The organism is Chitinophaga sp. sic0106, assembly GCF_019219075.1.
Taxonomy (GTDB): Bacteria; Bacteroidota; Bacteroidia; order Chitinophagales; family Chitinophagaceae; genus Chitinophaga.
In genome coordinates this window covers 288,358-346,028 of the sequence record NZ_JAHUWJ010000003.1, presented here as the reverse complement: position 1 = coordinate 346,028, position 57,671 = coordinate 288,358, and the positions used below count along the sequence as shown (strand labels likewise).

Below are 57,671 nucleotides of genomic sequence, written 5' to 3'. Positions count from 1 at the left end.
CCATGTTTGCAGGGGAATTTCCTGCTGGGGCAACTGCATTTGAAGGCCAGTTGCTGCAGATCGATCTGTGTTTGGTATGGTTTGCTGCCACTGCCTTTACAGGCGCCCCAGAGGGCAATTGCTGACCTGCCGGTGCTTTCCCATTTGAGCAGGCTGGCCAGGTCCTTACCTGATTTACGGCTGGCATCATCGGGAGCGGTATCGAGTACCTGTTGTTCAGTAAACGTGATGGGCATAAGGCAATTGTATCTTTTCGGATGTAAAAGTAGGCGGGCACTACGCAGTGTATTTGAGTAATGAAAATTTATTTTGAGAAAATATGAACATACAGGTCCGTACGTTTATTTTCGCTTTTGAAACCTAAACAGAACCAGTCTATGCTGAAATTAAAAGTGATTACATCCACCACCCGTCCGGGCAGGAAAGGTCCCATTATTGCCCGCTGGATAGCCGCAGTAGCGGAGCAAACCGGCCACTTCGAAGTGGAAATACTTGATCTTGGCGATATAAATCTGCCAATGATGGATGAAGCTTTTCATCCGCGCATGAAAAAGTACGCGCACGCGCATACGAAAAAATGGAGTGCTACTATTGAGGAAGCAGATGCTTTTTTATTTGTAACCGCAGAATACAATTTTGCTATGCCGGCGCCGCTGAAAAATGCGCTGGATTATTTGTATTGGGAGTGGAACAATAAACCGGCCGGCATTGTCAGTTACGGTGGCGGTTCCGGTGGTACCCGTGCTGCGCAGATGCTGAAGCAGGTGCTGACCGCTCTGAAGGTAATGCCGTTACCGGAAGGCGTGATCCTGAATTTCTTTGATAAAAATATCAATGAGCAGGATGAGTTTGTGGCTACGGAGTCGGCCGATAGGTCCGCGCAAACGATGTTGCATGAAGTGGAGAAGTGGGCAGTGGCGTTGCAGGCTTTGAGACATAAAGAAAATGCCGTCTAACTTTGCGGTTTCCATAAGCCTTTACCAGATATGTTAAAGCATTTCTAAAAGCTACTGCAAACTGACATTTATCATCCTTCACCACCGCGTCATTCCGTACTTTTGTTATACAGAAAAAGATATTGTTTTACGCACTAAAATAGGGTAGTATGGAACAGTTATTTGAAGGAAAGGTGGCGCTGGTAACCGGTGCCGGATCAGGGATTGGTGAAGCGGTGGCACTGTTGTACGCCGGTGGGGGTGCAAAGGTGATTGTGAGTGATGTAAATGAAGAACATGGTGCTAAAGTAGTAGCATCTATTAAGGACAAGGGAGGCGAAGCATCGTTTGTAAAATGTGATGTGAGTAACCCCGAAGATTGCAAACAGCTGGTGGATAAAACGCTGGAACTATACGGCCGCCTGGATATTGCCTGCAACAACGCAGGTATAGGTGGTGAGGCAAAACCAACTGCCGATTACAGTATAGAAACCTATCAGAAAGTCATTGGTGTTAACCTGAATAGTGTCTTTTACGGCATGAAATACCAGTTGCCTGCAATGCTGAAAAGCGGCGGTGGCGCCATCGTAAATATTTCATCCATTCTGGGTGTGGTTGGTTCTGCCAATGCCGCAGCCTATGTGGCCGCAAAACATGGCGTGATTGGATTAACCGAAACGGCTGCTGCGGAATATTCCGCCAAAGGAATCCGTGTAAACGCAGTATGTCCGGGTTATATCAATACACCCCTCCTGGAAATGATGGATGCAACAGCGAAAGCTGCGCTGGTGGGGCTGCACCCTATAGGTCGGCTCGGAAAAGCATCAGAAGTAGCAGAACTGGTTGTATGGCTCAGTTCCGATAAAGCATCCTATGTGACCGGCGGTAAATACCTCGTAGACGGCGCTTATACCGCAGTATAAAAAGCTTTGCTTACCCATCGATATACAGGGTCCGGCCAGTTGGCCGGACCTTTTTTTTATCATGACAGCACTTTTGATGCAAATGCAATAATTTCCCGTATCTTTAGTTACAACCCATAACCCTGAATGCAAAAAATGTTTCTCATGAGCGTTAACCGCATTAAATTGTTTTTTTTCCCCGATCCACAGAAAAAGAACTTCGTGTTTATAACCAAGCTCACTATTTCCCTGCTGGCGATATTGTTACTGGAATTTATCATCGCCTGGATTTATTTGCCCAACAACATTCCTATTCATTTTAACCTCAGAGGGGAAACGGATTATTACGGTGATAAAAGCAGCCTGTGGGTGTTGCTCATCGTGCCGGTTACTATCTTTCTTTGTGCTTCCGCACTGCTGCAGAGCAACCTGATCTCCCATTCCTTTAAACATGAAGCACACCCTGTAGGCAAACATATGGCAGAGGAGAGTAAGCTGATGTTGTATATTGTTCGTGCAGCCGTTGTATTTGTATTCTGTGTGCTCGCCGCTATTACCTACTGGCAAGGACAGCAAACGATTTCATAAACGGGCATTTTTAAGGGTTTCAGCTACGCTAAATCGACTTAGTTGATTTCTGTTAATGTTAAAATAATATCTTAAAATAACAAAATACTATCATCAGATAAGTATTATTTTTCTTTCTTTTGTGATAGTTCTGCAATCGTTTGCAGGAGATACATCAGCCAAAATTATTACTGTAACAACCAAAAGTAAATGTCCCTGTAGAATATCTGAGCAATGAGAACTTGGATTATTACTGTTTTATTCACCACGTTTAGGTACAACTGTGATTTTGTATTTCTGTAGTTAGTCTTGTACTTAATGCATAGCCACGTTTATTAAATGGAAAAATAACAATTCCATCACGACCATCTATTCCCCGGAATCAACACTGATACAGCACGTATAAAAGAGTATACGGTCTGTAACGGAATCTTATTGCTGTAATCGAAACAATTCCCCGGAATCAACGCTGCTGCAGGGCCTGTATCGCTCTGTAACAGACTGCTTATTGCCAAAATTAAAATGTTTTTCTCCTGCCAAAATCAATCGCAATCATCAAGTAAATCTACATTCCATGATCAGAACGCTACGCAAAAATGCTTATGTGTTACTGCTACTGTGGCCGCACCTTTCTTCCGCCGGGCCCAGCGCAGCTACTGGCAATTATGCCACTACGGGGTTTACATCTCCCGTTAAAAAAAATTACTACTCACACGAACGTATATACGAAACTGAAACGTTCGTAAATAAAGAAATCAAAGGCCTGGTGACCGACAGCGCAGGTACGCCGCTGCCGGGAGTAACCGTAGTAGTGAAAAACAAGACCTCTATGGGTACGGTTACTGATATCAACGGCCGCTATATCCTCGTAGTGCCGGAAAACGCCACCGTCATCTTTACCATGATGGGCTTCGAAGCCAGAGAAGTAGCCATCACCACGCAGTCCACCATCAACATGATCCTGAAACCGGCTACCAACACGCTCGGTGAAACAGTGGTAGTGGCCTATGGTACCCAAAAGAAAAGGGAAATGGTAGGCTCAGTCACCTCTATCAACGTAGCTGACCTGAAAGTGCCCAGCAGCAACCTCACCACTGCACTGGCAGGTAGGGCCGCCGGCCTGATCGCTTATCAGCGCAGTGGTGAACCGGGAGCAGATAATGCCGACTTCTTCGTACGCGGTGTGACCACCTTCGGTTATAAAAAAGAACCGCTCATCCTCATCGATGGGGTGGAACTTTCTACCGATGACCTGGCGCGACTCCGCCCGGATGATATCGAGAGCTTTTCTATTATGAAAGATGCCACCTCCACTGCGTTATATGGCGCCAGAGGTGCCAACGGCGTAATCCTGGTTACCACCCGCCACGGTAAGGAAGGCCCCGCGAAAATTAATTTCCGCATGGAAAATTCCTTCTCACAGGCAACCAAAAATCTGGAACTGGCGGACCCCGTAACATATATGGAGTCCTATAATGAAGCACTGAAAACCAGAAATGCCGCCGGCGGCGAATTCTATATGGAAGACCAGATCCGCGGCACCAAAGAAGGAAAAGATCCCCTGATTTACCCGGCAAACGACTGGCAGGATATGCTGTTTAAAAAATGGGCCAACAACCAGCGGGCCAACCTGAACGTAAGCGGTGGCGGATCTGTTGCACGCTACTTTGTATCCGGATCATTCACCAACGATAATGGCGTACTTAAAGTAGATAAACAAAATAATTTTAACAGCAACGTAAGTGTAAAACGGTATACCATACGCGCCAACGTAGATGTGGACCTTACCAAATCCACACTGCTGACCGTGCGCACCAGCAGCAACTTTGATGATTACAAAGGCCCTATGGGCAGCGGCGCTACCACCGGAGGATCATGGGTATACCGGCAGGTAATGCATTCCAATCCGGTACTCTTCCCGGCCTATTATCCAAAAGATGCGGAACATTCTTATGTAAACCACATTATGTTTGGAAACAGCCTCCGAAAAGGTAACCTGCTACTAAACCCTTACGCAGCCATGCTGATGGGCTATAAAGATGAATCAAGGTCGTTTATGTCCGCCCAGATGGAACTGAAACAAAAGCTGGATCAACTTATTCCCGGCCTGAGCTTCCGCACCATGGTAAACGTAAACAGGACCTCTAACTTTTATGTGTTGCGGGCCTACATGCCTTTCTACTATGAAGCCTCCGGCTATAATGCAGATGATAAATCCTATCAGCTGGTGCCATTGAATCCTACAACGGGAACGGAATATTTGAATTTCGCCAATAACGGGGATGATATGAAGAAAGTAAATGCCGTGTTTTACTGGGAATCCGCACTGAACTACGGGCAGTCATTCGGTAAGCATAATATCAGCGGCATGCTGATTAATATCCTCCGCAGCACGGCCAATCCTTCCGGAGAAACCCTGATGGAAACATTGCCGGGCCGCAACTCCGGTATATCGGGCCGCCTTACTTATAACTACGATACCCGTTACTTTGCAGAGTTCAATTTCGGGTATAATGGTTCCGAAAGATTCTATCAAACCAAACGCTTCGGTTTCTTTCCTTCCGGAGGCGTGGCATGGACGATCTCCAACGAGAATTTCTTCAAGAGCAGCAGTATCGCCAATACCATTACTAATCTGAAACTCAGGTCTACCTACGGTTTGGTGGGTAACGATGCCATCGGCGATGGTAGTGAACGTTTCTTCTACCTGTCAAATACCAACCCGAACGACGCAGCCAAAGGTGCCGTATTCGGAACCGACCGCCTCTACAGTGCTCCCGGCTATACGGTAAGCCGCTACTCGAATACTGACATTACCTGGGAAAAGTCCTATCAGGCCAATGCCGCGATAGAACTGAGTATTAAAGATAAACTGAACTTCACGGGAGAGATATACAAATACCGCCGAACCAACATCCTGATGTCCCGCGCGGACCTTCCTTCTACCATGGGATTGAATGCCACACCAAAAGCAAATATTGGTGAAGCGGAAAGTAAGGGTATAGACCTCTCGCTCGATTACAACCAGCACTACGAAAAAAGCTGGTTCCAGGTAATGGCCAACTTCACCTATGCCAGCGGAATTTTTACCAAATATGAGGAACCGGAATACCTGGCGAATGAAGCCTACCGTAGTCGCGTAGGAAGGCCTATCAGCGGTAAAACCGGCCTGATAGCAGAACGCCTTTTTGTAGACGATAAGGAAGCCATTAACTCGCCATTACAGAGTTTGGGTAGTGCCTACGGCGGCGGTGATGTTAAGTACCTTGACCTTAACAAAGATGGGGTGATCAATGCATCCGACATGACCACCATCGGATTTCCGGAAACCCCTGAAATAGTGTATGGATTTGGTTTTTCTGCCGGTTATAAAAACTGGGATATCTCTGCCTTTTTCCAGGGCGTAGGAAGAACTTCTTTCTGGATAGATGCTGACTCCACTGCACCGTTTGTAAATGAAACCCAGTTGCTCAAAGCCTATGCGGATGACCACTGGTCAGAGGATAACCAGAACGTATATGCGTTGTGGCCACGACTCAGCACCACTTACATGAATAATAATTCCGCTGCCAGTACCTGGTGGATGCGCAATGGCGCCTTCCTTCGCCTTAAACAACTGGAGATAGGTTATAATCTCCCTAAAAAATTCCAGAAGCGCCTGCATACTTCCACTTTCAGGATTTATGCGAATGGCACCAATTTATTCTGCCTGTCCGGATTTGATTTGTGGGACGTAGAAATGGGAGGCCTGGGCCTCAAATATCCGGTACAAAGGGTATTCAACGTTGGCGTGAACCTGACTTTTAACTAGGCATTAAATTATCACCTGATGAAACTGACTAAATATATCTTTTACGTGCTGATCACCGGTATGCTTGCAGGCGCTTTGAGCTCCTGTAAAAAGTACCTGGATGTGACGCCTGATAACATTGCGACCATCGAAAATGCATTTACCATGCGTAAGGAGGCGGAGAAATATCTCTTCACCTGTTACAGCTATCTGCCCTCTCATGGCACCATCGCCGGTAATATTGGGATGGCAGCGGGGGACGAGTGGTCGCTCATCTACCCTTACGTGGCAGGTGCTTCGCAGCCTGCCGCTTTTAATGTTGCCGTAGGACTGCAAAACAGCAACGATCCGTTTGTGAGTTGCTGGGATGGTACCGGCGGTATGAAATCGATGTTCCGTGCATTACGCGACTGTAACATCTTCCTGGAAAATATCAACCGGGTGCCGGACATGGAAACTTCTGAAAAAAACCGATGGATCGCAGAAGTAAAGTTCCTGAAAGCCTACTACCATTTCTACCTGGTACGCCTGTACGGACCTATCCCGCTGATACGTGTCAATTTACCGATTGATGCTACTACTGAGCAAACCCGCGTGTATCGTGATCCGATCGATACCTGCTTTAACTACATCACACAGTTGCTGGATGAAGCAAAACCTGATCTGCCGGATCTCCTTTCGAATCTGGCCGCCGAGCAGGGGCGCATTACACAGCCCATTTGTCTGGCAATGAAAGCCAAAGTGCTGGTATATGCTGCCAGCCCGCTTTTTAACGGCAACGCAGACTACAAAGGCTTTACCGACAATAAAAACCGGGCGCTGTTTTCCATACAGCAGGACGACAGTAAATGGCAAAAGGCAGCAGCAGCCTGCAAGGAAGCAATTGATATGTGCCATGAACAAGGCATGAAACTATACGTGTACACGCAGAGTGTGGCAGCCAACTACCTCAGTCCGCAACAGTATACTGAAATGAGTATCCGCAACGCGATCTGTGACCGCTGGAATACAGAACAGATATGGGCGAATCCTAACAGTATGGTCAACGACCTGCAACTGAACAGTATACCCAGAGGCCTTGATCCGCAATACCTGGATAACACCAGTCCACGTGGACAGCTGGCGCCCCCACTGAAAATAGTGGAGAATTTTTATACCAAAAACGGGCTGCCCATGAATGAGGATAAAACCTATCCTTACAGCACCCGCTATAATTTACGTACAGCCGTTACCGAAGAAAAAACAGACCTGGAGGTAGGTTATGTAACCGCCGTACTGAACTTTGACCGGGAGCCCCGTTTCTATGCCAACCTCGGTTTTGACGGTGGTAAATGGTATGGTCAGGGTAAGTATGACGAAAAAGGTACTATCCTGAGTGTAAAGGCAAAAAAGGGACAGGCTGCCAGTCAGCAGGTGCAGTTTGCCTATTCCACTACTGGTTACTGGATTAAGAAATATGTACACTTTCAGGATGTAATCGGTACTTCTTCCACCTTAACCATTCAGCAATACCCCTGGCCGGAATTCCGCCTGGCAGATTTATACCTGCTGGCAGCGGAAGCCATGAACGAAGCCAACGGGCCTACTCCTGATGCGCTTTCTTACATCAATTTGGTGAGAGCAAGAGCTGGCATCCCATCTGTTGAAAACGCCTGGACCAATTTTAGTACGAACCCCTCTAAACCAACTACCAAAGAAGGATTGCGGAGTATCATCCACCAGGAGCGTTATAATGAACTGGCATTTGAAGGACAGCGCTTTTATGACATGCGCCGCTGGAAAGAAGCGCCGGCCATCATGAATGCTCCGCTCACCGGGTGGGATATACAACAGTCCACCACGGAGTTGTACTACAAAACACGTACGATCTTCTTTCAGACATTCAGCCTGAAAGACTATTTCTGGCCAATAAGAGAAAGGAATATTACTGTGAACCGCAATCTTGTTCAAAATCCGGGATGGTAATCTCCGGAAAAAATGAATTGTTATGCAAAAGAGATTTTATTTACTACTACTGTCAGTAATTATAGCAGGCCTGGCTTGTAAAAAAGAAGGGGTGCGGATTTATGCAGATGAAAATGCACCGGCTCCGGCGCCTATCACGAAGTACAACGTGACCAATACGCCTGGTGGTGCCATCATCACCTACACCGTGCCGGATGATCCTAACCTGCTTTATGTAAAAGCGGTCTATAATGCGAATGAGCAAATCAAGCGGGAGGCTAAAACTTCCTACTTCGGTGATACGCTGATTGTGGCGGGTTTCGGAGATACCCTGCCGCATATTGTAAAGCTCTATACCGTAGGCAGAAACGAAAAAGCTTCCGCGCCGGTGGAAGTAACCGTTAACCCACTGTTGCCGCCTGTGTGGACGGCAAAGCGGAGTCTGGACTTCCGGGCCACCTTTGGTGGGGTAGTGGTTATTTACCAGAATCCGGCTGAAGCACCCATCACCTATTTCATTATGCAGGATACTACCGGCAATGGTACCTGGAAAACAGTGAATGTATATACCAGTGCTGCCATCAGTGGCGCTGTTACGGCACGTGGCTTTGACACTATTCCGCAAAAGTTTGCTGTATACTGTAAAGACCGCTGGGGCAATAAATCAGATACGCTCACGGCTACACTGAAGCCGATATTTGAAACACCGATCGATAAGGCGCCTTTTAAAGAAGTATCCCTGCCTTCAGATAATAATATAGGCCATACCTGGTCAGGTTTATCGCTGCGCAACATGACTTTTCTCTGGAATAATGTATGGAACACTGATAATGATTGCTTCCACACCAAAACCAGTGTGGCGCTGATGCCGGCCTGGTTTACTTTTGATATGGGCTATAAAACGGCCCTCAGCCGGTTTAAGCTGTACCACCGTTCCGGTACCAGCGGTGCCTATGTTGGCGGTGATCCTAAGGTATTCGAGATCTATGGCAGCAATAACCCGAATCCGGACGGTAGCTGGGATAGCAGTTGGGAATTGCTGGGACAATTTACCTCCATTAAGCCTACACCGGGTAATACGGTAAGTGCGGAAGACCGCACCTTTGCCTCCGTAAACGGAGAGGATTTTGACATGCCACCGGGTATTCCTGCGGTAAGATTCCTGCGCTTTAAGATATTGCAGACATGGGGCGGATTTACCTATTTCTACATCAGTGAGCTGTCTTTCTGGGGAGCGCGACAATAAACACTATTTACTGACCAGCAATTCATCTGTACATGATCCGAAAAATAATGATTGGAATAGGCGCTGTTTGCAGCCTCTATGCCTGTTCCAAAGTAGACGATAATTTTAAAAATGCGGTAGTGCCTGGGGGCATATTGTACACCGCTAAAACGGAACAGCTGACCACCTGGGCGGGGAGGGGCCGCATCATGCTATCGTGGCGGCGTGGCCCTGATACTAAGGTGAAAGATGCCGTGGTGTATTGGAATACCAAAAAAGATTCCATGATTTTTACGGTGCCGGCTATGAATGCCAATGATTCGGTATTCGCCGTAGTGCCCGGCCTGCCTGAAAGCAGCTATTCCTTTACAGTCATTACCCGTGATGGCAACGGCCACACCTCCGTGCCTACCAGTATACTGGGAAGCACCTACGGTGCGATTTATGAAGCATCCCTGCAACCAAGGGTAATTAAAAGCAGTAAAGCCATTGGCACCGATTTCTGTGTGTATTGGTACAGAAGTAACGACAGCACCAATGTGAATACCCGGTTGATGTACAAGGATGCAGCAGGGATATTGAAAACGGTAGATAACCCCGGTGACCCGGATTCTATTTTGCTAAAAGGGGCGCTTAAGGGCTCGTACTGCCGGTTTCAGACGATGTATAAGCCGAGGAACATGGCCATAGATACGTTTTATTCCAGGGTAGACTCCGTTAAGGTGCCTTAACACTTGCTTTTTAATGCTTACAGGGGAGGGACAATGGCCGGTGGCTCTTGTCCCTCCCCTGTTTAACAGCTTGCCGAAGGCACCCTGTTTAAAGCGAAAAGCCGCAAAATTATCTTGTCAATATTTTGACATCTGGCCGGAATTCCTATTTTTATGGAAGGAATGCAAAGGAACATTAAAAGATTCACAACCAACCGTTGAGCCTTTACACCAAATGCGCAACATTAGTTAACCATTATTATTCCGGCCATGAAAGCTAAAGTGTATACACCGCACCCGGCCCTGCAGGAGTTTGTCCATAACATCGGCGTATATAGTGCCGATTTTACCCAGGAGTCAGGCCTATCCAATATGTACCGTTTCGTACCATCGTACCAGCGTTATATCATGTTTTACCTGGAAGATCCGGTGAAAGTACAACGTGTTTATTCCAATGATTTTGTGGAGAAGTCGGTGAGTCTGACAGTAGGCCCCCTCGAAAAATCAGTTTGGCTGGACATGGGCCGCAAGCACCTGGGCCTGGGGGTAGCCTTTAAGCCCGGTGGGCTTTTCCGCCTGCTCAATATCCATATGACGGAGCTGCATGAACAGGATTTTGATACCCAGCTGTTCCTCGGTCGTGAAATTGATGATATCAACAGCCAGCTGAAAGAGCATATTGAAGACTGGGATAAGATGGTGTTCATCGTGGAGAACTGGCTGCTGAAGAAGGTGGCGCGTTTGAAGCCATCTAATGCGGTAGATTTCGTGATGGATAACCTTATTCAGAATGCCGGTAACATCTCCATAGAAAAAATGGCCTATGATGCCAATATCAGTACCCGGCAGTTTGAAAGAAAATGTGTGGAGCGCACGGGGATGTCGCCCAAGCGCTATGCCCGGCTGATCCGGTTCTGTAAAGCCTATCATCTGAAAGAAAACTTCCCGGACGCCACCTGGACCACCATTGCGCACATGAGTGGTTATTACGACCAGATGCATTTTATCCGTGATTTCAAAGAGTTTGCCGGCATCACCCCGAGCATTATCCGGGAGGAGGAACTGAAAAATACCATTCGCCTGCACAGCTATATGACCTGATAAAAAATGTCGGATTTGTACTATGCAGGAACAAAAGCTCTTGATAACTTTGGAAATAACATTCAACTACTACCTTTCCTTCCGCCATCCGGAAAGTTATTTTTAGGGAGTGATACCCTGTACCGTTGTTTGTTTTCCTCCAAAAAACAAAGACCTTTGCACGGTATCATTCAATTTCCCTTATGGACTACATCGCTGAAAATCCCCGGATTGCCCACTTCTTTGCCGGCAAGTCCGATATCACCAAAGGCTTGTTTAATCACTTTATTGCCGAATATCAAAAAATAAGCAACATCCACCTGGTACCTACCAAAACCATGATCGCCCTGGCCATTAGCGGCGACGAGGGCCCCCGTATTGCCTGGGTATCCCAGCTGGGAAAGAATTTTGTGCATGTGGTATTCCCATTCCGGGAACTGTACCCCGATAACCTTTGCTTCACCAAAATGGCCCAGGTGCCCGGTAGCAATCAATACAACCATCATTTTCGCATGTATGATCCGGAAGATGTAAACGCCGAAGTGAAAAAGTTCATGAAACTGGCCTATAAGACCCTGGGCTAATTTCCCAAAAGCAAACACTTTGTCCGGTATCGGACAGTTTTAATCAGCGTGTATGCATTAACGTGCTGATAATCAGTAACGCTGCATTGGCATTTCGATTGGATGATTATCTCCATAAAATAATCATCCAATGGATAAGGCGATTGCCCAATCAGAAATATCCCGGCGAAACTACAAACGATACCTGTACCTGGCAGTGGCAGCTGCGGTTATTATTGTACTGCTGTTACTGATCCGATCCCTGTTTGCCCCTACTGTTGACCGCAACAGCATCACTACTGCCGTTGCACAAAAAGGCAATATCGAAAATACGCTTACCGCCAGCGGTGTAGTGGTACCCGAATTTGAAGAGGTAATCACCAGTTCCGTTAACGCATCCGTACAACGGGTACTGCTCGATGCCGGCAGCGCCGTGAAAAAGGGACAGTCGGTGCTGTTGCTCGATAAGTCGGCCTCACAACTCCAATATGAAAACGGGCTGTTCCAGCTGGAACTCAAGCGCAACAATATCCGTAAGATGCGCCTGGAGCTGAATAAATCTTTCTACGACCTGCAATCGAACAATACCATCAAGCAACTCCGTATCAACAGCCTGGAAGCCGCTGTAGAAAACGCGCGCCGCCTATTTAAGGCAGGTGGCGGCACCCGCGAAGATATTGAGCAGGCCACTATGAATTTGCAGGTGGCGCAGCAGGAAAAAAAGCAGCTGGAAAATGAGATCACTACCCGGCAGCAATCCATGAAACTGGATATCCAGGAGTCGGAGCTGGCAGCTAAAATACAAGCCAATGAGCTGAAGGAACTGGAACGAAAGCTGGCCCTGGCCGATGTGGTGGCCAGCAGGGCAGGGGTGGTCACCTGGGTAAACCGGAATATTGGCGCCGCTATCAACGAAGGGGAGCCGCTGGCACGCATCGCGGACCTGGGCAGCTTTAAAATTAATGGCAGCATTTCTGATGACTGGGCCGATCAGATTCGTACAGGCCTCCCCGTTATTGTGAAAATAAACGACAGTCTGCTGCGTGGCACCATTGCCAATATACACCCTGCTGTTGAAAACAACATCCTTTCCTTCGATGTGCAGCTGGCCCGCCAGCACCAGCAGCAGCTGCGCCCCAACCAGAAACTGGACATCTACCTGGTAACGGCCAGCCATGAAAACATTGTGCGGGTAGCCAATGGCGCCGCCTTTAAAAGTGGGCAGTCGCAGGATGTATTTGTAGTACGTGATCACATCGCTTACCGCCGCCGCGTGGTGATAGGCCTGGCCAGCTTCGACTATGTAGAAGTGGTGAGCGGCATACAACCCGGCGAAACCGTGATCACCTCGGACATGCGTACGTATGACCAGGTAGAAAAAGTAACCATCAAACACTGAGCGCGGCCATGAAAAAAAGCCTTTATTTATACCTGTTGCTGGTAACCACGCCGGCTGCCGCGCAACTAACGGACACGCTTACACTCTCCCTGCCGGAAGTGATTGACATGGCCAGGGAGCGCTCCATCAGCGCCCGCCAGGCGGCCACCCTCAGGGAAACCCGCTACTGGGAATACCGCAGCTTTAAGTCCAACTACCAGCCACAGCTGGCACTCACAGGTATCCTGCCCGCCTATACGAAATCTTTTAACCAGGTAATTCAGCCGGATGGTACCGCGTTGTTCCAACCGGTTCACAATAATAACTCAACGCTCGATCTCTCCTTCACGCAAAGCATTGCAGCCACAGGAGGCATGATCTTCGGCAGCACTAATCTACAGCGCTTTGATGATTTTGACCGGCATACTACCCAATACAGCGGCTCGCCGTATGGCATCGGGTATAGCCAGCCCCTGTGGCAATTCAATGCTTTAAAATGGAATAAGAAGATAGAACCGTTGCGGTACTATGAAAGTCGCCAGGCCTATATAGAAGATATGGAGCAGGTAGCCATCCGCGCCACCGGCTACTATTTTGACCTGCTGCTGGCGCAGGTAAACCTGCAAACTGCCCGAACCATCCTCAAAAACACTGCGCATATCCAGGAGGTAGCCAATGTGAAGCTGGAGCTGGGAAAAATTTCCCGCAATGAAATACTGCAACTTAAGCTGGAACAGCTGAAAGCCAGCAAGGCAGTGGGTATTGCGAGTCGCGACCTCCAGATCGCCTCCCTCAACATCCGCACCTATACCGGGCTGGATACCACCCAATACATTCAGCTACAGCTGCCGGACGAAATGATGCACATCAGTGTACCTGCGGATAAAGTGCTGGCAGAGGCCTATGCCAACCGCTCCGATGCCATCGCCTTTGTGCGCCGCCTCGCAGAAGCTAAGCGGGATGTGGCAAAAGCCAAAGGTGATAATGGCATCAATGCCATGCTCACTGCGCGACTCGGCTACTCCAACAGCGCCCGCACCGTAGCTAAAGTGTATCAAAACCCGCAGGACCAGCAACTGGTACAGCTTGAATTCTCCATACCTATACTCGACTGGGGAAGGGCACGCTCCCGTACCCGCACCGCGGAAGCAAACCTCAAGTTCACCGAATACGCAGTGGAACAGGACAAGCAGCTGTTTGTACAGCAGATCGTAACACAGGTAACCCTGTTCGACCTGATGAAAGACCAGCTGCAACTCACTGCCGGGGCCGATAGCATTGCCAGCGAGAAGTCTGATATCTCCCGTGAAAGATATGTACTCGGGAACCTTAGCATAACAGACCTCAGTATTGCCTTCCAGGAAAAAGACCAGGCCCGCCGCGATTATATTGCCGCGCTGCGCGACTACTGGAGCGCATGGTACCAGATAAGATATCTCTCTTTATATGATTTTGAATTGCAAAAAAAAATAGATTATAAATAACTTACCGTTATGATCAAGCTGCACAACATCGAAAAGGTATACCGTACCGACACCATCGAAACGCTCGCCCTCAACGGCATCAGTCTGGATATTCAGAAAGGTGAATTCCTATCTGTGATGGGTCCGTCGGGCTGCGGTAAAAGCACCCTGCTCAATATTATGGGCCTGCTGGACGAGCCTTCCTCCGGCGATATCAGCATCGCCGGCGAAAAAATCGATCGCATGAGTGACCAGCAACTGGCACACTTCCGTAATAAGCGGCTGGGCTTTATTTTCCAGAGCTACCACCTGATCAACGACCTGCACGTGCTCGACAACGTGGAGCTGCCGCTGCTGTACCGCAAGGTGAGCGCCAAGGAACGCCGCCGCCTGGCCACGCAGGCCCTGGAAAAAGTAGGGCTGAGCAATCGCCTGAAACACTTTCCTACCCAGCTTTCCGGCGGACAAAAACAACGCGTTGCCATTGCCCGCGCCATCGTAGGCGAGCCGGAAATTATCCTGGCCGATGAACCTACCGGTAACCTGGACAGTGCTATGGGCAATGAAATCATGGATATACTGCTGCAACTCAACAGCAGGGATAAAACTACCATTGTAATGGTGACCCACGACGAAGTGATGGCAAAAAAAACACACCGGCTCGTACGCCTGTTCGATGGCACACAGGTGCAATGATTCACCCTTAACTATGCAGCTATGCTCAAGAATTATTTTAAAATTGCGATCGCTATACTTAACAGAAGGAAGTTTTTCACCTTCGTCAGCCTGTTCGGGATCAGCTTTACCCTGGCTACTTTGCTGGTGTTAACAGCTTTTATAGAAAAGATTGTAAATGATGACTACCCCGATAGAAAACGGGCCAGATCCCTTTATCTGACAGGCATTGAGGAAAATGGCCCGCAGTCGATGGTGAGCTCGTCATTATCACTCAGCTATATCAACCGCTATTTGAAAACGATGAAAACGCCCGTCGATGTAGGATATTATACCGCCAGAGTTGGTACAAATACTTATCATGCAGGTAAAAAAATCGGCATCGCTTTCCGTTATGTGAATGGCAGTTTCTGGAATATACTCGATTTCGATTTCCTGGAAGGCAAGCCTTTTGATGCACAGCAGGTGAGCAACCGCGAAAAAGTAACGGTGATTACAGAAGACCTGCGGCGACAATATTTCGGGGAAGATGTGCAGGCGGTTGGTCAGTTGATTGAAGCAGACAACCAACAGTTTCGTGTAGCCGGTGTAGTAAAGAACGTGCCGGGAACCACCTATTTTTTCAGCGGCGACATGTATATTCCCTATACGGTAGCCAATGAAAGCGAAACAGGGCAAAGCTATCATGGCGAGTACAATGCCATTTTGCTGGGCGCCAGCGCTCACGACCTCCCTGCTATGCAAACAGAATACAATAATGTGGTGGGCCGCCTCAAACCCAGTGATAAGTCGTATGATAAAGTGCTCAGTTATGCCGACTACTATTCGGATGCCTACCTGCGTACCGGCAATATGAGCAAGCCCCTAAAACGCTGGGTATATAGCGTGATAGGCGGGTTTGTATTTTTGCTGTTATTCCTTCCATCAGTGAACCTGGTGAATATCAATCTGACCCGGATTATGGAGCGAAGCTCTGAAATTGCTGTCCGTAAAGCCTTTGGAGCATCATCTAATACATTGGTTTATCAGTTTGTAGTAGAGAATATTATCCTCACTTTGCTGGGAGGTGTCGTAGGCTGTTTACTGGCTGTGGTGATGCTGTATATTTTTAACCAGGCTGCCATACTGCCACATGTAACCTTACACCTCAACCCGGTGGTACTGGTAATAGGACTGATTACCTGCCTGGTGTTTGGTCTGGTATCCGGCGTGTACCCTGCCTGGCGTATGTCGCGGCTGGCCATTGTAAAAGCATTGAAAGCCTGATTCTGCTGATCTTTAAAAATGAAATTATGTTTCCTCATCTGATAAAACTCATCTGGAACCGAAAAGGCCGCCACCTGTTGCTGGTGGTAGAAATCCTGGTGTCGTTTCTCGTCATCTTCGGGCTCACCAGTTTAATGGTCACCTACTACCGCAGCTATGCCCAGCCTGCAAATATGAATGAAACCAATGTATGGGAAGTGAGCTTTTCGGGTGCCAGATATCCAAAAGGTAAAGATTCCATGCGTTTGTACACCGACCTGGTAAAGCAGGAGCTGTTGCAAATGCCTGAAATAAAAAGCGTATCCTTATCCGGTAACAATACCCCGTTTTCTACCAATTTTAACCAGAGTGGTTTTAATTATCAGGGTAAGACCGTAACCTCCATTAATACTTACCGGGGGGAAGACAACTACCAGCAACTCCTGCAGCTGGAAGTACTGGAGGGACGCTGGTTTTCAAAAGAAGATGAAGTGTATAAAAACAAGCCGATCATCATAGGTGAGCGGGTGAAAGAAGAAATGTTTGGATCGGTTTCGCCCATCAATAAAATACTGGGCGAAGAAGAAACAGGCTTCCGTGTAATAGGCGTGATGAAGGAACCTAAGTTCCAGGGCGACTATTTAAGCTCCGGTTACTCCGCCTTTATGCGCATCAATAATAGTGACCTGGAATGGATCAGGAATATGCTCCTCCGCGTAGATCCTGCTGTAGCCAATGATGCCACTTTTGAAGGAAAGCTCTATAAAAAACTGGGTTCACTTTTTCATAAGGCCAATATTGAAATTCATCACCTGAGCGAACGGCACCGGGAGAAAGACCGGCAGGCTATTATTCCGGTGGTGATCGTGCTGATAGTGGCCACTTTTATGATCATCAATGTAGCCCTTGGCATGTTTGGTGTGCTGTGGTATAATATCAATAAACGCCGCAGTGAAATAGGCTTGCGCAGAGCTGTAGGCGCTACCGGTGCGGACATCAACCGGCAGCTGGTGGGTGAGTCGATGGTGATTGCCAGCTTTGCCCTGGTAATAGGCGTTTTCTTTGCCGTGCAGTTTCCGCTGATGCATGTATTTAATGTACCTACAGCGAGTTATTTTATCGCCATCGGATTGAGTGTATTGTTTATATATTTGCTGGTGCTGCTTTGTTCGTTTTATCCGGGAAAACAGGCTGCGGCCATATTCCCGGCGGTAGCACTGCATGAAGATTAATAACGGAAGATGATACTGATTGTAGATGATGATATAGCCGTAAGGACTTCCCTCCAGCTGATGCTGGAGGGAGCGTCGTTCCCGTCGGTATGTGCCGACGGGCATGATGCCGCGTTACGGCAGCTGGCGCTGCACCCCGTGCAGCTGGTGATACTGGATATGAACTTTACGCCGGAAACCAGCGGTAAGGAAGGGCTGGCGCTGCTACGCAACATCCGGGAGGATTATCCCAACATCCCTGTGATCCTGATCACCGGCTGGGCTACCATCCAGCTGGCAGTGGAAGGGATGAAGCTGGGAGCGGCAGATTTTATCAACAAACCCTGGAGCAACGATCATTTGCTGCAGTCCATCCGTACGGCCTTGCAGCTCAGGGAGCAGCAGCCGCAACCTGCTATCCGCCAGGAGCTGGATAGCCGCTACCGCTTCGGGCAGATCATAGGCCAGGACCCACAGCTGCTGCAGGTGCTGGAAACCATTGGTCGTATAGCCGCTACCGATGCCCCCGTGCTGATCACCGGCGAAAGTGGTACAGGTAAGGAGCTGATTGCTGAGGCTATACATGAAAACAGCGGCCGCGCTACCAAACCTTTTGTAAAAGTGAATCTGGGCGGAATTTCCGCTACCTTGTTTGAAAGTGAAATGTTTGGACATGTACGGGGCGCCTTCACCGACGCGCGCAACGACCGGATAGGCCGTTTTGAAATGGCCCATAAAGGCACCATCTTTCTTGATGAAATCGGCGACCTGGATGCGGCTTCGCAGGTAAAGCTCTTACGGGTATTACAGGACCGCACCTACGAAGTGCTGGGGAGTAGTCGCACTAAAATGGTAGATGTACGCGTGGTATGCGCCACCAACCGGAACCTCGGAGAAATGGTAGCACAGGGGCTTTTCCGGGAAGATCTCCTATACCGCATCAATCTCATCTCCATAAAACTACCGGCACTACGGGAACGCACCTCCGATATTCCGCTGTTGCTGGATTTTTTTACCGGCAACCTGAAGGAAATATACCGCCGCCCGGCGCTGGGCATTGCCCCGGCAGCGGTGAAATGGCTGAGCAAACAGCCGTTTCCGGGTAACATCCGGCAGTTTAAAAACCTGGTGGAACGCACGATTTTACTGGCGCCCAAAGACCTGCTGGACGTAGATGATTTTCAGGGACACCTGAGTGCCACCGCCACCGGTACCAATGGCAGGCAGCTGCCGGCAGTAGGAGAGTTTACGCTGGAAGAAATGGAAGTGCTGATGATTCGCAAAGCCATGGAATTCCACCGCAATAAGGTTTCCAGGGCAGCCGCTTCTTTAGGATTAACCCGCAGCGCGTTGTACCGCCGCCTCGAAAAGTATAATATTCCCTACGATGAAACTGAGGATTAAATATCTCCTGTTCCTGGGCATCCTGCACCTGGTGATACTGGTGCTTTGCTGGTTCCTGTTCGTAGAAAACAGGATCTGGTTTATGGTGAGTGAATCGCTGGTGCTCGTGTCGGCCATTATCGCCTGGCGACTCTACCGCCAGCTGGCGCGGCCACTGGGCTTTCTGATGCGTGGGGTAGATGCCATCCGGGAGCGCGATTTCAATGTCAAGTTTCAGTCTACCGGGCAGCATGAACTGGACAAGCTCATCACTGTGTATAACAACATGATCGACGAGTTGCGTAAGGAAAGGGTAAAGCAGGAACAGCAGCATTTTTTTCTCGAAAAACTGATTCAAACCTCGCCCACCGGCATCATTATCCTGGATTATGAAGATGTGGTGCAGCAGGCCAATCCAAAAGCCTTGCAGGTGCTGGGTACGAGCGAAAATATGGTGAACCGCAAAAGTATAGCGGAATTGCAACATCCCGTATGGCGCGAAATTGCAGCGTTGCAGTCGGGCAAGTCCCACACCATCACGCTGGATGGTATCTCTACCTATAAAATTCAAAAATCACATTTTATTGACCGGGGCTTTCCCCGGCATTTCATCATGATCGAAGAGCTGACCGAAGAAATGCTGGCGGCGGAGAAAAAGGCCTATGGTAAAGTGATTCGAATGATGGCCCATGAAGTGAACAATACGATTGGTCCGGTGAATTCTATTTTGCAGTCCGTGCAAAATTCTCCCTGCATTCCCCGCGAAGGCTTGCTGATGGATAGTTTGCAGGTGGCCATTGATCGTAATTACAACCTCAATACCTTCATGCGTAACTTCGCTGATGTGGTACGATTGCCCACCGCTAACCTGGCGCCCCTCTCTTTAAACAGGCTGCTGGAGCATACCTGTATGCTGTTGCAACCTGCTGCAAATGGGCAGCAGGCTAGCTTGCAGTTGGAGTTTGTTTCCGGAGAGATGCAGGTGCAGGCGGATCAGCAGCTGCTCGAGCAGGCAATGATCAATATTATCAAAAACGCCCTGGAAGCGGTAAACGGCGCAGGGAAGGTGGTGGTAACCCTGGACGCTGCACAACGCAGGCTAACGGTAACGGATAATGGAAAAGGTATCAGCGAAGCCGTGGCCGCACAACTGTTCACGCCTTTCTTCAGCAATAAGAAAGATGGACAAGGCATAGGACTCACTCTGGTAAAGGAAATTCTGTTACAGCACGGCTTTGCTTTTTCATTGAAAACAGTAGCACCTGGTCAAACGGTGTTTACGATCGACCTATGATTCCGCCATGGTCACGTCCATGAGGAAGTCGAAGAGGTTCGTCTCCCCCGGAATTTCCAGTTTTTTACGTAAGCGATAGCGGCTGGTTTCCACGCCACGTACGGATATGCCCATTGTTTGCGCCATCTCTTTTGTAGTGAGATTGATACGCAGGTAAGCACATAGTTTCAGATCGGTAGTGGTCAGCTCCGGATATTTTTTCTTCAGGGTAAGGAGGAAGTTGTTATGTACTTCATCGAAGTGCCGGGAGAATTCAGTCCAGTCGTCCTCGTTGTTTTCCGCTTCTTCGAACAGCTTCAACACTTTACGGAACTTAGGCATGGGTGCGGGATCGCTGAGCTTTTTAATGGCCTCCAGGAAGGCCTCTTTAATATCCGACAGTGTTTTTCCTTTCTGCACAATATTCATGGCGGCGGTGGCCAGCTCCTTGTTTTTATGTTGTACATCCGCCTGCAGCTTTTCATTGCGGAGCTTGACCAATTGCATTTCATGGCGTTCCATTTCCAGCTGGTGGCTTACGATGAGCTGTTCCTGTTCTTTTAAATGCCGCTGTTGCTGTGCTGCCAGGCGTTTGCGCTGGCGTTGGTACACCAGGTAGCCGGCAAGCACTAACAGTAACACATATACGCAGCAGGCGAGCCAGGTTTGGTACCATGCCGGCTGAATATAAAAACTGTAAGTAGCCAGTGGTGAAATGTTGCCCATGTTATCCTTCGCTTTCACGAGGAAGCGGTAATGGCCGAAAGGCAGGTTGGTATATTCTTTCTCCGTTTTGGGCGACCATTCCGAAAATTCTTTATCGTAGCCTTCCAGCTGGTAGGCGTATAATATATTACTGTTCTGGTTGATAGCGGGAGAAGAAAATTCAAACCGGAAATTGCGGAAGGCATTGGGTAGTCCGGGCTCGTTTGCCGTGCTGGTGCCGGGATAGCCGCCATATAGCAGGCTATCCGTGCGACGGGTGCCGGTCAGGATAGCGCCCATCAGTACCTTAGGGCCGATGTGTTGCTGGTTGTATTTTTTATAGTTGAGATGTATAAGTCCCTTATCACCTGCCAGCAGAATATTTTCATCATCATACGGATAAATAAATTCAAACCCGGTAATGATATGATCTGTGAGCTCCGGGAAATAAATGATGCGGTTGGCTTTGGTATCGGCCAGGCCTACTTTGTTGGCGGATACGAACCAGATATTTCCTTTGTCATCTTCGCGGAGATATTGCACGGGCAGCTGCTGGAACAGAGGTTGCCATTTTTTGGAGGGTGCAAATTTATTGGTGGCCGGCTGGTATTCGTATATGCCTGCCTGTGTGGCGGCCACCATTTTGCCTTGCAGGGTAAATACAAAATTATTATCGTTAGATGGTAAGCCATCTTTTTGCGTGTACAAGTCAAATTGCAGGGAGTCGTTGATAAAGTGCAGGTGGTAGATGCCCCTGTAAGGGTGGGAGGACCATACGTGATCCGCATCATCAGGTGCGAGGAAACGCAGTGACTCATACAGCCCGTTGATATGGCGCTTCATGGTGAATTTTCCCTGCTGCAAGGTAGCGGCGGCCAGGCCATTGTAGCAGCCGGTGATCAGGCGGTCGCCTACCGGTAGGTAGGTCCAGCTGCCGATGTCTGTCAGCAAAGGTGTAACGTTCGTGTTATTAATTTCAAACGTGCCGTCGTTATGTCCCATTAACAGGTGTTCATTATACACGTGCAGGTTCCAGACTTGTCCGGATGTTTTAGGGATGCGTGTGAAGGTGCCTTTGGACAAGCTGATATCGGGGCTGTTGTCGAGGGTGGAGACGTATAGTCCATCGATGGTGCCTACATAGAGTTTATGCTGAAATATGCTGGCGGTGTAAGCGCCGAGCAGGTTGCCTTTATCAGGAGCAATGCGTTTGATGGCGGCGTTGTAGTGGAGGTTGTCGATTCCGTTTTCGAGGGTGAGCCACAGGTTGCTGCGGGCATCACTGAAAATGCGGAGGATGTTATTGCTTTGCAGGCCTTCGTTGCTGGTGAACTGTTGGAGGATGCGGCCACTGGGCAGGTCTATAATATACAGGCCGTTGGTGAAAGTACCGATGGCGTATTGGGTAGGGCTGAGTTGTAAGCCGCAGTAGATATGAGTGTTACGGAAAGCCTCGTCTGCTGCTGTCACCACAGGAATTACCTGGTTCTGATATATTTTATACAATCCGTTTTTGATGGTGGCTACCAGGAGGGTATCATTACTTTCGCTGAGCACGGCGCTGATCACCAGTTGCTGATTGGTGATGGAAGTGCACCATAATTTCCATTGATTGTTTTCGAAGCGGTAAAGGCCTACGGCATTGTCTTCCGCATAAAGGTGTTTACCGCTGGAGCCCATGATCTTCCATTCCATCCCGGAAAAAGTAACGTCAATTTTACCCTTATTATCCAGGCGGAATATTTTGTTATTGGTGCGGAAAAAAATGTAGCCATCTATTGCTGCTATGTTCCATACATCTGCGAACTGGCGTTTGCCTTCCGGTATATTTTGTTTGAGGGAGGTGTATACCAGGTTACCATTTTTATCAGGGAGAAAATAACCGAAATCATCCTGGGCGCCTACGTATATACGGCCATCAGGCGTGGCTTTAACGGAGCGCACGCGGGTTTTATTAGGCACGGGGTGCAGGTGCCAGTTGCTGCCATTGAAGGTGATGAGGCCTTCGTTGTTGGCAAAGTAGAGGATACCATTTTTATCCATGGTCACATCGTAGGTCTGCCCGTTGCCTTTATACACAGTACGATCGTAGTTGGCAATGGCAGGAAGTCCGATAGTTTGCTGAGCGGATAACGTGGTGCTTACCAGTAACAGTATAAGGAATAGCAGATGCCCGATAAACTTCATGATGGTAAATGTAAAAATTTTTTGTTGTAGTAGGTATGACGTGTTGAATTTGATGGGCAATACTGGCACAATCGCGGGGGTGTAGTAGAAATGACGTACCCTGAAATGCAGCAATGTCGGGACTTTTACAGACTTTAGCGGTAGAGATTTACGAGCTATTAATTCACGTTTACGTATGCGATTTCACGGTTATGCTACCTCTTTTGCCAAAAGAGTAATGGTACTTTCAACGCTTCTTTTACTGTTCGGATTACTGGCTAACGGTCAGGGATATCTCAAAGCGAAGGGTCATATTATTGTCAACGGGAAAAATGAAAAGGTGATCCTCAGGGGGATGGGCCTGGGCGGCTGGATGCTGCAGGAAGGTTACATGTTCCGGTTGGGGAGTGTAGGGCAGCAATATAAAATCAAAGCGAAAATACAGGAGCTGGTAGGACCGGAGAAAACGGCGGATATATATAATACCTGGATCACCAGTCATACCAATAAAGCAGATATCGATTCGCTGGCGGCATGGGGGTTTAATTCTGTGCGACTCCCCATGCATTATGAACTATACACGCCGGCGGTAGAAGATGAGCCGGTAGCGGGACAGCAAACCTGGAAGGAAGCCGGCTTTGCGCTTACTGATTCTTTACTGGCCTGGTGTAAGGCCAATCATTTATACCTGATCCTGGATTTGCATGCGGCTCCTGGCGGGCAGGGGCACGACCTGCCGATTTCCGACAGGCATCCCGAGCGGCCGTCGCTGTGGGAGAGTGCCGCGAACCAGGAAAAAACTATTGCGCTGTGGAAGCAGCTGGCAACGCGTTATGCCAACGAGCCATGGATTGGGGGGTACGACATCATCAATGAGCCTAACTGGGGATTTGAAGATCCGGCAGATAAGTCAGGAGGTAAGGAGAAAACCAATGCCCCGCTGAAAAAGCTGATGCAGGAGATTACTGCTGCGATCAGGGAGGTGGATAAAAAGCATATAATCATCATAGAAGGCAATGCGTTTGGAAACAACTATAACGGCATACTACCAACGTGGGATGACAATATGGTGTTGAGTTTCCATAAGTATGGCAACTTCCCCGATGAAGCGTCTATCGCACGCTTTAAAGCATTGCGGGAGCAGTACAATGTGCCGCTGTGGTTAGGGGAGTCAGGTGAAAACAGTAACAACTGGTATCAGCATGTGATCAGTTTGGTGGAGCGTAATGATATTGGTTGGGCCTGGTGGCAGCAAAAGAAGATAGGGATGAACCAGCCTATGGAGATTCTTATTAATCCAGGGTTTCAGGCAATACTCGATTACTGGAGCGGAAAGGGGGAGCAGCCATCAGCGGAGGAAGCATATACATCTCTCCTACAGTTTGTAAGTAATACAAGAGCAGAGAATACAGTGGTACACAGAGATGTAGTGGACGCGATGTTCAGGCAGATCCATAGTACGGAGGCGATTCCATTCCGGGAGCATGTGATTGGCAATGCCGCGGTAGTGAAAGCGGTGGATTACGACCTGGGGCCTAACGGTTACGCCTATAGTGATGTAGATACGGCGAGTTATCATTATACGCCCGGTATAAACACCCGTGGTAACCGGGGCATGGCTTACCGCAATGATGGCGTGGATATCAAGGCCGACAAAGGAGCTTATTACATATTTAATACGGCAGATACTGAATGGTTGCAATACACTGTAAAAGTGCCAAAAGCAGGGAGTTACACTATTAATCTGACAGTGGCTAAAGACAGCGCCGACGCGCAGCTGGAGGTACAGGTAAACGGCAAGACCGTGGCAACGGGCCTGGCGGTGCCGGCTACAGCAGGGTGGCAGCAGGTAACTGTGCCGGCTGTGAAGCTGGACAAAGGTGAAAACCGCATCCGTGTGGTGTTTGCCAAAGGAGGCTGTTTATTTAGTCAACTGGAATTTAAAAGGAAGTAATTATGAAGACAGTATATCACCCCTCTATTGTTAACTTTTATAAGTGTAAAACCCATGAAAGCAAATCCATTCCACGTGGGCGTATGCGTAATGCTGGCCCTGATGTCCTGTTCAAAGGACCATGAAAATAAAACACAGCAGCCTGTCGATAGTAAAGCTAAAGCTGCTACAGAAGCCGTACTCGTTTGGTCTGATGAGTTCAATGGTTCCGGTGTAAATACCAACAACTGGAATTTTGAAATAGGTCCAAACGTAAATAATGAGAAACAATATTATCAGGCGGCCAATGCCAGCGTAGCAAATGGCAACCTGGTGATTACTGCGAGGAAGCAAAGTGTGGGCGGGATGCCGTATACCTCTGCCCGTTTGAATACTTCGGGACATTTCAGCGTAAAGTATGGCCGTATAGAAGCCAGTATCAAGCTGCCTTCCGGTCAGGGTTTATGGCCAGCCTTCTGGATGCTGGGTAACAACATCGGTTCGGTAGGATGGCCCAAATGCGGGGAAATTGATATTATGGAGCGGGTCAATACCGCCAATACCATGTATGGTACGATCCACTGGGATGCTAACGGACATGTGTCCTACGGCGGCACCACCACGACTACACCGGAAAATTACCACGTGTATGCGATAGAGTGGGATGCGAGCAGTATCCGCTGGTACATCGACAATGTTCAGTTTGCGACAGCGAATATTCTGAACAATATTAACAGTACCGAGGAGTTCCATAATCCGTTCTTTATAATATTAAATCTTGCTGTGGCAGGTGATTTCCCGGGTCAGACCGTGGATGAGAGTAAGCTGCCGGCAAGTATGTATGTAGACTATGTACGTGTGTATTCCCTGACGCAAACGTCCACCCCAATTGGGCAAACTATTACGCTACGGGGCTTTAACAATGCTTATGTAAGTGGGGAGAACGGTACGCAGGCGATGACCTGTACCCGTGCGACCGCTCAGGCCTGGGAGCAGTTTACCGTGGTGGATGCCGGTGGCGGAAAGGTGGCACTACAGTCTATGGGAAAATATGTTTCGTCAGAAAACGGCGTCAATCCGGTTACTTGTAATCGCACCACTATTGGCGACTGGGAAAAGTTTGACTGGGTGGTGAATGCTGACGGCACCATATCGCTGCGGGGCAATAATGGCAGGTACGTGTCATCGGAAAACGGGACACAGGCAATGACTTGCAACCGTACTGCGATTGGAGGCTGGGAAGCCTTTCATATCTAGTTATTTTTGGGTGATGTATCAGGCCACGCTTTCTAGCGTGGCTTTTCTGTTTAATGGAGTTTGGATCTTGCCATCGGGCAGACTCAAATGGAGTAAAATAAAAAGGTGGACCAATGCCCACCTTTTCGCTTAAATCTAACCTTATGAATGGAAAAAGAAATTACTGCTGTTCTTTCTTCTTTTTCGCGTGATCGACGATCGCGCCGGTACCGGCACCTACGCCTGCACCGATGAGGGTACCAAGAGCGGCGCCTTTAACACGGTCATTTTTGTTGACTACTGCTCCGGTAACAGCACCAGCACCAGCGCCTACAACGGCACCTTTGGCGGTGTGGCTCCATGAGCTAAAGCCTTTCTTTTTCTTGGTTTCAGCAGGAGCTGCCGCTGCTGTGGTTCCATCGGCAGGAGCTGTGTATTCAGCAGGAGAATACCCGCTTTCGCTTGCACCTTTTCCACGTTTTTTGCCAACCTGGTTCATGGAATCAATTACCTGTTGTTTAGCAAGGTTGACGTTGTTGATAGAATCAATAGTCATTTTCTTTGCTTCCTCAATAGCTGCCTGGTCGGGCTGGCTTTTGCACGAAAAAAGTGCTACAGCCGCAGTAACGGCTATGAGAGTTATACGCATATGTTGTAGTATTTAGTTACGTGATAGTGATAGTAAATAGGCAAAAAGCATGCCATTAAATTATTTGTTAATTGTAAGAATATGGTTATTAATTCTTTATATATATAATCTGTATTGTTAAACTCTTTTTAATTGATTTGAGCAGCTTATATAGGGACGCAAATGTAATATATTTTCGTTTATTCTTATGCGTTTGGAGAATGTTAACTGAGTGATTTTTGAACAAGGATAAAACTCGTGAGTTCGTAGGATCTATTGCTACGTCAAACCCAAGAAAAACAAGTAGTTTACTGCATTTTGAATACCTTTACGCCTTCTTTTTAATCAATAATGCGGCATTATGAATTTTATTGAGGTAAGCGGAATCAGCAAAAAGTTACAGGACCAGCCTATATTAAAGGATATCAACTTTATACAGCCGCAGTTTCAGCAGCTGGCCATTGCCGGGGCCACCGGCTCAGGTAAGAGTACCTTATTGAAGATTATTTCCGGCCTTATACAAACAGACGAGGGAACAGTGCGTTTCAACGGTACCAGGGTAAAGGGGCCGCTGGAAGTGCTTTTACCGGGTCATCCGGGGATTGCGTATTTATCGCAGCACTTTGAACTGCGCAATAACTTCCGCGTGGAGGAAATCCTGGAGCGCGACAACAAGCTCGTTGACGAAGATGCCATGCATGTATACGAGGTATGCCGTATTACCCATCTCTTTAAAAGAAAGAACGACCAGATATCCGGAGGGGAGCGCCAGCGCGTAGCGCTGGCAAGACTGCTGACCACCGCACCGCAGCTGCTGGTGCTTGATGAGCCCTATTCCAACCTGGATATGATTCATAAACAACAACTCAAAGATGTGATTGCTGATGTAGCCAGTGAGCTGTCCATCACCTGTATCCTCACTTCCCATGATCCACTGGATGTATTATCGTGGGCCGATCGCATCCTGATTATGCGTGCGGGGGAAATTGTGCAGGACGGGACACCACAGGAGGTGTACCTTGAACCGGCTGATGATTACTGCGCGGCCTTGTTTGGCAAATTCAATAAAGTCTCCCTGAAAGGAAAAATAAAATTTGTACGCCCTGAAAATATTGTACTGACTAAAGGAAAGGGCATTAATGCTACCGTTGTTGCCGTAAAATATTTTGGTTCCCATGAGGAGGCATTGTTAGACACCGGGGAGGAACAATTACGGGCCAGCTTCCATGCAGGCACCGTTAAACAAGGGCAGGACGTAACTATCAAAATATTATAGTACACAGGGGTTTATAAAAAAAACTGAAAATCTGATTTAATATTTTTACCTTAATCTGGCGGAAGGCAGCAGGAAAAACCAACAAGAACAGTGAAAACTGCCAGGATACCGTGATTTGCAATAGTCAACCAAAGTAGCAGGCGTAACCACCTGTAATTTTATCAGTGCCAGTATTCCATGCATAAGCAGCCAGATTCCGAAATTTTGGAGGGGTTGAGGGCGGGTGATAGTGCCGCATTCGATTCCTTGTTTACAAAGTATTATGAAATGCTTTGTCTGAACGCCCATTGGTATATCCGTAATGAGGAAGAATCACAGGACCTGGTGCAATCGTTTTTCCTGCATGTTTGGGATAAGAAATTATACTTAAATTTGGAAGGTGATGTAAAAGGATACCTTTTCCAGGCAGTAAAAAACCGTTGCCTGAATCATCTCAGGTATCAGAAGGCTCAACGGGAAAAACAGGCTGTATTCAGCCAGCTCCAGGAAGATGCGGATATTGTCCATGAAAAAGCACCGGACTATTCCTGCCAGTTAAATGCCACCCTCGATGAAATGACCTGTCAGAAAAGAGCAGCGATACAGATGGTATACCTGCAGGGAAAGCGCTACCAGGAGGCTGCCGATGAAATGGGCATCAGCCTTAACTCCCTTAAAACGCATCTCAGGCGGGGATTAAAACTTTTACGTCATGCTATTATCCAGAAATAACCGCCATGGACAGAGATAGTATCCTCCAATTATATATCACACATTTTTCCGGGAATGCCACCCCGGAGGAGCAGCAACTGATCAGCGAAAAATTGCGTACAGATGCGGCCTTTTCCGCTGCCTGGCGAGAGCTGGAGCAGGAGGGCGCTGCGTTGAATCTGGAGGATTTTGTGCAACGCATGGATACCCAGCAGGCACTGTTACTAAACCATCAGCGGCGTAAGCACAGGGTCCGGATGCAATATGTGCGGATGGTAGCGGCAGCAGCAATTATGGTAAGCATCGCCATGGGGGCGGCATGGTACCTGTACCGGAACAATCCTGTTCACCGGCAGTTAAATACGCTTGCCGTAGCAGAAAAGGTTCCTATCCGTTTACAAACAAGAAACGGGGAGGTGATTACGCTCGACCCGTCTGATAGTGCCCACGTTTTACGTATAGGCAACGCCGTTATATCCTCGCACGCAGGGGGCATGAGTTATACCTCCGCGGATACTGCACAGAATTCCCTGACAGTACCAGCCGGTCAGCAATACAAAATTGTATTATCAGATGGTTCGGAAGTATGGCTGAATGCTGCGACCACCCTTAAATTTCCATTTCATTTTTCAGGTGGCTCCCGCGAAATATACCTCGATGGAGAAGCATATTTTAAAATAGCCAAAGATCCCCAACGTCCGTTTGTAGTGCATACTGCACTAAATGATATAGATGTGCTGGGTACTGCATTTAATATTAATACCTATTCTTCTGCTAACGTACAAACATCCCTTACCAGTGGCCGTGTGATGGTGCATAACCGTCAACATACCGTGCAGCAATTGCTGCAACCGGGCAGGCAGGCATTGTATGATGGTAACAGCTTTAGTGTACAGTCGTTTGACGAAGAAGAGGTGCTGGCATGGCTGGAAGGCACCTGCTATTATCATAGCATGAACCTCCGGGAGCTTGCAGGCGTAGCTTCCAGGTTTTACGGTCTGGAGTTTACCATTGCGAACCAACAATTATTACAGCAATCCTTTACCGGTCTTATGAAACGCAATAGCCTGGAAGATTTTCTTTCCGATCTCAAAATAACCGGTAACATATCCTATACCATTCATAACAATGAGATTACCCTGAAATAGGCGCTTCCTTCTTTCCAAACAATCTTTCCATCTCCCTAAAAAAATATTTTTATTCTTGTCACCCGATTTGATTTTTTCGTGTAGTTAGGCTGATTCACATCACTAAACTATTCCGCGATGAAAAAGATCATCCTCGGGTGGATGCGCTGCACAGCCCTATTGCTGCTATGCTTTATACCGCTGCAGCAGTTGCAGGCACAAGACGCAACCAACATCAATGAGCGTACAGTGACGCTCTCCGGTAAACACCTGTCACTACTCCAGGTATTCAGTGCTATCCGCAAGCAAACAAAGCTGACGATGGTATATAGTAACCAGTTGCTGAATGATAATGAAGAGGTGAGTGTCGACTTTCACAACACCCCGTTGCCGCAGGTATTGGAGTTCCTGTTTAAAGAAAGGAATATCACCTACGGCGTACAGCGCAATCGTATTGTGCTGGACAAAAAAGTGCCCGTGCCTTCAGCTACTGTGCCTCAGTCGGACGAGTGGTCGCTGCGCGGGCAGGTAATGGATGTAAACGGAGGGGCGATCCCCGGCGCCACGGTAAGCATAGTAGGTACCGGCAAAGGAATGGTGACCGATCCGCTGGGAGTATTTACACTGCCGGTCAATAAAAGCAGTGTAATTCGTATAGCCATGGTAGGTATGAACCCGGAAGAAGTGCAGGTAGGTCAACGCCGCACACTGAAGGTGACGCTTACCGAAAAGGTAGATAAGCTGAACGAGGTGGTAGTTGTGGGTTTTGGTAACCAGCGTAAGGTGACTGTAACCGGCGCCGTGTCTACCGTTAATATGGCCGATATGCGTACCCCCGTACCTTCCCTCACCAACGCCCTGGCAGGCAAGGTGGCCGGTGTGATTTCCATGCAGAGCGCCGGTGGTGAACCCGGTTACGATAACCCCCAGTTTACCATCCGCGGGATAGGTACCTTCACCGGCAGCACTTCCCCTTTAATCATTGTTGACGGGGTGCAACGCAGCGACATCAACAGCAGCTTTGGTGGCGCCTTTAATAATATCGATCCGGAAGATGTAGCCAGCATCTCCTTGCTGAAAGATGCCTCTGCTACCGCAGTGTATGGCGCTAAAGGCGCTAACGGCGTACTGATCATCACCACCAAACGTGGGGTGGCCGGTACGCCTAAAATCTCTGCAAAAACAGAAACAGGCTGGAGTGGACTTACACAAAAACCGCAAATGGTAGATGGTGTTACCTATATGAACCTCTACAATGAAGCAAAAACAAATGCCGGTGAAACACCTGCCTATTCTGAGGAAATTATTGAAAAAACAGCCTCTGGTCTCGATCCGTATATTTACCCCAATGTGAACTGGCTGGACAGGGTTTATAAGGATTGGACTGCTATGACCAATGCCAATGTAAACGTTAGTGGCGGCGGGGAATCGATGCGTTATTATGTGTCCATGTCTTTTTATAACCAGGATGGACAGTACAATGTGTCGAAAGTAAATGGTTATAATCCCAACCTGAATTTCAAGCGGTACGACTTCAGGAGCAACTTGGATATGAACGTGACCAAAACGACCGTATTATCACTCAACATTGCCGCGATGTTGGTTAACAGCCGTTATCCGGGTAACCCCGCCGGGGGGATATGGTATGCGGCCTATGCTACCAACCCGATTGCCTTTCCGGTGGCATATCCGGACAATAAATGGGCGGGGCCCCGCAATAACGGCGGGGTTAACCCATTTAATCTCGTGCAAAATTCAGGATACAGTACAGAATTTAAACCCAGCGTTCAATCGGTGGTGTCTGTAACGCAACGGCTGGATGCACTTACCAAAGGGCTCAGCGCTACCGGTCGTTTTTCATTTGATACCTATGGTGAGTTTAATACCAGTCGCCCCGGATATAATGACCTGTGGTATGCGGGTGGACGCGATGAAAACGGTAACCTGATCTATGAACGTACCCGCACCGGCAATACTTACCTTGGCTATTCCACCGGCTCAGCGGGGGAGCGTGTGATGTATATTGAAGGTAACCTCAACTATGACCGCAATTTCGGTAACCACACTGTTGGCGGCCTGTTGGTGGGAAGTCTCAGGAACCGGGTCATTGGTACCGCACCCGGTTTGAAACTAGCCATTCCTTTCCGTAATCAAAATATGGCTGCCAGGGTTACCTATTCCTTTAAAGATAAATACCTGGCCGAACTCAATATGGGCGCTACCGGTTCAGAAAATTTTGAGAAAGGCCAGCGCTGGGGCTATTTCCCGGCAGCGTCAGCAGGTTGGGTGATTTCCAAGGAGGAGTTCTTTCAACCCGCTACACATACATTTAACCTGTTTAAGCTGCGTGCATCCTATGGTATGACTGGTAATGACCAGCTGGCAGATAATAACCGCTTCGGCTATCTTACCTATATCGATAATTCAGGAGGTATCTCTTTTGGCGCTACCCCCAAATGGAATAGCGGTATAGCCGCCACTGTATTCGGTACGGAAAATCTCACCTGGGAAAAATCGGCTAAAACGGATATAGGCCTGGAAGTGGGGCTGCTCAATAAGTTTACCATTATTGCTGACTATTTCCAGGATCATCGCAATAACATCCTGGTGCAGCGAGGTACCATTTCTCCTGTTGCAGGATACGGTGATGCACAAATATTTGCCAATATGGGTGAAATGGTTAATAAAGGTGTGGATGCCAGCTTTGAATACATAGATCGTATAGGCAAGAACGTTAGTCTGCGCTTGTTTGGAAATATCACCTACGCCCGTAATAAAGTGATATATGCGGACAGGCCCGTGGCCATCTATCCTTATCAGCAGTTTGAAGGGCATATGAACGGAGAGCAATATGGCTATTTAGCACAAGGTTATTTTAATTCCCAGGAAGAAATAGATAAAAGCCCTGCCCAGTTGCGTCAGTTGCACCCTGGAGATATTAAGTATATGGACCTGAATGCAGACGGAAAAATAGATGCAGGCGACCAGACCTATCTTGGCAAAACAAGTTTCCCGCTGTGGTCCTATGGATACGGCTTTACGCTTGGCGTTAAAAAGTGGGAGTTGTCGACCGTGTTCGCAGGTGTAGCAGATGTTGCCATTATGGCTAATGGTTCGGCAGTGAGTTTCAGTGATTGGGGTGCCAGTGGAGTGGGGGTAATTCCATTTGCCGGAATGGGACAGTATCCCGCCAACGTACTGACGGCATTGGAAGACCGGTGGACAAAAGAAAATCCAAGACAGGATGCTACCTATCCGCGACTTACCGTAGCTAATACCAGCGATAATAATTACGTGAGCAGTTCCCACTGGATACGTGACGGCAGTTTCATGCGCCTGAAGCAGGCTACACTTAGCTATACCATTATTACGCCAGCCATGAAAAAGAAAGGTGTGAGTAACCTGACTACCTACATTACAGGTACCAACCTCTTTACGCTAAGCAAATTTAAACTCTGGGACCCGGAGCTGGGAGCCAACGGTGCAAAATATCCATTCGCAAGAACCGTGACAGTAGGTGTACGTGCGCAATTCTAAAACTTAAAGCTGCTTGTTATGAAATCATATAAACTCATCGCTTTACTGGCAATACTGTTGCTGCTGGGATCGTGCAGTAAGTACCTCGATAAAAAGCCTGACAACCTGTTAACGGAAGAGCAGATATGGGAAACCCGCGCCAATGCAGAGGCTTACCTATATAACGTTTACGGCTATATTCATTATGCAAACGGGGACGACTATGCTTCCGTAGGTGCATCAGACGAAACATCCGTGGCCATACCTACTACGGCAGTGCGGCAAATGGTAGGGGGAAGCTGGAGCCCGGCGGACTGGCACGGCTATTACTGGAGCGGCTGGTATACCGCCATCCGCAAGACTTTTGTATTTGAAGAAAATATAGATAGAGTTCCTGCCAATCAATTGAGCAATGAACTGAAGCAGCAATACAAAGGAGAGAACTATTTCCTCCGGGGATATTATTACTGGCTGTTGCTGCGGCAGTACGGGCCATTTGTAAACCTTACACAGGCGATCAGCCAGAATGAAAACTTTAATGTTTACCCCCGCGCACCATTTGATACCTGTGTGGCTACGATAGTAGGATTGATGAATAAAGCATCGGCGCTGCTGCCTGGAAGATGGGATAACACTGCTAACCTTGGCAGGGCAAACAAAGGCATATGCATGGCCATAAAGGCAAAGGTGATGCAACTGGCAGCCAGTCCGTTATGGAATGGCAATCCTGCATTTGCAGGTTTTAAGAATCAGGATGGAACAAATCTGGCGTCTGCCAGCTATGATGTGAACCGTTGGAGACTGGCCGCAGCGGCTGCTAAAGCCGTTATAGACTCCGGTTTTTACCGGCTGTATACTAACCTGGAAAACGGAGATACCCGTTTTAATCCTTATTTGTCTGTCAGGAATGTTCATCTTACCCCATGGAATGTAGAAACAATTTTTGGTGTGGTAACCTGGAACACGTGGGGCTATACGAAATGTGTTTCTCCCGGACCTGGTGGATATAATATGTATAATGCCACCCAAAACGTGGTAGATGCCTTTGCCATGAACAACGGGAGGACGATTGATGATCCCGCGTCCGGATATACGGAGACGGGTTTTGTACAGCAAAACGGTGCGAATGACTGGGAGCAGAAGCAGGGGGACTGGAGTATGTATGCAAACAGGGAGCCGCGTTTTTATGCGTTTATTGCATACAACGGGCGTTCTGTATTACCTGCCCGCACAGTAGATGATAAAAATTTCTTCTCTTCAGACAATAACCTGGATGGCAGAGGAAGAATCGAGTTTTATTATAATGGTAAGTCAGGACAGAAATCGGCCGGTACGAGCAATATCACCGGCTACCTGCCGCTAAAGCGGGTAAGCCCGAATGATAATATCCGCCAGGATGCCGTTTCCAATCCCACGCCGTATATAGTACTCCGTTATGCGGAAATATTACTGGATTATGTGGAAGCGCTCAATGAATCTGATCCCGGAAATCCGGATATCCCCACCTACCTGGATATGGTGCGTGCCCGTGCCGGACTACCGGGTATAGCCACAGTATATCCTGACGCCGTAGGGAATACAGAAAAAATGAGAAAGCATATCCTGCGTGAACGCCAGGTAGAGCTTTGTTTTGAGGGCGACCGTTATTTTACGCTGGTGCGTCGGTTGTTGCTGGGAAATCCGGAAAATCAAACCATATACGGCCTCAATACCTATGCTAATGATAACGGTCAGGGGTTTGCGTTTACGGACTTCTATAAACGCACCCTTTTCCAGAAACGTACCTGGGATAACCGTATGTACCTGTTCCCGATCCAGCAGCAGGACATCGAGCGTGATCGAGCCCTGGTGCAGAATCCAGGATGGTAAACTATTCATCTCACCCAAATCAGCAAGCAAAATGACTAAACATTATTATACGCTGCTACTGATGCTATTGGTGTTTTCAACAGGCTGCAAGAAAGAAGACAGTCGTCAACACCTGAGCGGAAGTGCAATGACGATAGCAAGGTTCCTTCCTGAAACCGGCGGTGCCACTACAGAGATATTGATTACAGGCACCAACTTCGCCGCAGATACCTCACAGGTTACAGTTACCATTAACGGAAAGCGGTGTGTGGTGATTAATACCGGCATGAACCAACTGATGGCGATAGTGCCTAAACGCTGCGGGTCAGGAAAAGTGGTGGTGCGAGTGGGCAACGACAGTATTGTCAGCAAGGATATTTTTAATTACATATTTACAAGAACGGTTACGACTATCGCCGGCAATGGTAAAGCCGGCTATGCCAACGGAAAGGGTTCGGAAGCCATGTTTAATTTTAATGGAGAAGGCTGGTATCGCGGGGCTGGAATTGTAGCTGACGATGATTTGAATGTTTATGTGACAGATGTAGGCAATCATTGTATCCGTAAAATTGATTCCGCCGGGAATGTGACCCTCCTGGCCGGGAATCCCGATGCCAGCGGTTATGCGGATGGTAAAGGAAAAAGTGCAAAGTTTTCTCTCCCTTATGGCATTACCATTGATGCACAATCTAACCTCTACACGGTAGATCCTGGCAACTGGGATATCCGCAAGATCACGCCTGACGGAGAAGCAACTACCATTGCCTGGGGGAAGTCGGAGCCCTGGTTTATTGCAACAGACAAATCCACCGGACAACTGTATTACACCAGTGCATCTCCCGGTGCTACGCTATACCGGGTAAATGCAGATTTTTCCCAGACCGATGTGATCACGCAGCTGCCTAAACCCGGTGGTATAACTTTCGATCAGCAGGGCAATCTGTTTATTTCCTGTAATGATGACCATTATATTCAGAAATACAGCGCTACCTCCTGGACTGCTGCTGCTGTGGCCGGGCAAAAGGGGATTGCCGGTTATGCAGATGGTACGGCGGCAAGTGCTAAATTTTCTGCGCCATGGAGCATTGCTGCGGATGTACAAGGTAACCTGTATGTTGCAGGAAATGGGAATATTAATGCAGGTGCTAATCCTGATCAGAGCATCCGGTTTATCAGCGCTACAGATGCCGCTGTGAGCACTTATGCAGGTGGAGGCAGCGCAGGATTTTCCAATGGCATGGGTCAGGCGGCAGCATTTAATGGGCCGCTCGGCATTACTGTGGATAAAAACGGGACTGTGTATGTGTTGGATAAAAATAACAATGCTATCAGAAAAATAATTTCAGAATAACTATGATTGGCAGACTACTCCTTATTGCTGTGATAGCCGGTTGTACCGCAGGAAAACCAGATTTAACTGGTGCGGTGATTAAACCACAAATGACGGCCTGGTATGCATCGCCACAGGGTAACGATGCAGCAACAGGCGATTTGAAACATCCGCTGAAGTCCATCAGTGCCGCAGTTTCAAAAATGAAACCTGGCGATACCCTGTTTTTGCGGGATGGCAGTTTTTCGGAAATTATTGTTATCAGCAAATCAGATATTGTCATCATGGCGATGCCGCAGGAGCAACCGGTGGTAGACATGTCCGGCTACCTTGTTTCGGCCGGTACCAGTATACTTACCATCAGTGGAGCGAGGAATGTAACCATTGCCGGTATTGACTTTTGCAACCTGAAAAGTAACACCCCCGGGACAGAGGTGAATGGTATTGTGGTAAACAATGGCAGTAAAAATATCACCCTCCGTAAAAACAAGGTGTATAATATTGAACATAATGTAGCACCGGATCAGGGGCGTGGTGGCCATGGTATACTGATCATTGGCAATACAGCGGAGGTGGTGAAGGATATTTTGGTAGAAGAAAATATCATCCATGACACTAAAACCGGGTATAGCGAAAACCTCACCATTAATGGATATGTAGATGGGTTTATTATTCGCGGCAATACCATTTATAATACCGAAAATATTGGGATAGATGCTGCTGGTGGCTATGCTGCTAATCCTACACCAGCACTGAACTATGCCAGGAATGGTTGGATTACCGAAAATGAGCTGTATAATATCGACATGACGAGGGGTCCTATTGGTGGGGTGCATGGCCATGGAGCGATAGGGATATACGTAGATGGCGCCAGGAACATTATTGTGGAGCGAAACCGTGTGCATGATGCAGACAGGGGGATTGGCATTGTGAGTGAAACGGACGCCTTTCCTACGAGCCATTGTAAAGTAAGAAATAATTTCGTTTACAATTGTTGGAGAACGGGCATTTACCTGGGTGGTTATCTCAATTATACTTCCGGAGGTACACGCAATTGTTATGTGGTGAATAATACATTGTTTATGAATAACCGTGAGCCAGGTGCATTTTCAGAAATAGAAGGGGAGTTGAGGATGACCGAATTGTGTTTTGATAATGTGGTGATGAATAATCTTGTGTATGCCCGTCCGGTGGATGTTTTCTTTCATAAATATACCAGCACCGGCAGTGGGAATGTGGTTAATCATAACCTGTATTATACTACCGGTTCCCCTCAATGGATATGGAATGGGGTGCCTTATACCACGATGGCAATCTGGCAGGCGGGGGCTGGGCAGGATAATGCGGCCGTGTATGGCATGAATCCGATGCTGGTAAATACTACCACGCCTGATTTGCATCTCCAGCCGGGCTCACCGGCAGGAGATGGAGCATATATGCTGCATGATTCCATAGTAGGAACGCTGGATATTGATGGGCATGCCCGTAAAAGTGGTGGCCGTTTAACCATTGGTGCACACCAGTTATAAAGAACAGGTTTGCAAAAGCCGGTATTTTTCCCGAAGTTCGTCAGGTTAAAATTCGGCTTATGAGAAAATACCTTTTATTGCTGGCAGCGATGTGGAGTAGTTACAACGTAGTTGCCCAGCAGTTATATATGCCCCGTAATATCCGCCATGCTTATAGCGCCAAAACCAGGGATTTGAGTGGCCGTCCCGGGCAAAATTACTGGCAGAACAAGGGTCGCTATGATATTCAGATGAAGCTGGCGCCTCCATCCCGTACCGTTACAGGTACTGAAACCATTTTGTATGTCAACAACAGCCCGGATACGCTGAAACATTTATGTATCCGGATGAACACCAATCTGCATAAATACCAGGCTCCCCGCTCCGGTTATCATAGTATGGACTTCCTGGACAGCGGCATGGTGATCGATAAATTTGTGTACAATGGTCAGGAGCTGAAATTCAATAATGACGTAGGTACAGCTGGGAATATCCGTTTACCTCGCCCGCTGGTGGCGCGCGATAGTGCCAAGATTGAGATCAGCTGGCATTATGACTTGTCAAAGGAGAGTGGTCGTGAAGGGATGATCGACAGTACCACTGCATTCCTAGCCTATGCTTATCCCCGTATAGCCGTGTATGATGATTACAATGGCTGGGATGATATTCCTCATACTGACCGGGCAGAATTCTATAATGATTTCAATGATTATACCGTAGCGGTTACCGTACCCAAGAATTTTGTGGTATGGGGTACCGGTGATCTGCTGAATGGTGCTGAAGTGCTGCAACCTGCGGTAGCGCAGCGTTTGAAAGAAAGTTATGTGGCCGACAAAACGATGCAGATTGCGACGTTGCAGGATATGCTGGCTGGCAAAGTAACGGCACAACGGGACTGGAACACCTGGAAGTTTGCGGTGAACCATATTGTGGATGTGACCTATGGGGTGAGTAATCACTATGTATGGGATGCGGGCAGCGCGCTGCTGGACACGGCTACGGGTCGCAGGGCGAGCATGCAGGCGGCCTATAATGATACGGCTGCCGACTTCCGCAAATCAGTGGAGTTTGGCCGGTATGCGCTGGGCTGGTTCTCTAACCACTGGCCGGGCATTGCATATCCTTATCCGGTGATGACGGCTTTCCAGGGCTATGCCGACATGGAATATCCGATGATGGTGAATGATGGTAATGTGGGAGACCTGGACTTTGCGCAGTTGCTGCAGGACCATGAGATGGCACATACCTATTTCCCTTTTTACATGGGTATTAATGAAACCCGCTATGCTTTTATGGATGAGGGTTGGGCAACCACCTTTGAATACCTGATCCGAATTGCAGAGAAGGGTAAAGCGTCTGCCGATGATTTTTACAAGAAGTTCAGGGTAAAGCGTTATATAGGAGATCCGAGTACAGAGGAGGATCAGCCGGTTATATCTATGTCCACCCAGGTGAGTGGCATGGGCTATGGCAGCAACTCTTATGGTAAGGCTTCGCTGGCATACCTGGCGGTAAAAGACCTGTTGGGGGATGCGTTATTTAAAAAATCATTACATCATTATATGCAAACGTGGAATGGTAAGCATCCTATTCCATGGGATTTCTTCAACAGCTTCAACACAGGTTCAGGTAAGAACCTGAACTGGTTTTGGCACAACTGGTTTTTCACCAATAACTATATAGACCTGGCGGTGGAATCAGTAAAGGGGAAAACGGTGACTATCCGCAATGTGGGTGGTTTTGCTATTCCGTTTGACCTGGTAGTTACCGATGCGGCTGGTAAGGAAGTGCGTAAGCATTATACGCCTGCGGTGTGGGAAAAGAACCAGCAGGTGCTGACGTTGCCGGTTCCGGAAAAGTTACGTAGTGTAAGGGTAGAGGGTGGTTTGTATATGGATGCTACACCGGAAGATAATGTGAGTAAGTAATGAACTATTTTTATGAGGAAGGGGGATTGGGTGGTAAGCCCGGTCCCCCTTCCTCATTTGAATCAGACCTAAGGTCTGATTCAAATGAGGAACCTGATCAAACATTTTTTAAAATATTTGTTATACCTGCTGACATAGGGTTGTCACTTCCCCATTATTACTTTGTATCAACAAAACAAAGCAACTATGAATATCATTGAACTACTCCTGACGGAGCTGAAGACGGAGTCCGCCACCACACGCAAGATGCTGCAACGTGTACCTGATGGCAAGTTTGACTATAAGCCTCATGAAAAGAGTATGTCGATGGGCCGGCTGGCGACGCATCTGGCGGAGGTACCGGGCTGGATACCGATGGTATTAAATACGGAGGAACTGAATTTTGAGGAAGAGAAATATGAGCCGCGTGTGATACCTACCAATGCGGAGCTGGTGGCATTTTTTGAGGAGGAATTACAAAAAGGAGAGGAGGCGTTATCGAAGGCAACGGAAGCTGATCTGCAGAAAACCTGGACGATGCGCAGTGGAGATCAGATCTGGAGTACAAGTAGTAAATATGAGGTGATACGTATGGTTTTCGGGCAGATCATACATCACCGTGCACAATTAGGTTATGATCTGCGCTTGCTGGATGTTCCTATTCCGGGCAGCTATGGGCCAAGTGCAGATGAGAACTAAAGGAAGCAGGGTAATGTTGCACGGGCGCAGCATTACCCTACTCACGTATATGTATATACGCAAATTTGTAAATTTTTTTATGTCTTGAAACCGGCTATGGTGGCTGGTTTTGTAATTTTGTAAAATAAAATTGTTATTTAAATTTTGTAAGAATGAATATTTTTCTATCTTTGCAATCCCGAAACAAACAAACGGGAATGATTCCGTAGCTCAGTTGGTAGAGCAATACACTTTTAATGTATGGGCCCTGGGTTCGAGTCCCAGCGGGATCACTGGATAAAGAATTAAGCCATTTAAATCGAAGGATTTGATGGCTTTTTTGTTTTGGGACAATTTTCATTCATCAAGCACTTGAGAAATGGATGATTGTTTACGCTGGTTTGATGCTTGTTTTACAAAAGTATAGGCACATTGTTTAACCTGGTAAAGTATCCGGAGATTAAAGTAGTATTATTGGTTTATTTCTATCTTAAGTTCCGTAATTTACAGTAAAATTTGATCTTGTATGCAATCCAGACTTATTGTTAGGAATTTTGGGCCGATTGAATTTGTAGATTTAGATCTGAGGAATGTCAATGTTTTTATTGGCCCTCAGGCCAGTGGAAAAAGTGCGTTGGCGAAAATATATACCATCTTAAAAGCTCCAAGGAAGTTTTTTAAGTGGAATATAGTCTTGGAGGGTGCAAGCCAGGGTCATATGTATTTTGAAGGAGTGTTGGAAGAATACAATATTTCATCATTTCTTAGAGCAGATACTGAGATTGAATTTCAATCAGAGTTACATAATATAAGCTATAGAGATGGAATGATAAATTATGAGCCATTGCTCCTAAAACGCATAGAGCAATTGGAACAGTATAAAACAGATTTTCAAGAAAATCAAAAGGCGATTCTTTACGAGGTAAAAAATTTAGTCGAAAAATTTATATGGTTTAATTTTCGTGTTCATGACATATTAGATATTGATTTTGAATCAACAGCTTCATTTCTTACTATCCTTGACACTATCACTTTAACAGAATCCCAATTCCACCGAATTGTAGAAATAATTAAAGAGATTGAGGCCAACCTAAGTACAAATGCCGCAGTATATATTCCAGCAGAAAGAAACTTCATCAATATAATAAAGAATTCATCCTTAAATCTATTATTGAACAATGTACCTATACCCAAGCATATATTAGCATTTGGGGCAGAGGTGGAAAAATCATCCATTAAAAATATAGATTTAGGTTTTTTACAAAAAAACTTAATCTATAAAGATGTTAATGGGGAAGCTAGAATTTTTACTGATGACAACCACAGTATCAAATTAACTGAGGCCGCATCTGGAATTCAAAGTGTATTACCGGTATTGATTCCAATTCTTTCACATAAGGCTTCTGCTGGTCATCGGTCCTTTGTGATAGAGGAACCTGAATTAAATTTATTTCCAATAGCCCAGTATGAGCTAATTAAAAAATTAGAATCTTCGAGAAAGGAGCCATATTGGGAAGACTATGGAACCATACACACGTACACCACTCACAGTCCTTATATACTTTCAGCTCTAAATAATCTTCTTTATGCCAATAAGGTGAAAAGAAATCATATAGAATCTGATGAGTTTATGAGTAATTCAAATTTAGAAAGTGAAGTGAATAAAATTGTTTCAGCGGAAATTAATCCCTATTACTTCACTGCCTACCAAATCTGTAACGGCCAGGCAGAATCAATTTTTGATCGGGAAACAGGCCTTATTAGAGAAAATTACATCGACAGTGCATCCGATAAATTAGCGGATGATTTTGATGCATTAATGGACCTAGCACAATAAAAAATGGAAGCTCTCCTGAAATCATGTTATGGAGACTGCAAGCACTTAGCAATCTCCAATTGTAGCTTGAAAAGCTCTTACCATACATTGACAACTCCGAAATTTTACGTTTATTATGCGGATGATAATCAGCCAGTTCAAATCGTAGAAGAAAATGAAGATCATCAGCTGGTAGTATCAAATCCAGCTTGTGCTGAAGTGGGATTTATAAAAACTGACAAATGCCTTTTTGCAGATAATGTTCAAAAATGTGACTGTGTGTTGTATTCCACAACCAAATTATTTTTTGTGGAGATCAAGTGGAGTAGTGCTGGTGGCAGAAATGCAAAAAGAATAAAAGCGGTTGAACAACTTGCAGCCACCATTGAGTCATTTCAAGAAAGTGGTGTGGACTGTAAGGATTATGAAGCAGGGGCTATTATCTGCTTCAAACGTAAGGATGTTTATCCTACAAGAGCGTCATCAAACTCTCAGAAAGCAATATTTCTGGAAAAATATGGTGTCAGGTTAGAAGAAGGTAATGTCATTGAGTTTTAAAGAGTCCATGCCTATTAACCTGTCGTGCAACTCTAGGAACATCGCACTCCTACTTTCCTTACTGATCCGTGCTCACCAGTATCCTCGGTTTCACCGGCACTGGTTGTTGTGCTGTTAGTGCGTTTGAAATGAAGAAGAGGAGAAAGAAGAAATATCGTTTGCGCATTATTACTTAGGTATTTAAATGTCGTTTTGACTTTTATTAAAATAGGCGTAGGTCCTAAATTACATACCTTTTTTGGAAAATTTTACCTTTGTTTTGGCTTGGCGATGGCTCCCGTTAAATAATGAAAAAGGACTATAAAGAGACCCACGAATCTACAAATAGGTACCATCACTCTGTATAGTCATTCATATCAAACTCAACTCCCCAACCTCCCCAGCGCCTCCTCAAACCGCCCACTCCGCATCTGCGCCACCGCCTCATTCATCAGCGCTTTCCCGTACATCAGCTGCCCTTCATGCGTAGCCAGCGATAACTTACCGGACCCAATCAACGGCCCCACATCCTGGAGGAAAATACCTTCCATTTCCTGATCCACCGTACCCGGCTTGTTCCCAGCCGCCAATTGCAGCATCATCAACGAATATATCATCCGGCTGATTTGCCGCATAACGTAAAAACGCGCAGATTGATAAGTACTGACTTCTCCAAAATAAGTTTTAAGGAACGCAGTTTCCTGCTCGGGACTGTGAATAAAAAAGTTAGCCACGCCAGCCAGGTCCACATAGCGGTCATTCAAAAAAGCAGTATCCCAGTCAATGATCCAGATGGCAGTACCGTCACAAAGGATGTTAGATGGATTGAGGTCGTTATGACTAAATACCTTATCCGTATCTGCCCAGGGGTATACCTTTTTCAGCTCCGCGTATTTGGCCATGCACTCGTCCGGAACAGGCCCTGATATTATATTACTCCTCCGGAACCCTTCCACAATATGATCCACCGTAGCTTTCATATCATCACCAGGAACCGTATAGGCGATACCGTGAGTTTGCTTTACTGCCACTGCTAATTTTTCTGCCAGCGCCACTCCGCTATAAATACTCCTGATGGGTTTATTTTCAACAAACTCACTGATGATAATACCAGCTCTGGCATTGCTATAAAGCAGGGGAGGGGCAATACCCGCCTTTGCAGCAAGGGCTATACGCTCATAAGTATTATTTCCCGGTTTATCCAGTTTCATCACATATGGTCGGTCATTGGCGATCACCTTATATACGGAAGCAGCAGACAAGCCGCCTGCCAGCAGTTGAGCCTCACTGATAACAGCACCCCCAAAGGCGGCAGCAAAGGCTTCATTCACATCAGCCAGGCGGTCAGCAGGAAATATTGTGTTATTTAATGACATAGGAACGATATATTTTACAATATTACCGCGTCAAAAGCAATTCTCAAAACACTCACCCCATCGCCCCTACGAATAGTTAATATTTTGTTAACCTCCCCGTAATATTCCCAACACATGCACCCTCTACTTTTGCACCCTAAGCATAAACACTCATTGTCAATGAAGAGATTTATCCGTCTATTTTATCTTGCGATAGCAATCCTGACGTCAACCAACATCCACGCACAATCCACCCTTGCCGACTTAAACGGTCAGATCAAAGCCAAGGATGGTACTGCGATTCCAGGGGCGTCCATCACAGTAAGAAACGAATCAACTGGTTTTACCAACAGAACCCAGTCAAATACCAAAGGTCTCTATACCTTTAAACAATTACCACTCGGAGGTCCATACACTATAACGGTGTCGGCTATGGGTTTTGGTTCCCAGAAAAAACAAGACTATAGTCTGAACCAGGGTGATGCACTCCAGGTAAACTTCGACATGGAATCCTCTGTATCCAACCTGGATGCAGTGACCATTACCTCTACCTCCAACAAAAAGGCGATTGTAAACGCGGGTGCTGCTACCACTATCACACCTACTGACATCAGCCGCCTGCCGGTGAACGGAAGGAACTTCTCCAACCTGGCAGCATTGTCGCCACTGACCGGTAACGGTACCAGTATAGGCGGACAGCTGGGTTCAGGTACCAACTATACCATTGATGGTATGACCGCTAAAAACCCGACTTCCGCAGGCCCTACCACTTCCAGAAGTGGTGCGCCATACTCCATCTCCATTGAGGCAGTGCGCGAGTTTAAAGTGGTAACCAACCAATATGATGTGACCCTCGGCAGGTCCGGCGGTGGTACCGTAAGCGCGGTTACCAAATCCGGTACCAACACGGTATCCGGTTCGGTATTCGGCTATGGCCGTGCTAACTGGTTATCCAGCCCTTATGATATCCGTGGTAATAAAAGAAACAATAACTATTCTACTTACCAGTTCGGTGGTTCCATCGGCGGACCATTAATTAAAGATAAACTGCACTACTTCCTGGCATGGGATCACCAGACAGATAACCGCTCTCTGGTTATCGCTGATGTACGCTCTGCTTCTGATGAGCTGGTATACAATATCACCAGGAATGTACTGGATACCTTCGTTGGCATCGCCAGAAACCAATACGGTGTGTCCAGCCACGCACAATACGGATCGTTTAATAAACAACGTATGTCCGACGCCGGCTTCCTCCGTATCGACTGGCAGATCAACGATAAAAACCTCCTGACTATCAGGGATAACTATACCAATGATGTCAACAAACTGGGACTGATCGATAATACTGCTATTAACCTGTATGAATCCGCAGGTAACGACTTCAACAGAGACAACAGCCTGTTGCTGACCCTGCGTTCTACTATCAGCACAAAAGTAACCAACGAGTTAAAAGCACAGCATCTTTATACCTGGCAGGCCAGCAAACAAAATGATGAGCTGCCGGGCGCACTGCCAAGAGCCATCGTTGAAAACGTAACTTCTGTTTTATCCGACGGTTCTACCAAAGCAACCAATATCCAGATCGGTGGTCACCGCTTTGGCCAGGAAGGCTTTACCAACAACGTATTCCAACTCACGGATAACCTGTATTACAATACCGAAAAAGTAAACTATACCTTCGGTATCGACCTGATGTATACACACGCTAAATCACTGTATGGTAGCGAGGTAAATGGTCGCTATGTATACAGAGGTATGGACGCGTTCCGGAACAATACTCCATATGCTTTCTACCGCGAAGTGCCTTTAGTGGCTGATCCTAGCGTAGTGTCTACCATCTTCAACGGTGGTGTTTATGGTCAGTTACAAACTACACTTGGTAAAGGAGTAAGTCTCACTGCCGGTTTACGTTTTGACATGGCTACCTATCCTAAGGCGCCACTGAACCAGGAACTGTATAACGCACTCGGTTTGAGCACCAATAACACCATTAAGTCGTTTGTGACACAGCCAAGATTACAGCTGACATGGGATGTGCAGGAAAAACATACCGACTACATCAAAGTGGGCGCTGGTATATTTAGCTCCGACATCAACAACTACATGCTCATCAACAACCTGACTTTTGATGGTAAACATTTTGGTACGGTGAACCTGAACTCGAATTCTGTAAGCATTCCTTCACCTGATTTCTCTGCATTCAGAAAGGATCTTGGAACTGTACCAGCGTTTACACAGTATCAATTACCGCTGATCAACTACACAGGTCCGGATGCTAAAATTCCGGTAGTGTACAAAGCAAACATCAACTATACCAAATACATTACCAGCCGCCTGAGAATGGGTATCTCCGCGTACCTTACCTATGGACGTAACAACTACTTCTACATAGATAAAAACATGGTTGAAACACCATTTTTTACTTTGCCTGCTGAGGCCAACAGAGGCGTGTATATTCCTTTAGATAAGATGAATACCAGCGGTGGTAGCGGTAACTACCTGGATGGCAGAAAGAGCACTGCTTTTGGCAGGGTGCTCGAACTGACCAGCCTGGGTAAAAACAATACCTATACCTTTGTATACGACCTGAACTACCGTTATTATAAAGATGGTAACTTCACTGCCAGCTATACCTGGAACGATTCAAAAGATAATACTTCCTACAACGGTAACGTGGCAAACAGTGCTACTTTAGGTTTGCCGGTAGCAAGCGACCCGCGTGACCTGAGCAAAATGTCCTATTCCGACGCGCAGTTCCGCCATAAAGTAGTGTTCTACGGTACATCTCCCACCTTCGCTGGATTTGTATTCGGGGTGCGTTTCTCCGGCCTCGGTGGTACCCGCTACAGCCTGTTGTCAGGTGTAAACAGCAACCAGGACTTCGTGAGCGGTACTAACGACCTTGCTTATGTGTTTGACCCTAACGCTGCTACTACTCCTGCCGCTCTCAGAGACGGAATGCTGAAACTCCTGAATGCCGGTGATGCTGGCTTCAGAAAATATGTGGAGAAGTCCACCGGCAAAATTGCTGAAAGAAATGGTGGTATCAACGGCTTCTACGGCACCGTGGATTTAAGGCTGGCTAAACAATTCAAAATATCAAGGAAAAGCGGTTTTGAGCTGTCTGCCGATGTATTCAACTTCGCTAACATGCTCAATAAGAAATGGGGTTCCAGCCATAACTTCGGTAATACCTCCCTGTATCGCGGTACTGCATTTGACAAATCTGAAGCTGTCAGGGCATATACCTATGCTGTTAATACCAGCGGCGTAGCTAACCCTGGTGGTGATCCTTATCAGATCCAGCTGGGAGCAAGGTTTTTCTTCTAACCTTTTTGTAAAGAGATGTGGCTATCGCCAGGCTGAAGTTTCCTCTCGGGCCTGGCGATAGCCTTTTTAGCACATTACCGGAAAGATGACATGGAAAAAGTGATTGTGCAATTGTTGGGTAAGTCCTGATAAGTGATAGGTTTTGCGAAGCCGCTTAAATCCATGATTTAAGCGGCTTTTTTATAAAAGTCACTATCTTGTGACGGTTATACGTTCCCCTATGTCCCAATATACCTCCAAAACGGTTCTCGTCCTCGGCGCCAATTCAGATGTGGCAAAAGAGGCCATCCTGCTGTACCTCCGCAAAGGCTACCAGGTAATAGCCGCTTCCCGCAGTACTGCGGGAATCAACGCCTTTATGGCCGCCAGACGTGCCCCTACAGACCTACTCACTGTCTGCTATTTCGATGCCACCGAATTTGAGGAGCATGAACGATTTTACCAAAGCCTGCCAGCCAAGCCTCATATCGTAGTGTACGCCGCCGGCTTCCAGGTAACCAACGAGCAGGCGCTGGTGGATTGGGAAGGGAGCTTTCGCATGATGCAGGTACATTACGCCGGTGCTGTGTCCATTATCCATCTGATAATTAATGATACTACTAATACCCACCTGGAGCGTATTATCGGGCTATCCTCCCTTTCCGGCGTGCGTGGCCGCAAAAGTAACTTCGTATATGGGAGCACGAAAGCAGCGTTTACACAATACCTGGCGGGATTGCGGCAATATTTGTTTCCAAGAAAAGTAACTGTGAATGTAATTGTTGCAGGTTATATCCGCAGCAAAATGACCGCCGGACTGGACCTTCCCGAGTCCCTGCTGATGGAGCCTGCCTTCATTGCCCGTGCCATCGTGAACGCCGGCACTGGGTTTGAGATCGTACCGGGATTTAAATGGAAACTGATCCACCAGGTGCTCAAACATCTCCCTGAAAAACTGGTGGCGAAATTACCATAACGTCCAAAATCGAACATCCTCCTAACGAGAATGGACATATTATAATTGTGCGTTATCCCTAAACGAATAATTTGTATTAATTTGCAATAAGGCATTTTCTTTGGCAGCTATAGCACTGTATAAACATCCTGTTTACTATGCTGAGAAACTACTTAAAAATTGCATGGCGCAACCTGTGGAAGCACCGGTTGTTTTCTCTGATCAATATTATTGGTTTGGGCCTCGCTATGGCCATGTGCCTGTTGATCATCATTCAGTTGCAGGGTAGTTTTGAGAGAGATGCATTTCACCCTTATCCCAACCGCACCTTTCGTATCACCACCGACGTTACAGCCACCGATGGAAATACATTTTTCCTGGCCAGCACACCGCAGCCGCTGGCGGATAAGCTAATGCAGGAGCAAAGCAGGGTAGAAGCGGTAGCCCAGGTAATACGCGGCTTTGGCGGTACTTTCAGCAACCGGGTAAAATCATTAGGCGCATGGGGACATTATGTGAGCCCCGGCTATTTCAAACTCTTTAACTTCCCGCTTGAAAAAGGCCAGCCGGCCATTGCGCCATATACCGTGGTATTATCGCACGAAACCGCCGCTAAGTTTTTTGGGGAAACCGATCCCATTGGTAAAACACTGACGCAAAAAGACGGTGGCACCTTCACTGTTGCCGGAGTATTTGCCCCCACGGGACAACAAATATCCCACCTGGATGCGGATATCGTAGTGTCTATGGCCACCTACCCCGGGATCCATCCCGGCGAGGCGGAGGGAAACTGGCTTAACTACAACGCATATACGTACATACTCCTGCAACAGGGCACCACTACCACGCAACTGGACCACATGTTAGCGCAGGTAAGGGTGGATAACCGGAAAAAGGTAGATTTTACAGGCGTGAAGGATCACCGGTTTTTAGCACAGCGGATCAGTGATATATCGCCCGACTTCCGGGGCCTGCAAAACAATCCGGGGGTAGAGCCCTGGTTCAAACTACTGATCAACGGCATCATGCTGTTAATCATCATCTCCCTGGCCATCTTCAATTATATCAACCTGACGCTTACACGTTCTTTAAGCAGGGCCAGAGAAGTAGGCGTACGTAAAGTGGCTGGTGCAGCCCGCTGGCAGCTGGTATTGCAGTTCCTGATTGAAAGTATACTCATTACCTGCTGTGCGCTGATCATTGGTATAATTGGGCTCTATGCCATGAAATCGTTTATACATGCCCGTTGGTTAATCTGGGAAGTGCAGCAGCCGTATCTGTTATGGTTGTCTTTCTTTGGATTTACCCTGCTGACCGGACTGGTGGCAGGCGCTGCACCTGCACGGATATTATCAGCAGCAAAGCCGGTAGCCATCCTCAAAGGTTCGCTGGGGCCGGCAGGATTCGGGAAAATCGGCCTTCGTAAAACGCTGATCGTTATTCAGTTTGTGGTATCCCTGGTGTTTATGGTGTCTACCGCTATTATGTACACGCAGTTTCGTTACATGGCCACCGACAATAAAAATTTCAACCGCAGGGATATCCTGAATATACCATTGGGGGAAACAGGCAACTACCGGTTATTGGTAAACGAAATTAGTAAGCTATCCGGCGTAAACAGTGTAGGCGCTACCAGTGCCCCGCTAAACGAAGGCGCCGGGCGAATAAACATCACCCGCGATACGCGTACCCGGGCTGGCATGGAACCCCTCCAAGCCTTTACCTACGCAGTGGATGCTGCGTTTATCCGTAACATGAAACTGACCTTTGCCGCAGGTAATAATCTCCCTGAAAACAATAAGGATACCGCCCGAGGACACTTTGTGGTGCTGAACGAAAAAGCCGTGCAATCCCTTGGATTTACAGACCCGCGCGCCAGCATCGGTCAAACGATACTGCTGGATAGCACCGAAATGATAGTAGCAGGTGTGGTGAAAAATTTCAACTTCATGCGCTACGAAATGCCAGTGACCCCACTGGTGCTGCGCTACGATCCTGCGGCGTTTACCACCTTGTCATTGCTGGTGCAAAAGGGTACAAGACAGGAAGCCCTTACCAGCTCCATTCAAACCATCTGGAAAGGATTATACCCATTCGAACCCTTTCTGTATAACTGGTATGAGCAACAGCTCTATGAAGATTATATGGAAAATGAAGACCTGAAACTATTTGGTATCATTATCCTGATCGTATTTGTGATAGCATCTCTGGGGATGCTTGGTGTGGTAACACACAGCACAGAAAAGCGGGCAAAAGAAGTGGTGCTACGTAAAATAATGGGCGCCGGCATCCCGCAGGTGATGCGACTGCTTTCCTGGAGTTTTGTGAAACTCATGCTCATCGCAGCATGCATAGGGCTGCCACTGGGTACGTTACTTGGAGCAGTATTCCTGCATGTATTTACCTACCATGCATCACCCGGTATTGCTATTTACTTGATATGTACAGGAAGCCTGGTTTTCGTAGGTGCGTTAACAATAGGTATCCAGGTGTATCGCATCGCGCTGTTAAACCCGGCAACGGCACTCAGGCAGGAAGGTTAATGCAGACCGTCAGTCCGCACCGCCACTCACGTTGTCAAACGTTTCCCTTTCCTTAGGCTTGATGGTGTATTTAAGCGCTAACGTAGGGCCATAGTACACATCGAACTGGTTGCCATTGGTGCGCAACTGCATTTGTGCAATGATGCCCGACAAAAAGTGCAGGTTCTTTGTGATACCGGCGCTGTAATAAACAGACATCCTGAAAATATCAAAATTATTAGGTGCGTAGTCGTCTGATGCAAATTTCAACATCAGCTCTGCATAATAGGAAATGTTGGCTTCCCGGAAGATAGGATGAGGGCGCTCCTGCCGTAAAAAGTGGTTCACACCAAAGCGTGCCCTGAGCCTGGGAACGCTTTGATGCACGCCATCGCGGTCATCAAAAAACTTGGTTTCGAAGCGAAGCTGCTGAAATATGCTTCCTTTCGGCATTTTTTGCGCAATAGATCCCATCAGGATCATTCTTTGCTCCAGCGTTTCGTAGTTGCCGGCCTCCTTTACTTCGTATTTGTGATTCGTTTCATAACCCGCCCATAACTTCAGGTTTTTGAATCCGGAATACATCAGCCATGGCCTGAATACGAACCGCTGCCCATATTCAAAAGGATTCTTTGTTATATAAGAACCCTGTGTTACAAACTGCACATCCGCCTGCCCGGAAATATGCCATTTGGAATAAATGGGAAATGCCACATCTATTTCCGAAATAGAAGCCGGAATAAAGCCCATGGTGTTGGGAGGAGGCGCCGCCTGAGCCCATAGGTCAGCATGCGCTAAAAGACCAAGTGATAACAACAGAACAGCTTTACTTCTTTTTATCATGCGTTTCCCATTTGTATGATTTCTTTCTCTCAAAAGCTCAGCACAACAAAAAGAAACAATTATTTAGTCAAAATTGTTCCGGGGAGGCTATACCCGGATATAAATTCTCCGCTTATCCATCATATACCCCACCCACCAGATAAGCAGCATAAACGCCAGTGCATACAGCAGGGAAGCATTTTTGGGTGCCAGCCAGCTGGTAAAGCCATGCTTGTAAATAATGCCTTTCAGGGAGGGGCCGCCCAGGTGAATAATGCCCAGGATCACGGCCAGTATCCACGACAAAATGTACATAAAAAGGGGATTTTTACCGAAAACCTCAAAAAAGTAGCTCCATTTTTTTAGTCCGTATACATCAATGATGGTGATGAAAACGGCGAGCACCAGCAGGTCAAACCCCGTCGCATATACGACGTAAGTGCTGGTCCATAGCGCTTTATTGATAGGAAACACCCATCCCCAGCAGGCGCCGGCAATCACCATCCCTACACCGGTGAGCAGGAAGTTACGAATCGCCGCTGCCCGCGGCGCCTGTTGCAGGTATAGTCCTGCCAGGTAACCGAACACTACATTTACCACTGCCGGCAGGGTACTAAGTAATCCTAATGGCTCAAATGGTATAGCATAGTGGGTATACATATTTTTTACCGGGAGATATAAATGCTCTGCTTTCCCTACGGCATTGCCCTCGAGCGTGTATGGCAGGGCAGGGGTGCCTCCCCAATAGAGTACCGCCCAGTAGCCCAATAAAAGTACGGCACTAACAAGGAGCAAAACCCTTTTGCTACAATAGTAAATCAGCGCTGCTGCCAGTATATAGCAAACGCCTATACGCTGCAATACCCCCCAGAGGCGGATAGCCGAAAAATCCTTCCAGCCATAACTGCCATCCGTATACGTTACAAATGGGAAGGCATTCAACAGCCAGCCAATCAAAAAAATCAATGCTCCGCGTTGGAGTACTTTTCTGAAAAAGTGGCCCGTAGATAAAGTACCCATCTTTTTCATACTAAAGCTGAACGCATTACCGATCACAAACAGAAAAGTGGGAAACACCAGGTCCGTAGGTGTACAACCATGCCAGTCCGCATGTTTCAGTGGTGCATAAATATCACTCCAGCTGCCGGGTGAGTTCACCACAATCATAAATGCCACGGTGAGTCCGCGTAACACATCCAGGGCCAGGTATCTTTCTTGTATAACTTTCATGTGCTGCAATTATAAAAACAGGATATCCGCAAAGTCTTCTTTGCGGTGGAAGTCGGGCGTATGTGCGGTTACATGGTTCCACGTGAGGAAATGTGGTGTCGGCAGTTCATCGCCGCACTTATGGAAATTGCCCTTTACCCGCAATGTAGCCAGGTTTTCAATCTGATGATAACAGAATACCGTAGCAGGGATTACAATCGTGAGTTCCCAGCCAAAACGACGGGCGCCGTTTACTACTTCTGAACGTATATGCGTGTCCGTGGTAATGGCATCTGTAATCCGGTCGGCCAGGGCGCTGCGGTGATTACGGGTAGATCCGTATCCCGCTTTGTACCAGCCTATGCAATTAAACTCCAGGTTATAATAGCTGTCATCCTCTCCAAAAGCCACAAAGAACTCCACACAGCTGTCTTTATGAATATCCCCGTTGGCAGCGGAAGCCGCCAGCAGGAACTGCTCTTCCACATAATATTTCAGCAGCACTGCATGGGCGCTGTGCGCAATGGTGAAAGAAGCCTGTACTTCATGGCCGTATTGCGGCCAGGGGTTGCAGGCAATAGGTACCTGCGGTAATTTATCCAGCATACGGCCCACCTGCTGCGGGGTATGCTGCTGCTCCACTTCCAGGAAGGGTGCGTGTAATAACGCCATGGCTAATGCTTTTTGGTGGCTAATAGTTCACTGCTCTGCTCGTCCAGAAAAAGTATGGCGCCAGGATGTGTTCTTAATATTGTTGAAGGAAATTCAGTATGTACCGACTGATGGAGGGTGTTATACACCGCCTGTTGCTTGGTGGCACCGGGCACCATGCAGTAGATATATGGCGCCTGCATCAGCGCAGGTATCGTTAGGGTAATGGCATGAGTGGGTACTTGTGCCAGCTCACCAAAGCAGCCATCGTTTACCTGTTGTTGCCGGCACATGGCATCCAGCTCCACCACCTTTACGGGGTGGGTATCGTGGAAGTTGGCCACTGGCGGGTCGTTGAAGGCCAGGTGGCCATTTTCTCCAATGCCCATGAACACCACGTCCGGCGGGTGGACTTCCAGTAAAGCGGCATACTTCACCGCAGCGCTTTCGCCGGCCTGCCCATCGATATAATGAACAGCATGGAAATCGACCTGGCTGAAGATGCGCGACCGTAAAAAGTTGCCAAAGCCTTGTGGTGCTTCAGCTGCCAGACCTATGTATTCATCCATGTGAAATGCGCTCACCCGGTGCCAGTCGATGCCGGGTTGCACGCGCAATGCTTCCAGGAACTCCTGCTGCGAAGGTGCTGCCGCAAAAATGATGTTGATTGTTTTTTTATTTGCCAGCAGGTAGCGTAGTGTAGCCGCGGCCGTTATAGCGGCCTGTAGCCCTAGTTCCTTTCTGGTGGGGTAAATCCTGACGGTGAGGTGTTCGGTTTTAAATTCCTGCATGTACTGTTTTATTGTCCATTGTAAACGATATTACCGCCTACAATGGTGGTATGGATATGAATGTTTTCGTCGAAAATGACCACGTCGGCATCCTTGCCGGGGGTGAGACTCCCCTTTCGCTCTTGAACTTTCATGATAGTAGCGGGTGTTTCGCTCATCATCATCACAGCATCGTATAAGGGAATGCCTGCGGTCAGCATGGTGCGGATGAGGCGGTCGCAAGTAGCTACGCTGCCTGCAAATGCTGATCTGTCGGGCAGTTTGGCCACACCGTCTTCCACCAGCACCGGCATCCCGTCTTGCAGGCTGCCCAGGACCGACGGCCCCGGCGGCAATGCTGCAGCACGCATGGCATCGGTGATCAGCGCAGTTTTATCTCTCCCTTTAATTTTATAAATCAATTGTAAAAGGGGTATAGGGAGATGAACGCCATCTGCGATAATTTCCACCGTCATCTCCTCCATCAGATAGGCTGCTTCAATGACCCCCGCGTAGCGGAAGGCGTTCCGCCGGCTAACACCGGACATGGCAGAATAAAAATGTGTACAATGCGTGTACCCTGCTGCAAACGCGGGCACCACTTCTTCATAAACAGCATCGGTATGTGCAATGGCAGGCAGTATATCCCGCTCCTGCAAGTACCGGCCAAACTCAATAGCACCCGGCAGCTCCGGCGCTGCGCTCCAGCGCTTCACCGCAGCCGACCTGGAAAGCACTGCCTGGTATTCGGCAGGATCAGGCGGATGGATATAACGCGGGTCCTGTGCACCTCGCTGACTCATAGCAAAATACGGCCCCTCAATATGTAAGCCTATAAATTCGGCGCCGCTTTGATTCACCAGCTTTGCCTGCTCATATACGGAAAGGGTAGTGAGCAAACTATCCATGCCACAACTCAACGTTGTAGGCATCATCGCAGTAGTACCGTACCGGGCATGCGTTTGCGCGATCTGCAAAAATGCATCCACGGTGTTATCCATAAAGTCGGCACCACCACCGCCATGCACATGTAAATCAATAAACCCGGGTGCTATATACCTGCCTCCGGCATCTACCAGCTCCGCCCCAGGCACCTCGATATCGTGCCCGCTAACGGCTGCTATACGGCCATCAGCAATCAGTAAGGTGCCGCCTGGAAGGATACCCGCGCGGGTAATGATTTTTCCATTATAGACTTTCAGATACTTCATACTTTACATTAAGCGCCCGTTTCCAGGTTTTCAGACCATAACCAAAAAATGCATAATAGATCAGGTAAGCATAGCAGGGGAGCAGCACGATGTAGGCAAAGTGCTGACCGGCTTTATCTGCCAGCGCGCCGTATATCAACGGCATGATTGCATTGCCGCACAAGCCCATTACCAGCAACGATGCGCCGGTTTTCACGAAACTGCCCAATCCATCCATAGCCATGGCCCAGATGCCGGCCCATATCATGGAGTTGGCCAGGCCAAGTAAAACAATCAGCCATGCAGACGCATCTACGGTATGCCCCAGCAACGTTACGTTGCCACGTATCAGTAACACCAGCCCACTCAGTACAAAACCTAACAAAGTGCATGCACGCAAGGCCTGCAACTGCGATATCCAGCGGGGAATAATGGTAATACCTATCAGGTAACCAATGATAGTAGTGGTGAGTATGTACGCAGGAAATACCTTGGCCTCCGCCAGCGACATCCCCATGCCTATGGTATAGTTAATAATACTATCCACAGCAATTACCTGCGCACCCACGTGAAAAAATATAGCTACCGCCCCCAGCACCAGGTGCGGGAAATCCAGCATGCTCTTTTTGCCCTCAGGTGCATCGGTGCTAGTTTCATTTTCAATTTCAGGCAAAGGAGAAAACCGGATCAGGCAACCAAACAAAAAAAGTACAACCGTTACCACGGCGTAAGGCACTACCACTCTGCCAATCAGCTCATCGAGGACCTGCGTTTTACTAACAGGATCGAGTAAGTGCACTTCCTTTAATAAGGCCTGATCACCAGGCTGAATCAACACCGCCGCAAAAGCTACGGGCGCCAGTATGCCGGCCACCTTGTTACAGATACCCATGATGCTGAAACGCTGCGCTGCACGCTCCTTTTGTCCGAGAATAGTGATATAGGGATTGGCAGCGGTCTGCAAAATAGCCAGGCCTAAGCCAATCGCGAATAAGCCGGATAAAAACAGGCCGTAGGTGCGACTCATCCCCGCAGGTACAAACAACGCAGTGCCAGCCGCCATCAGCCAGAAACCTATCATCATGCCTTTTTTGAAGCCGGTTTTTTTCAGCATCAATCCCGCTGGAATGGCCATCACCAGGTAGGCAATGTAAAAGGCAAATGCCACCAGGTACGACTGGAAATTATTCAGCTCGCAACCTACTTTAAAATAAGGGATCAGGATGGCGTTGATCCAGGTCACCACACCAAAGATGAAAAACATGGCGGCAATGATGCCTATGGCGATTACCGGCCGTTTAGTTTCCATTCCTGCGGACATCAGCGTTCAATTTTGCTTTTAATGAATTCCATTTTTCTTTTCGCAACTTGTTTTCTGTAATTATTTCTTCAGGATATAGCAGGGCACTGTTCAGCGTAGTGAAGCGGTTGTCCAGCTCCGCCATGGGTAATGCATTCAGTTCCTGCAATAACCCTTTCGCCTGTGCTACGGTATAACTGCTGTCGTTCATCGCGGATTCTGCCAGCAGGCAGCTGAGGTAACACACCCGTATGTCGGCCATGAGTGGAAAATGTTGGAAGTTGCCGGAATTACGTATAGGCTTCAGCGTATGTAATATAGCGGCAGTTGCCCTGGCACT

At 47.6% G+C, this 57,671-nt stretch carries 43 protein-coding genes and 1 tRNA gene (2 of these 44 only partly in view); 33 read left to right on the top strand and 11 right to left on the bottom strand.

The window, feature by feature from the left end:
* Positions 1–236: the start of an SWIM zinc finger domain-containing protein gene (locus KW844_RS06420; RefSeq protein ID WP_255578251.1), read on the bottom strand. 1,069 nt of this gene lie to the left of the window's left edge; 236 of the gene's 1,305 nt are visible here — the first part of the coding sequence; its start codon is at positions 234–236; the stop codon falls past the left edge of the window.
* Positions 237–377: 141 nt separating this feature from the next.
* Between KW844_RS06420 and KW844_RS06415 the strand changes: the two genes are divergently transcribed.
* From KW844_RS06415 to KW844_RS06340, 16 genes are all read left to right on the top strand, one after another.
* Complete coding sequence (locus KW844_RS06415) at positions 378–956, top strand: NADPH-dependent FMN reductase (protein WP_218375886.1); 579 nt, start codon at positions 378–380, stop codon at positions 954–956.
* Positions 957–1,105: 149 nt separating this feature from the next.
* On the top strand, positions 1,106–1,858 hold the full coding sequence (locus KW844_RS06410; protein ID WP_218375885.1) for a glucose 1-dehydrogenase: 753 nt from the start codon (positions 1,106–1,108) through the stop codon (positions 1,856–1,858).
* A gap of 144 nt (positions 1,859–2,002) precedes the next feature.
* Entirely contained in the window at positions 2,003–2,425 is a 423-nt protein-coding gene (locus tag KW844_RS06405; RefSeq protein WP_218375884.1) for a DUF1648 domain-containing protein, read from the top strand.
* A 553-nt stretch (positions 2,426–2,978) separates the two neighbouring features.
* Positions 2,979–6,215, top strand: coding sequence for a TonB-dependent receptor (locus KW844_RS06400; RefSeq protein WP_218375883.1), 3,237 nt, complete (start codon positions 2,979–2,981; stop codon positions 6,213–6,215).
* A gap of 18 nt (positions 6,216–6,233) precedes the next feature.
* Positions 6,234–8,159, top strand: coding sequence for a RagB/SusD family nutrient uptake outer membrane protein (locus KW844_RS06395; RefSeq protein ID WP_218375882.1), 1,926 nt, complete (start codon positions 6,234–6,236; stop codon positions 8,157–8,159).
* 22 nt (positions 8,160–8,181) lie between these two features.
* Positions 8,182–9,384: a DUF4959 domain-containing protein gene (locus KW844_RS06390; protein ID WP_218375881.1), complete on the top strand. Its 1,203-nt coding sequence runs from the start codon at positions 8,182–8,184 to the stop codon at positions 9,382–9,384.
* A gap of 32 nt (positions 9,385–9,416) precedes the next feature.
* Positions 9,417–10,094 (top strand): DUF4998 domain-containing protein, encoded by a 678-nt coding sequence (locus tag KW844_RS06385; protein WP_218375880.1) that lies wholly within the window; start codon positions 9,417–9,419, stop codon positions 10,092–10,094.
* A gap of 249 nt (positions 10,095–10,343) precedes the next feature.
* The gene (locus KW844_RS06380) at positions 10,344–11,174 is read left to right on the top strand and encodes an AraC family transcriptional regulator (RefSeq protein ID WP_218375879.1); all 831 of its coding nucleotides are present in this window, start codon (positions 10,344–10,346) and stop codon (positions 11,172–11,174) included.
* Between the two features lie 182 nt (positions 11,175–11,356).
* Complete coding sequence (locus KW844_RS06375) at positions 11,357–11,737, top strand: hypothetical protein (protein ID WP_218375878.1); 381 nt, start codon at positions 11,357–11,359, stop codon at positions 11,735–11,737.
* Positions 11,738–11,867: 130 nt separating this feature from the next.
* Positions 11,868–13,115, top strand: coding sequence for an efflux RND transporter periplasmic adaptor subunit (locus KW844_RS06370; RefSeq protein WP_218375877.1), 1,248 nt, complete (start codon positions 11,868–11,870; stop codon positions 13,113–13,115).
* Between the two features lie 8 nt (positions 13,116–13,123).
* A complete protein-coding gene (locus tag KW844_RS06365; RefSeq protein WP_218375876.1) occupies positions 13,124–14,578 on the top strand; it encodes a TolC family protein in 1,455 nt (484 codons plus the stop codon).
* Between the two features lie 9 nt (positions 14,579–14,587).
* On the top strand, positions 14,588–15,253 hold the full coding sequence (locus KW844_RS06360) for an ABC transporter ATP-binding protein (protein ID WP_218375875.1): 666 nt from the start codon (positions 14,588–14,590) through the stop codon (positions 15,251–15,253).
* A gap of 21 nt (positions 15,254–15,274) precedes the next feature.
* Positions 15,275–16,498, top strand: a complete 1,224-nt coding sequence (locus KW844_RS06355) for an ABC transporter permease (protein WP_218375874.1) — start codon at positions 15,275–15,277, stop codon at positions 16,496–16,498.
* A gap of 26 nt (positions 16,499–16,524) precedes the next feature.
* On the top strand, positions 16,525–17,709 hold the full coding sequence (locus tag KW844_RS06350; protein ID WP_218375873.1) for an ABC transporter permease: 1,185 nt from the start codon (positions 16,525–16,527) through the stop codon (positions 17,707–17,709).
* A gap of 9 nt (positions 17,710–17,718) precedes the next feature.
* Complete coding sequence (locus KW844_RS06345; protein ID WP_218375872.1) at positions 17,719–19,092, top strand: sigma-54 dependent transcriptional regulator; 1,374 nt, start codon at positions 17,719–17,721, stop codon at positions 19,090–19,092.
* Positions 19,076–20,365, top strand: coding sequence for a PAS domain-containing sensor histidine kinase (locus KW844_RS06340; RefSeq protein ID WP_218375871.1), 1,290 nt, complete (start codon positions 19,076–19,078; stop codon positions 20,363–20,365). The genes KW844_RS06345 and KW844_RS06340 overlap by 17 nt, the downstream gene beginning before the upstream one ends.
* Here the strand turns inward: KW844_RS06340 and KW844_RS06335 are convergent.
* Entirely contained in the window at positions 20,360–23,236 is a 2,877-nt protein-coding gene (locus tag KW844_RS06335; protein ID WP_218375870.1) for a triple tyrosine motif-containing protein, read from the bottom strand. The genes KW844_RS06340 and KW844_RS06335 overlap by 6 nt on opposite strands.
* A gap of 175 nt (positions 23,237–23,411) precedes the next feature.
* On the opposite strand from KW844_RS06335, the gene KW844_RS06330 reads away from it, so the two are divergent.
* Positions 23,412–25,169, top strand: coding sequence for a cellulase family glycosylhydrolase (locus KW844_RS06330; RefSeq protein WP_255578250.1), 1,758 nt, complete (start codon positions 23,412–23,414; stop codon positions 25,167–25,169).
* 54 nt (positions 25,170–25,223) lie between these two features.
* The gene (locus tag KW844_RS06325) at positions 25,224–26,405 is read left to right on the top strand and encodes a family 16 glycosylhydrolase (RefSeq protein ID WP_255578249.1); all 1,182 of its coding nucleotides are present in this window, start codon (positions 25,224–25,226) and stop codon (positions 26,403–26,405) included.
* Positions 26,406–26,565: 160 nt separating this feature from the next.
* On the opposite strand, the gene KW844_RS06320 is transcribed toward KW844_RS06325, so the two are convergent.
* Positions 26,566–27,033, bottom strand: coding sequence for a glycine zipper domain-containing protein (locus KW844_RS06320; RefSeq protein WP_218375869.1), 468 nt, complete (start codon positions 27,031–27,033; stop codon positions 26,566–26,568).
* A gap of 340 nt (positions 27,034–27,373) precedes the next feature.
* On the opposite strand from KW844_RS06320, the gene KW844_RS06315 reads away from it, so the two are divergent.
* From KW844_RS06315 to KW844_RS06260, 12 genes are all read left to right on the top strand, one after another.
* Complete coding sequence (locus tag KW844_RS06315; protein WP_218375868.1) at positions 27,374–28,288, top strand: ABC transporter ATP-binding protein; 915 nt, start codon at positions 27,374–27,376, stop codon at positions 28,286–28,288.
* A gap of 177 nt (positions 28,289–28,465) precedes the next feature.
* On the top strand, positions 28,466–28,999 hold the full coding sequence (locus KW844_RS06310; protein WP_218375867.1) for an RNA polymerase sigma factor: 534 nt from the start codon (positions 28,466–28,468) through the stop codon (positions 28,997–28,999).
* 5 nt (positions 29,000–29,004) lie between these two features.
* The gene (locus KW844_RS06305) at positions 29,005–30,126 is read left to right on the top strand and encodes a FecR family protein (RefSeq protein ID WP_218375866.1); all 1,122 of its coding nucleotides are present in this window, start codon (positions 29,005–29,007) and stop codon (positions 30,124–30,126) included.
* 117 nt (positions 30,127–30,243) lie between these two features.
* The gene (locus KW844_RS06300) at positions 30,244–33,642 is read left to right on the top strand and encodes a TonB-dependent receptor (RefSeq protein ID WP_218375865.1); all 3,399 of its coding nucleotides are present in this window, start codon (positions 30,244–30,246) and stop codon (positions 33,640–33,642) included.
* A gap of 18 nt (positions 33,643–33,660) precedes the next feature.
* Complete coding sequence (locus KW844_RS06295) at positions 33,661–35,490, top strand: RagB/SusD family nutrient uptake outer membrane protein (RefSeq protein WP_218375864.1); 1,830 nt, start codon at positions 33,661–33,663, stop codon at positions 35,488–35,490.
* A 31-nt stretch (positions 35,491–35,521) separates the two neighbouring features.
* Entirely contained in the window at positions 35,522–36,820 is a 1,299-nt protein-coding gene (locus tag KW844_RS06290; RefSeq protein ID WP_218375863.1) for an IPT/TIG domain-containing protein, read from the top strand.
* A gap of 2 nt (positions 36,821–36,822) precedes the next feature.
* Positions 36,823–38,328 (top strand): right-handed parallel beta-helix repeat-containing protein, encoded by a 1,506-nt coding sequence (locus KW844_RS06285; protein ID WP_218375862.1) that lies wholly within the window; start codon positions 36,823–36,825, stop codon positions 38,326–38,328.
* 59 nt (positions 38,329–38,387) lie between these two features.
* On the top strand, positions 38,388–40,235 hold the full coding sequence (locus tag KW844_RS06280) for a M1 family metallopeptidase (protein ID WP_218375861.1): 1,848 nt from the start codon (positions 38,388–38,390) through the stop codon (positions 40,233–40,235).
* Between the two features lie 186 nt (positions 40,236–40,421).
* Positions 40,422–40,913, top strand: a complete 492-nt coding sequence (locus KW844_RS06275) for a DinB family protein (RefSeq protein WP_218375860.1) — start codon at positions 40,422–40,424, stop codon at positions 40,911–40,913.
* Between the two features lie 199 nt (positions 40,914–41,112).
* Positions 41,113–41,185 (top strand) — tRNA-Lys (locus KW844_RS06270).
* Between the two features lie 233 nt (positions 41,186–41,418).
* Positions 41,419–42,729: an AAA family ATPase gene (locus tag KW844_RS06265; protein ID WP_218375859.1), complete on the top strand. Its 1,311-nt coding sequence runs from the start codon at positions 41,419–41,421 to the stop codon at positions 42,727–42,729.
* 3 nt (positions 42,730–42,732) lie between these two features.
* The gene (locus KW844_RS06260) at positions 42,733–43,266 is read left to right on the top strand and encodes a hypothetical protein (protein ID WP_218375858.1); all 534 of its coding nucleotides are present in this window, start codon (positions 42,733–42,735) and stop codon (positions 43,264–43,266) included.
* A 362-nt stretch (positions 43,267–43,628) separates the two neighbouring features.
* On the opposite strand, the gene KW844_RS06255 is transcribed toward KW844_RS06260, so the two are convergent.
* A complete protein-coding gene (locus tag KW844_RS06255) occupies positions 43,629–44,621 on the bottom strand; it encodes a phosphotransferase (protein ID WP_218375857.1) in 993 nt (330 codons plus the stop codon).
* 159 nt (positions 44,622–44,780) lie between these two features.
* Between KW844_RS06255 and KW844_RS06250 the strand changes: the two genes are divergently transcribed.
* The 3 genes from KW844_RS06250 to KW844_RS06240 all read left to right on the top strand — a co-directional run bounded on the left by KW844_RS06250 (position 44,781) and on the right by KW844_RS06240 (position 51,410).
* Positions 44,781–47,933 carry a TonB-dependent receptor gene (locus KW844_RS06250; protein ID WP_218375856.1) on the top strand — a complete coding sequence of 1,051 codons (3,153 nt, stop codon included), beginning with the start codon at positions 44,781–44,783 and terminating at the stop codon, positions 47,931–47,933.
* A 220-nt stretch (positions 47,934–48,153) separates the two neighbouring features.
* A complete protein-coding gene (locus KW844_RS06245; RefSeq protein ID WP_218375855.1) occupies positions 48,154–48,888 on the top strand; it encodes an SDR family NAD(P)-dependent oxidoreductase in 735 nt (244 codons plus the stop codon).
* A gap of 137 nt (positions 48,889–49,025) precedes the next feature.
* On the top strand, positions 49,026–51,410 hold the full coding sequence (locus tag KW844_RS06240; protein WP_218375854.1) for an ABC transporter permease: 2,385 nt from the start codon (positions 49,026–49,028) through the stop codon (positions 51,408–51,410).
* A gap of 9 nt (positions 51,411–51,419) precedes the next feature.
* Here KW844_RS06240 and KW844_RS06235 read toward each other — a convergent pair whose 3' ends face one another.
* The 7 genes from KW844_RS06235 to KW844_RS06205 all read right to left on the bottom strand — a co-directional run.
* Entirely contained in the window at positions 51,420–52,232 is an 813-nt protein-coding gene (locus KW844_RS06235; RefSeq protein ID WP_218375853.1) for a DUF2490 domain-containing protein, read from the bottom strand.
* Positions 52,233–52,319: 87 nt separating this feature from the next.
* Positions 52,320–53,441 carry an acyltransferase family protein gene (locus KW844_RS06230; protein ID WP_218375852.1) on the bottom strand — a complete coding sequence of 374 codons (1,122 nt, stop codon included), beginning with the start codon at positions 53,439–53,441 and terminating at the stop codon, positions 52,320–52,322.
* Between the two features lie 9 nt (positions 53,442–53,450).
* Positions 53,451–54,092, bottom strand: a complete 642-nt coding sequence (locus KW844_RS06225) for a carbohydrate-binding family 9-like protein (protein WP_218375851.1) — start codon at positions 54,090–54,092, stop codon at positions 53,451–53,453.
* A 2-nt stretch (positions 54,093–54,094) separates the two neighbouring features.
* Positions 54,095–54,862, bottom strand: a complete 768-nt coding sequence (locus tag KW844_RS06220; RefSeq protein WP_218375850.1) for a 6-phosphogluconolactonase — start codon at positions 54,860–54,862, stop codon at positions 54,095–54,097.
* Positions 54,863–54,870: 8 nt separating this feature from the next.
* Positions 54,871–56,052: an N-acetylglucosamine-6-phosphate deacetylase gene (nagA, locus tag KW844_RS06215; protein WP_218375849.1), complete on the bottom strand. Its 1,182-nt coding sequence runs from the start codon at positions 56,050–56,052 to the stop codon at positions 54,871–54,873.
* Positions 56,030–57,352, bottom strand: coding sequence for a sugar MFS transporter (locus KW844_RS06210; protein WP_218375848.1), 1,323 nt, complete (start codon positions 57,350–57,352; stop codon positions 56,030–56,032). The genes nagA and KW844_RS06210 overlap by 23 nt, the downstream gene beginning before the upstream one ends.
* A protein-coding gene (locus KW844_RS06205; RefSeq protein ID WP_218375847.1) for a beta-N-acetylhexosaminidase crosses the window boundary here: on the bottom strand, positions 57,330–57,671 show its end. 1,200 nt of this gene lie beyond the right edge of the window; 342 of the gene's 1,542 nt are visible here — the last part of the coding sequence; the start codon falls outside the window, past its right edge — the gene reads right to left on this strand; it ends in the stop codon at positions 57,330–57,332. Before KW844_RS06205 ends, KW844_RS06210 begins: the two co-directional genes overlap by 23 nt.

What these genes read in the sequence shown, in the direction of transcription:
- KW844_RS06240 (WP_218375854.1), top strand. Translation starts at nt 49,026, where the DNA reads ATGCTGAGAAACTACTTAAAAATTGCATGGCGCAACCTGTGGAAGCAC.
- KW844_RS06380 (WP_218375879.1), top strand. Translation starts at nt 10,344, where the DNA reads ATGAAAGCTAAAGTGTATACACCGCACCCGGCCCTGCAGGAGTTTGTC.
- KW844_RS06385 (WP_218375880.1), top strand. Translation starts at nt 9,417, where the DNA reads ATGATCCGAAAAATAATGATTGGAATAGGCGCTGTTTGCAGCCTCTAT.
- KW844_RS06390 (WP_218375881.1), top strand. Translation starts at nt 8,182, where the DNA reads ATGCAAAAGAGATTTTATTTACTACTACTGTCAGTAATTATAGCAGGC.
- KW844_RS06260 (WP_218375858.1), top strand. Translation starts at nt 42,733, where the DNA reads ATGGAAGCTCTCCTGAAATCATGTTATGGAGACTGCAAGCACTTAGCA.
- KW844_RS06320 (WP_218375869.1), bottom strand. Translation starts at nt 27,033, where the DNA reads ATGCGTATAACTCTCATAGCCGTTACTGCGGCTGTAGCACTTTTTTCG.
- KW844_RS06255 (WP_218375857.1), bottom strand. Translation starts at nt 44,621, where the DNA reads ATGTCATTAAATAACACAATATTTCCTGCTGACCGCCTGGCTGATGTG.
- KW844_RS06330 (WP_255578250.1), top strand. Translation starts at nt 23,412, where the DNA reads ATGCGATTTCACGGTTATGCTACCTCTTTTGCCAAAAGAGTAATGGTA.
- KW844_RS06365 (WP_218375876.1), top strand. Translation starts at nt 13,124, where the DNA reads ATGAAAAAAAGCCTTTATTTATACCTGTTGCTGGTAACCACGCCGGCT.
- KW844_RS06410 (WP_218375885.1), top strand. Translation starts at nt 1,106, where the DNA reads ATGGAACAGTTATTTGAAGGAAAGGTGGCGCTGGTAACCGGTGCCGGA.
- KW844_RS06220 (WP_218375850.1), bottom strand. Translation starts at nt 54,862, where the DNA reads ATGCAGGAATTTAAAACCGAACACCTCACCGTCAGGATTTACCCCACC.
- KW844_RS06280 (WP_218375861.1), top strand. Translation starts at nt 38,388, where the DNA reads ATGAGAAAATACCTTTTATTGCTGGCAGCGATGTGGAGTAGTTACAAC.
- KW844_RS06405 (WP_218375884.1), top strand. Translation starts at nt 2,003, where the DNA reads ATGAGCGTTAACCGCATTAAATTGTTTTTTTTCCCCGATCCACAGAAA.
- KW844_RS06355 (WP_218375874.1), top strand. Translation starts at nt 15,275, where the DNA reads ATGCTCAAGAATTATTTTAAAATTGCGATCGCTATACTTAACAGAAGG.
- KW844_RS06290 (WP_218375863.1), top strand. Translation starts at nt 35,522, where the DNA reads ATGACTAAACATTATTATACGCTGCTACTGATGCTATTGGTGTTTTCA.
- KW844_RS06225 (WP_218375851.1), bottom strand. Translation starts at nt 54,092, where the DNA reads ATGGCGTTATTACACGCACCCTTCCTGGAAGTGGAGCAGCAGCATACC.
- KW844_RS06345 (WP_218375872.1), top strand. Translation starts at nt 17,719, where the DNA reads ATGATACTGATTGTAGATGATGATATAGCCGTAAGGACTTCCCTCCAG.
- KW844_RS06315 (WP_218375868.1), top strand. Translation starts at nt 27,374, where the DNA reads ATGAATTTTATTGAGGTAAGCGGAATCAGCAAAAAGTTACAGGACCAG.
- KW844_RS06375 (WP_218375878.1), top strand. Translation starts at nt 11,357, where the DNA reads ATGGACTACATCGCTGAAAATCCCCGGATTGCCCACTTCTTTGCCGGC.
- KW844_RS06350 (WP_218375873.1), top strand. Translation starts at nt 16,525, where the DNA reads ATGTTTCCTCATCTGATAAAACTCATCTGGAACCGAAAAGGCCGCCAC.
- KW844_RS06395 (WP_218375882.1), top strand. Translation starts at nt 6,234, where the DNA reads ATGAAACTGACTAAATATATCTTTTACGTGCTGATCACCGGTATGCTT.
- KW844_RS06415 (WP_218375886.1), top strand. Translation starts at nt 378, where the DNA reads ATGCTGAAATTAAAAGTGATTACATCCACCACCCGTCCGGGCAGGAAA.
- KW844_RS06245 (WP_218375855.1), top strand. Translation starts at nt 48,154, where the DNA reads ATGTCCCAATATACCTCCAAAACGGTTCTCGTCCTCGGCGCCAATTCA.
- KW844_RS06360 (WP_218375875.1), top strand. Translation starts at nt 14,588, where the DNA reads ATGATCAAGCTGCACAACATCGAAAAGGTATACCGTACCGACACCATC.
- KW844_RS06285 (WP_218375862.1), top strand. Translation starts at nt 36,823, where the DNA reads ATGATTGGCAGACTACTCCTTATTGCTGTGATAGCCGGTTGTACCGCA.
- KW844_RS06265 (WP_218375859.1), top strand. Translation starts at nt 41,419, where the DNA reads ATGCAATCCAGACTTATTGTTAGGAATTTTGGGCCGATTGAATTTGTA.
- nagA (WP_218375849.1), bottom strand. Translation starts at nt 56,052, where the DNA reads ATGAAGTATCTGAAAGTCTATAATGGAAAAATCATTACCCGCGCGGGT.
- KW844_RS06295 (WP_218375864.1), top strand. Translation starts at nt 33,661, where the DNA reads ATGAAATCATATAAACTCATCGCTTTACTGGCAATACTGTTGCTGCTG.
- KW844_RS06335 (WP_218375870.1), bottom strand. Translation starts at nt 23,236, where the DNA reads ATGAAGTTTATCGGGCATCTGCTATTCCTTATACTGTTACTGGTAAGC.
- KW844_RS06250 (WP_218375856.1), top strand. Translation starts at nt 44,781, where the DNA reads ATGAAGAGATTTATCCGTCTATTTTATCTTGCGATAGCAATCCTGACG.
- KW844_RS06300 (WP_218375865.1), top strand. Translation starts at nt 30,244, where the DNA reads ATGAAAAAGATCATCCTCGGGTGGATGCGCTGCACAGCCCTATTGCTG.
- KW844_RS06310 (WP_218375867.1), top strand. Translation starts at nt 28,466, where the DNA reads ATGCATAAGCAGCCAGATTCCGAAATTTTGGAGGGGTTGAGGGCGGGT.
- KW844_RS06210 (WP_218375848.1), bottom strand. Translation starts at nt 57,352, where the DNA reads ATGTCCGCAGGAATGGAAACTAAACGGCCGGTAATCGCCATAGGCATC.
- KW844_RS06235 (WP_218375853.1), bottom strand. Translation starts at nt 52,232, where the DNA reads ATGATAAAAAGAAGTAAAGCTGTTCTGTTGTTATCACTTGGTCTTTTA.
- KW844_RS06325 (WP_255578249.1), top strand. Translation starts at nt 25,224, where the DNA reads ATGAAAGCAAATCCATTCCACGTGGGCGTATGCGTAATGCTGGCCCTG.
- KW844_RS06340 (WP_218375871.1), top strand. Translation starts at nt 19,076, where the DNA reads ATGAAACTGAGGATTAAATATCTCCTGTTCCTGGGCATCCTGCACCTG.
- KW844_RS06305 (WP_218375866.1), top strand. Translation starts at nt 29,005, where the DNA reads ATGGACAGAGATAGTATCCTCCAATTATATATCACACATTTTTCCGGG.
- KW844_RS06275 (WP_218375860.1), top strand. Translation starts at nt 40,422, where the DNA reads ATGAATATCATTGAACTACTCCTGACGGAGCTGAAGACGGAGTCCGCC.
- KW844_RS06230 (WP_218375852.1), bottom strand. Translation starts at nt 53,441, where the DNA reads ATGAAAGTTATACAAGAAAGATACCTGGCCCTGGATGTGTTACGCGGA.
- KW844_RS06370 (WP_218375877.1), top strand. Translation starts at nt 11,868, where the DNA reads ATGGATAAGGCGATTGCCCAATCAGAAATATCCCGGCGAAACTACAAA.
- KW844_RS06400 (WP_218375883.1), top strand. Translation starts at nt 2,979, where the DNA reads ATGATCAGAACGCTACGCAAAAATGCTTATGTGTTACTGCTACTGTGG.